Annotated in this window: 33 protein-coding genes and 3 pseudogenes (2 of these 36 only partly in view); 10 read left to right on the top strand and 26 right to left on the bottom strand. The window is 76.6% G+C overall.

The features are described 5' to 3' along the window. From VSR01_RS36195 to VSR01_RS36210, 4 genes are all read left to right on the top strand, one after another. Positions 1-2,805: the 3' portion of a ricin-type beta-trefoil lectin domain protein gene (locus tag VSR01_RS36195; RefSeq protein WP_326453198.1), read on the top strand. 819 nt of this gene lie to the left of the window's left edge; only the last 2,805 of its 3,624 coding nucleotides appear in the window; its start codon lies beyond the left edge, outside the window; it ends in the stop codon at positions 2,803-2,805. Between the two features lie 102 nt (positions 2,806-2,907). After that, a complete protein-coding gene (locus VSR01_RS36200) occupies positions 2,908-4,296 on the top strand; it encodes a glycoside hydrolase family 76 protein (protein WP_442785748.1) in 1,389 nt (462 codons plus the stop codon). A gap of 99 nt (positions 4,297-4,395) precedes the next feature. Then, positions 4,396-4,536: a hypothetical protein gene (locus tag VSR01_RS36205; protein ID WP_326453199.1), complete on the top strand. Its 141-nt coding sequence runs from the start codon at positions 4,396-4,398 to the stop codon at positions 4,534-4,536. A 111-nt stretch (positions 4,537-4,647) separates the two neighbouring features. After that, a complete protein-coding gene (locus tag VSR01_RS36210; RefSeq protein WP_326453200.1) occupies positions 4,648-6,198 on the top strand; it encodes a CehA/McbA family metallohydrolase in 1,551 nt (516 codons plus the stop codon). 48 nt (positions 6,199-6,246) lie between these two features. Here VSR01_RS36210 and VSR01_RS36215 read toward each other — a convergent pair whose 3' ends face one another. From VSR01_RS36215 to VSR01_RS36280, 14 genes and pseudogenes are all read right to left on the bottom strand, one after another. Then, positions 6,247-9,099 carry an alpha-L-rhamnosidase-related protein gene (locus tag VSR01_RS36215; protein WP_326453201.1) on the bottom strand — a complete coding sequence of 951 codons (2,853 nt, stop codon included), beginning with the start codon at positions 9,097-9,099 and terminating at the stop codon, positions 6,247-6,249. A 260-nt stretch (positions 9,100-9,359) separates the two neighbouring features. Further along, entirely contained in the window at positions 9,360-9,848 is a 489-nt protein-coding gene (locus tag VSR01_RS36220) for a hypothetical protein (protein WP_326453202.1), read from the bottom strand. A gap of 259 nt (positions 9,849-10,107) precedes the next feature. Beyond that, positions 10,108-10,422 carry an acyl carrier protein gene (locus VSR01_RS36225; protein WP_326453203.1) on the bottom strand — a complete coding sequence of 105 codons (315 nt, stop codon included), beginning with the start codon at positions 10,420-10,422 and terminating at the stop codon, positions 10,108-10,110. After that, positions 10,419-13,844, bottom strand: coding sequence for an SDR family NAD(P)-dependent oxidoreductase (locus tag VSR01_RS36230; RefSeq protein WP_326453992.1), 3,426 nt, complete (start codon positions 13,842-13,844; stop codon positions 10,419-10,421). The genes VSR01_RS36225 and VSR01_RS36230 overlap by 4 nt, the downstream gene beginning before the upstream one ends. Next, complete coding sequence (locus tag VSR01_RS36235; RefSeq protein ID WP_326453204.1) at positions 13,793-16,468, bottom strand: condensation domain-containing protein; 2,676 nt, start codon at positions 16,466-16,468, stop codon at positions 13,793-13,795. Before VSR01_RS36235 ends, VSR01_RS36230 begins: the two co-directional genes overlap by 52 nt. Positions 16,469-16,471: 3 nt before the next feature. Next, on the bottom strand, positions 16,472-23,383 hold the full coding sequence (locus VSR01_RS36240; RefSeq protein ID WP_326453205.1) for a polyketide synthase: 6,912 nt from the start codon (positions 23,381-23,383) through the stop codon (positions 16,472-16,474). Continuing rightward, positions 23,380-24,045, bottom strand: a complete 666-nt coding sequence (locus VSR01_RS36245; protein ID WP_326453206.1) for a phosphopantetheine-binding protein — start codon at positions 24,043-24,045, stop codon at positions 23,380-23,382. The genes VSR01_RS36240 and VSR01_RS36245 overlap by 4 nt, the downstream gene beginning before the upstream one ends. Further along, positions 24,006-24,365: an AMP-binding enzyme gene (locus VSR01_RS36250; RefSeq protein WP_326454024.1), complete on the bottom strand. Its 360-nt coding sequence runs from the start codon at positions 24,363-24,365 to the stop codon at positions 24,006-24,008. Before VSR01_RS36250 ends, VSR01_RS36245 begins: the two co-directional genes overlap by 40 nt. A gap of 90 nt (positions 24,366-24,455) precedes the next feature. Next, a pseudogene (locus tag VSR01_RS36255) lies at positions 24,456-24,878 on the bottom strand (AMP-binding protein); the annotation flags it as partial. Between the two features lie 5 nt (positions 24,879-24,883). Continuing rightward, positions 24,884-27,142, bottom strand: a pseudogene (locus VSR01_RS36260) (AMP-binding protein); the annotation flags it as partial. Further along, positions 27,139-30,768 (bottom strand): non-ribosomal peptide synthetase, encoded by a 3,630-nt coding sequence (locus VSR01_RS36265; protein WP_326453207.1) that lies wholly within the window; start codon positions 30,766-30,768, stop codon positions 27,139-27,141. The pseudogene VSR01_RS36260 and the gene VSR01_RS36265, both read right to left, overlap by 4 nt. Positions 30,769-31,315: 547 nt before the next feature. After that, positions 31,316-34,645 (bottom strand): beta-ketoacyl synthase N-terminal-like domain-containing protein, encoded by a 3,330-nt coding sequence (locus VSR01_RS36270; RefSeq protein ID WP_442785619.1) that lies wholly within the window; start codon positions 34,643-34,645, stop codon positions 31,316-31,318. Between the two features lie 5 nt (positions 34,646-34,650). Next, entirely contained in the window at positions 34,651-35,625 is a 975-nt protein-coding gene (locus tag VSR01_RS36275) for a thioesterase II family protein (RefSeq protein ID WP_326453208.1), read from the bottom strand. Then, positions 35,622-36,056 carry a phosphopantetheine-binding protein gene (locus tag VSR01_RS36280; protein WP_326453209.1) on the bottom strand — a complete coding sequence of 145 codons (435 nt, stop codon included), beginning with the start codon at positions 36,054-36,056 and terminating at the stop codon, positions 35,622-35,624. The genes VSR01_RS36275 and VSR01_RS36280 overlap by 4 nt, the downstream gene beginning before the upstream one ends. A gap of 275 nt (positions 36,057-36,331) precedes the next feature. Here VSR01_RS36280 and VSR01_RS36285 point away from each other — a divergent pair, with 275 nt between their 5' ends. Together VSR01_RS36285 and VSR01_RS36290 are read left to right on the top strand one after the other, a co-directional pair. Beyond that, positions 36,332-37,780: a salicylate synthase gene (locus VSR01_RS36285; RefSeq protein ID WP_326453210.1), complete on the top strand. Its 1,449-nt coding sequence runs from the start codon at positions 36,332-36,334 to the stop codon at positions 37,778-37,780. A 27-nt stretch (positions 37,781-37,807) separates the two neighbouring features. Beyond that, positions 37,808-39,532: a (2,3-dihydroxybenzoyl)adenylate synthase gene (locus tag VSR01_RS36290; protein WP_326453211.1), complete on the top strand. Its 1,725-nt coding sequence runs from the start codon at positions 37,808-37,810 to the stop codon at positions 39,530-39,532. Between the two features lie 170 nt (positions 39,533-39,702). Here VSR01_RS36290 and VSR01_RS36295 read toward each other — a convergent pair whose 3' ends face one another. The 6 genes from VSR01_RS36295 to tdh all read right to left on the bottom strand — a co-directional run bounded on the left by VSR01_RS36295 (position 39,703) and on the right by tdh (position 46,759). Continuing rightward, a complete protein-coding gene (locus VSR01_RS36295) occupies positions 39,703-40,620 on the bottom strand; it encodes a siderophore-interacting protein (RefSeq protein WP_326453212.1) in 918 nt (305 codons plus the stop codon). A gap of 240 nt (positions 40,621-40,860) precedes the next feature. Next, on the bottom strand, positions 40,861-41,838 hold the full coding sequence (locus VSR01_RS36300) for a YqcI/YcgG family protein (RefSeq protein WP_326453213.1): 978 nt from the start codon (positions 41,836-41,838) through the stop codon (positions 40,861-40,863). A gap of 20 nt (positions 41,839-41,858) precedes the next feature. Then, a complete protein-coding gene (locus VSR01_RS36305) occupies positions 41,859-43,274 on the bottom strand; it encodes a hypothetical protein (protein ID WP_326453214.1) in 1,416 nt (471 codons plus the stop codon). 227 nt (positions 43,275-43,501) lie between these two features. Beyond that, on the bottom strand, positions 43,502-44,410 hold the full coding sequence (locus VSR01_RS36310) for a LysR family transcriptional regulator (protein ID WP_326453215.1): 909 nt from the start codon (positions 44,408-44,410) through the stop codon (positions 43,502-43,504). Positions 44,411-44,504: 94 nt separating this feature from the next. After that, positions 44,505-45,698: a glycine C-acetyltransferase gene (locus VSR01_RS36315; protein WP_326453216.1), complete on the bottom strand. Its 1,194-nt coding sequence runs from the start codon at positions 45,696-45,698 to the stop codon at positions 44,505-44,507. Positions 45,699-45,730: 32 nt separating this feature from the next. Next, complete coding sequence (gene tdh, locus VSR01_RS36320; RefSeq protein WP_326453217.1) at positions 45,731-46,759, bottom strand: L-threonine 3-dehydrogenase; 1,029 nt, start codon at positions 46,757-46,759, stop codon at positions 45,731-45,733. Between the two features lie 341 nt (positions 46,760-47,100). Here tdh and VSR01_RS36325 point away from each other — a divergent pair. Then, positions 47,101-47,645, top strand: a pseudogene (locus VSR01_RS36325) (carboxymuconolactone decarboxylase family protein). Positions 47,646-47,703: 58 nt separating this feature from the next. On the opposite strand, the gene VSR01_RS36330 reads toward VSR01_RS36325, so the two are convergent. Together VSR01_RS36330 and VSR01_RS36335 are read right to left on the bottom strand one after the other, a co-directional pair. Then, entirely contained in the window at positions 47,704-48,966 is a 1,263-nt protein-coding gene (locus VSR01_RS36330; protein ID WP_326453218.1) for a glycosyltransferase, read from the bottom strand. A 201-nt stretch (positions 48,967-49,167) separates the two neighbouring features. Further along, complete coding sequence (locus tag VSR01_RS36335; protein ID WP_326453219.1) at positions 49,168-51,339, bottom strand: ATP-binding protein; 2,172 nt, start codon at positions 51,337-51,339, stop codon at positions 49,168-49,170. A gap of 152 nt (positions 51,340-51,491) precedes the next feature. Between VSR01_RS36335 and VSR01_RS36340 the strand changes: the two genes are divergently transcribed. After that, on the top strand, positions 51,492-51,938 hold the full coding sequence (locus VSR01_RS36340; RefSeq protein ID WP_326453220.1) for a DoxX family protein: 447 nt from the start codon (positions 51,492-51,494) through the stop codon (positions 51,936-51,938). A gap of 72 nt (positions 51,939-52,010) precedes the next feature. Here the strand turns inward: VSR01_RS36340 and VSR01_RS36345 are convergent, their stop codons facing one another. The 3 genes from VSR01_RS36345 to VSR01_RS36355 form a co-directional block, all read right to left on the bottom strand. Continuing rightward, a complete protein-coding gene (locus VSR01_RS36345; protein ID WP_326453221.1) occupies positions 52,011-52,967 on the bottom strand; it encodes a sugar kinase in 957 nt (318 codons plus the stop codon). Further along, positions 52,964-53,731, bottom strand: a complete 768-nt coding sequence (locus VSR01_RS36350) for a bifunctional 4-hydroxy-2-oxoglutarate aldolase/2-dehydro-3-deoxy-phosphogluconate aldolase (RefSeq protein WP_326453222.1) — start codon at positions 53,729-53,731, stop codon at positions 52,964-52,966. Before VSR01_RS36350 ends, VSR01_RS36345 begins: the two co-directional genes overlap by 4 nt. Before the next feature lie 288 nt (positions 53,732-54,019). Further along, on the bottom strand, positions 54,020-54,817 hold the full coding sequence (locus VSR01_RS36355; RefSeq protein WP_326453223.1) for a FadR/GntR family transcriptional regulator: 798 nt from the start codon (positions 54,815-54,817) through the stop codon (positions 54,020-54,022). A 140-nt stretch (positions 54,818-54,957) separates the two neighbouring features. Here VSR01_RS36355 and dgoD point away from each other — a divergent pair, with 140 nt between their 5' ends. Further along, on the top strand, positions 54,958-56,109 hold the full coding sequence (gene dgoD, locus VSR01_RS36360) for a galactonate dehydratase (protein WP_326453224.1): 1,152 nt from the start codon (positions 54,958-54,960) through the stop codon (positions 56,107-56,109). A 110-nt stretch (positions 56,110-56,219) separates the two neighbouring features. Here dgoD and VSR01_RS36365 read toward each other — a convergent pair whose 3' ends face one another. Further along, positions 56,220-57,110: a helix-turn-helix transcriptional regulator gene (locus VSR01_RS36365; RefSeq protein WP_326453225.1), complete on the bottom strand. Its 891-nt coding sequence runs from the start codon at positions 57,108-57,110 to the stop codon at positions 56,220-56,222. 161 nt (positions 57,111-57,271) lie between these two features. Between VSR01_RS36365 and VSR01_RS36370 the strand changes: the two genes are divergently transcribed. Beyond that, positions 57,272-57,671: the 5' portion of an SDR family oxidoreductase gene (locus VSR01_RS36370; protein ID WP_326453226.1), read on the top strand. Its footprint extends 443 nt past the window's final position; 400 of the gene's 843 nt are visible here — the first part of the coding sequence; it begins with the start codon at positions 57,272-57,274; its stop codon lies beyond the right edge, outside the window.

Here is a 57,671-nt window from a genome sequence, read left to right on the forward strand (position 1 = left end):
GTCCAGCTGACCGCCGGCACCGACACGCTGAACCTGGTGCAGAACGCCGGCGACACCGGCAGGGTGAACATCGACAGCATCGCCGTCACCCCGACCTCCACCACCTCCTACCCGGCCGCGCAGACCGCCCTGGCCACCACCGGCTACGGCGCCGGGCCCACCGACACCCTCGGCGGCTGGTCGCGCACCCTGGACAACCCCAGGACGCTGCCGGTGCCCGAGCACCCCGGCATCCTGGACCGGCACGGCTGGTACCTGCTGGACGACTCCCGCACCGCGCTGCTCAGCACGAACCACACCGTCACCGACCGGCCCTCGCACGGCGGACAGCCGTACCAGGACGGCTACTTCTTCGGTTACGGCCAGGACTACAAACAGGGCCTGAGCGACCTCAACGCCCTCACCGGCCCCGCCGACCTGCTGCCGCAGTCCGCCTACGGCGTCTGGTACTCGCGCTACTACGCCTACAGCACCGCCGACTACGAGAACACGCTGCTGCCCGCCTTCCGCAGCACCCGCACCCCCGTCGACTGGCTGGTGGTCGACACCGACTGGAAGTCGCCCAGCCAGTGGAACGGCTGGAACTGGAACTCCTCGCTCTTCGCCGACCCGCAGTCCTTCCTCGGCTGGACCAAGCAGCAGGGCCTGTCGGTGGCGATGAACATCCACCCGAGCATCAACGGCGACGACCCGAAGTTCGCCACCGCCAACAGCCAGGCCGGCGGCCTGACCGTCGACAGCGGCAACACCTACCGCTTCGACTGGTCCAACCCCGCCCAGCTCGCCGCCTACCTCAACCTGCACCAGTCCTTCGAGCAGCAGGGCGTACGCGAGTGGTGGCTGGACTACTGCGGCGGCTGCGGCGGTTCGACCGCCTCCGACAGCCATGTGGCGCCCGACAACCTGATCAACCAGGCGTACGCCGACGACGCCACCGCCAAGGGCCTGCGCGGCTTCTCCTTCGCCCGGCTCGGCGGCTCGGAACAGGGCGGCGACGACAGCAACTACCCCCTCGGCCCCTGGTCGGAGCGGCGCACCACGATGCAGTTCACCGGCGACACCCCGGCGACCTGGGACATGCTGAACTTCGAGGTGCGCTTCACCGCCGACGAGGCCGCGGCCGGCCTGTCCAACGTCAGCCACGACATCGGCAGCTTCCACGGCAACCACCTGGCCGACGACCTGTACGTGCGCTGGATGCAGTTCGGCGCCTTCCAGCCGATCGACCGGATGCACTCCGACCACGGCGACCGGCTGCCCTGGAACTACACCGGCACCGCGCAGACCGCCGCCGAACAGGCGCTGCGGCTGCGCGAGTCGCTGGTGCCGTACACCTACACCCTGGCCCGGCAGGCGAACACCACCGGTGTGCCGATCGTGCGGCCGCTGTACCTGGACTACCCGGCGCAGGACGCGGCGTACACCGCGAAGAACGAGTACCTGTACGGCGACGACGTGCTGGTGGCGCCGATCACCACGCCCGACGACTCCTCCGGCAACGGCTCCACGTCGGTGTGGGTGCCGCCGGGCACCTGGACCGACTACTACACCGGGACCAGCTACACCGGCCCCTCGACCGTGACCATCACCGACCCGCTCACCCAGATGCCGGTGCTCATCAGGTCCGGCGGCATCCTCACCACCCGCAGCGACTACACCGACAACGCGAGCAAGCCGCTGACCGCGCTCACCGTCAACGTCGCGGCCGGCGGCAACGGTTCGTTCTCGCTGTACTCCGACGCGGGCGAGGGCGCCGGCTACACCTCCGGCCAGTCCGCGACCGAGCCGCTGTCCTGGAACGACTCCTCACACACCCTCACCATCGGCGCACAGAGCGGCAGTTGGTCCGGCGCGCCGACCAGCAGGGCGTACACCCTGCGGCTGTCGAACTCCGCCGCGCCCACCGCCGTCTCGGTCGACGGCGTGCAGGTGCCGGAGACCGACTGGTCGTGGAACGCCAACCGGCGCACCGTGACCGTCACCACCGCGTCGCTGCCGCTGAACGCCGCGCACACCGTGACCCTCAGCGGCAGCGCCACCGCCAACCCCTCCGCCGGCGAGGTGATCGGCGTCGGCGGCACCTGCCTGGACGTCGCGAACGGCGCCACCGCCGACGGCACCGCGCTGCAGCTGTGGGGCTGCAACCACACCTCCGCCCAGCAGTTCGCGCTGCAGAGCGACAACACCCTGCGCACGCTGGGCAAGTGCGTCACCGCCGGCGGCGGCACCGCCAACGGCGCCTCCGTGGTGCTCTCCACCTGCACCGGCGCCGGCGCGCAGGGCTGGACCCACCGCGCCGACGGCAGCCTGCTCAACCCCGCGTCCGGGCGCTGCCTGGACGTGCCGAACGGCACCACCACGCCCGGCGCGGTCCAACTGCAGCTGTACGACTGCAACTCCACCGCCGCGCAGAGCTGGAAGCTGCCGCCCGGCCCGGTCGGCGGGCCCGGCGGGCTGTGCGTGGACGTCGCCAACGCCGACCCGGCCACGCCCGGAACGCTCCAGCTGTGGTCCTGCAACGGCAGCGACGCCCAGCGCTGGTCGGCGCCCGGCGACGGCTCGCTGCGCACCTTCGGCAAATGCCTGGACGTGTCCGGCGGCGCCACCGCCAACAGCACGCCGGTGCAGCTGTGGGACTGCAACGGCACCGCCGCGCAGGTCTGGACCAGCCGCTCCGACGGCACCCTGTACAACCCGCAGTCCGGGCGCTGCCTGGACGACAGCGGCAACCACCAGCAGCAGGGCGACGCCCTCCAGATCTACGACTGCAACGGCACCACCGCCCAGATCTTCCGCCTGGGCTGAGAGGAGACCCGCGTGAACGTCCTGCACCGTCTGGCGGCCACGAGGCCGCTGAAAACCGTGACCTCGGTGGTCGCCGTGCTGGCGGCCGTGGCCTCGGTCGCGGTGTCCGTCGAGCTGGGCACGGGCTCCCCGGCCGCCGCGGCGACGAGCATCTGCAACAAGTACTGCGACGCGCACGACCCGTCGACCAGTCCGGGCGACCGCGTCCCGGTCACCAGCACCCTGTTCGGCCGCACCTTCAAGCTGCACCTGGACGACTCCGACGCCATGGGCTGGGCGTCGGTGGAGAACGGCAGCCCGGGCGACGAGGTGTGGCTGGACCGGTCGTTCGACGGCGGGAAGACGTGGTCCGACGGCAGCAAGCTCGGCGACACCACCATCCCGTCCGGCTCCACCGGCTGGCGCACCCTGATGTACAACAACGACGACTGGAACAACGTCGGCGTGGGCGCGCTGCGCGCCTGCGGCAAGGCCGGCGACCGCTCCGACATCACCTGCACCGCGTGGGCCCGCACAACCTGGAACGCCGCCGACCGGCGCAGGGCCGCGGCGACCGCGCTGATGATGTCCTACGACCGCGGCAGCAAGCTGTTCGGCGGCAACGGCTGGTGGACCTCGGCGAACGCGCTGACCGCGATCATCGACAACGTCCGCGACACCGGGATGCCCAGCTACACCTACGCGATCAGCCAGACCTACAACGCGCAACTGGGCGCGCAGGAGGGCAACTTCACCAACGACTACCTGGACGACACCGGCTGGTGGGGGCTCGCCTGGGTGGACGCCTACGACCTGACCGGCGACAGCCGCTACCTGAACACCGCCCGCGCGGACGCCGACCACATGCAGGCGTACTGGGACGGCACCTGCGGCGGCGGCGTGTGGTGGAGCGAGGCCCGCGGCTACAAGAACGCCATCACCAACGAGCTGTTCCTCCAGCTCAACGCCGCGCTGCACAACCGGATCAGCGGCGACTCGGTGTACCTGGGCCGGGCCACGGCCGAGTGGAACTGGTTCCGGGGCAGCGGCATGATCAACGGCAGCAACATGATCAACGACGGCCTGACCAGCTCCTGCGCCAACAACGGCCAGCAGACCTGGACGTACAACCAGGGCGTGGTCCTCGGCGGCCTGACCGAGCTGTACAAGGCCACCGGCGACTCCGGGCTGCTCACCACCGCGCGCACCCTGGCCAACGCCTCCAGCGTGAACCTGACCTCCGGCGGGGTGCTGCGCGAGCCCGGCGAGGGCGACAGCTGCACCGGCGACGGCCCCAGCTTCAAGGGCGCGTACGTGCGCGGGCTGGGCAAGCTCAACACCCAGCTGTCCGACCACCCCTACTCCGGCGCCCTGACCACCTGGGCCAACTCCGCCTACGCGCACGACCGCAACGCCCTCGACCAGTACGGCCCGCACTGGGCCGGCGGCAGCGGCACCAGCGACTACGGCTGCCAGCAGAGCGTCGTGGACCTCCTCAACGCGGCCGACTGACCACCGCACGGCCCTCGCGACGGTCGGCGCCCTCGCGCCGACCGCCGCGGCGGCGGCCCCGAACCCGTCACCACGCTCCGCACCGGCCGCAACGGCACCATGGCCGACCCCGACGACGAGGGCCACTCCGGCTGGCGGATCGACCAGATCGCCGGCACCGCCGACGGCACCCGCGTCCAGCTGTGGACCTGCAACGGCACCGGCGCAGCAGTGGACGGGCCTGCACACGCCCTGACCTGACCTGACCTGACCTGACCTGACCGGGCCGGGCCGGTCGGAAGACGCCTGGGCGCAGCCTGCTGCTCGGTGATTCGCCACGCGCCCGTCACCGCGGAGAGGGACGGTGGAACCATGGACCGACGCGACGTACTGAAGTTCTCCGCCCTCGCGGGCGCCACGGGCGTGCTCACGCTCGCCCCCGTCGACTTCGCCTCCGCGCGCGAGCCCGGCGACGCCGCGTCCGGCGCCGCCGCGGGCTCCACCGCAGGGGACGGCGAGGTGCGCACCCAGGTGGTCACCGGCCACCTGCCGCAGGGAGTCGCCGACTTCGTGTACCTGCCGGTGCGGGTGCCGCGCGGCGTACGGCAGATCGCGGTGTCGTACAGCTACGACCGGCCCGCGGTGCCCGCCGGCACCCTCGGCAACGCCTGCGACATCGGCATCTTCGACCAGCGCGGCACGGACCTGGCGACCCACGGCTTCCGCGGCTGGTCCGGCGGCGCCCGTACCGACTTCGCGATCAGCGCGCAGGACGCCACCCCCGGCTATCTGCCCGGACCGGTCGAGGCCGGCACCTGGCACGTCGTCCTCGGCCCATACACCGTCGCCCCGCAGGGCCTGGACTACTCGGTCACCGTCTCGCTCACCATGGGCGAGCGCGGCCCGGCCTTCACCCCGCAGTACCCGCCGGTGCGGGCGGCCGGCCGCGGCCGGGCCTGGTACCGCGGCGACTGCCACCTGCACACCGTGCACTCCGACGGCAAGCGCACCGTCGAGCAGCTCGCCGCCCTCGCCAGGGCGGCCGGCCTGGACTTCATCAACTCCAGCGACCACAACACCGACTCGGCGCACGCCCACCTCGGGCCGCTGGCCGGCGACGACCTGCTGATCCTCACCGGCGAGGAGATCACCACCCGCAACGGCCACTACCTGGCCATCGGCCTGGACGCCGGACAGTGGATCGACTGGCGCTACCGCGAGCGCGACGACGTCTTCGGCCGCTTCGCCCGGCAGATCCGGCGGGCCGGCGGCATCGTGGTCCCCGCCCACCCCTACGGCACCAGCCTCGCCAGCCAGTGGAAGTTCGGCTACGACGACGTGGACGCCGTCGAGGTGTGGAACGGCCCCTGGACCGCCGACGACGAGGCGTCCCTGCTCACCTGGGACAACCTCCTCACCGGCGCCGCCCGGCGCGGCGACGGCCACTGGATCCCGGCGATGGGCAACTCCGACGCCCACCGCGACCCCGACGTGGTCGGACTGCCGCAGACCGTCGTGCTGGCCGACGACCTGGACCGCGCCTCGCTCCAGGCCGGCATCAAGGCCGGCACCTCCTGGATCGCCGAGTCCTCCGCCGTCCAGCTGTCGCTGACCGCCACCGGGCCGCGCGGCGAGCACGCCGGCATCGGCGAGCGCCTGGCCACCGCGCCCGACGCGCTCGTGACGGTACGGCTGGAGGTCAGCGGCGTGCCCGCCGACGCGGTCGTGCGGCTGCTCACCGACGAGGGCCAGACCGTCGGCGTGCCGCTGCCCGCGTCCGGGGTGCTGGAGTGGACCACCTCGGCCCAGGTCTCCGCCTACGTGCGGGCCGAGGTCCGCCACCCGGCCCCCGCCGGCGGCGCGCCCGGCCGGCCCGGTCCCGCCGCGGCGATCACCAACCCGATCTGGCTGGGCCGCGCCTGACCGCACCCCTCGGGCGCGGCCGGGCGCGGCACCCCGCGGGTCAGGGCGTCACGGCGTCAGCTCCGCGACGCGGGAGAACGCGCCGTTCTGCGCCTGCGAGGCGGTGACGACCACCCGCACCCGGTCGGTCGCCACCGGATCGGCGAACGGCACCCAACGGGCGGTCGCGCTGTTGCCGGTGACCTGGGCGCGCGTGGTCCAGGCCGTGCCGTCCCAGGTCTGCACGGAGAAGTCGGTGGGCACGCCGTCCACCATCGACGCGAAGCCGACGCCGCGCAGCGTCACCGGCGACGGCGCGGCGACCTCCAGGGTGTCCGGGTACGCCCCGGAGGTGTCGTCGTTCCAGAAGGTGGCGAGGTCGCCGTCGATGGCGTTCGCCGCGCCGTAGGTGCGGGTCTCGCCGTTGTAGACGTTCGGCGCGTGGGCGCTGGACGCGGACGCCGTCGTGCCCTGCGGCCAGGCGCCGAAGACCAGCACGGAGGCGTCCGTGTGCGCGCTCGCCCGGCCGGCCGTCGCGGTCAGCGTCAGCGTCCGCGGGCCGCCGGCGGCGTCCGCCGGCGCGTGCACGGTCACCGGGACCACGGTCCTGGCCGGACCGCTGCGCGCGTCGAGGGTGAACGGGGCCGGGTCCGCGGTCCACCCGGCGGGCGGCCGGGCGCTGACGCTGCCGTGCACGACGCTGTCGCCGGACGCGCTGACCGTCACCGGCACGGTGACCGACCGCCCGGCCCGCACCGGCGGGCCGGCCGCGGAGGTCACGGTCGCGCCGAGCGTGGTCGCCACCCGGCCCAGCGCGCGAGAGGAGACCGCCGCCCGGGCCGGCAGCCCGGTCAGGACCACATAGCCGTCCTCGACGTGCGCGCCGTAGCTCCCGGCCCCGCCGACGGCGCGGCCGGCGCGGCCGTTCCACACCTCGTGGCCGTTCACGCTGACCGCGGTGGCGGCGCCGAAGGCGGGCACGTCCACCTCGGCGACCGCCCGGGCCTGCGCGGCCACCTGCTCGGTGAAGGTGCGGCGGTCCGCGTCGTGCCGCCAGGACACCGTGACGTCGCCCAGCGGCGTCCGCAACGAGCCCTGCGCGAAGGCGAGATCACCGGTCTGCGGCCTGATCGCGTACCGGCCGGTGACCGTGGTCGGGCTGATGCCGAGCACGTGGAAGGTCAGCGCGGAGGTCGGGCCGGTGGCCCAGCCGTGCGCCGCGCTCATGTACGCGCCGCCGTAGCCGAACCGGCCGTCGGCCAGGTACCCCTCCCAGAAGGTGCTGCCGGTGCCGAGCGGCGAGTCGAGCATGTACCCCCACTCGCGGCGCATCAGGTCGAGCGCCTGCTCGGTGTCGCCCGCCGCGAGGTGCGCCTGCAACTCCATGGAGCCGGGGAACGTGGCGATCTCGGAGTTCTTCTCCGGCGTGGTGGCGCCGTAGGCGTTCCAGTTGGTGGTGAGCGCGGCGCTGACCCGGGCGGCGCGGTCGGCCGGCGCCAGACCGAACCACACGGCGGCCGAGTTGCCGTCCTGCGGGTGCAGGTCGCTGGTCGGGTTGTCGCGGTACTGCCCGGCCGCGTCGTCCCACAGCAGCGCGTTCACCCCGGACCTGACCGCCTCGGCCGCGGTCCGCCAGGCGCTGGCCGACGCCGGGTCGTGCTCGACGCCGGCGAGTGCGGCGCCGGTGGTCAGTGCCTGGTAGAACAGCGCGTTGGCTTCGAGGTTCTCCCCGCCCTGGCCGCCGCGGGCCCAGTCGGCGGTGCCGGTGACGTTCATCAGCCCGTCCTGCCCGACCTTGGCGAGGCTGAAGGCCAACGCCTGCTTGTATCGGGCCCATTCACCGGTCAGCCACGCCGTGTCGTGGGTGTACTGGTAGTAGTTCGCGGTCCCGATCAGGGTCCACAGGTGGTAGGTGTCCGAGCCGTAGAAGTTCACCTGCGGTCCCGCGAAGGGGAGTTCGCCGTCGGCCGCCTGGTGCTGGTAGAGCGTGGTGAGCGCGTTGCGGGTCGGCGTGAGGTCGCCCAGCGAGGCGTACTCGGTGGGCACCGACACCCCGAGGTCGCCCGGCCAGACCGTGCGGTCGCGCTTGGCGCCGTCCACCAGCACGCTGTCGCCGACCCCGACCGTCGCGGAGTCGTCCCAGCCCTGGGCCGGCGGCCCCCACACGCGGCCCGAGGTCGGGGCGATGGTGTTGGTCTGCACGGTGTACGCGCCCGCGTACCAGATCCGGTTGAGCAGCGGGTCGCTGGAGTAGAAGTAGTTGGCGTAGTCGCGCAGGTCGGCCATGGTCGGCGCGAAGGTGACGGCGAGCGTGACCGCGTCCAGCGTGACGGGCGTGTCGGAGGCCGCGAAGAGGGTCAGGTAGCGGAAGCCGCCGCGCAGTTGGGCCGGAGCGGCGGTCCAGATCGCGCCGGGCGTCAGGTCGGCGAGAAGGGCACCGTCGCTTCCGCCGCCGCCGTTGCTGGCGTCGCTGGTCGTGCCGATGTACTGCGAGGACTCGCTGAACGCCAGGCCCACCCGGGCCGGCCGGGCGGCGGCCGGCATGCGCAGGCTCACCAGGCCGCCGACCTCCTCGCCGAAGTCCAGCGTGACCGACGCCCCGTTGCCGCGCAGCGTGGCGGATCCGCCGCGCGGCAGCGCGGCGGCGTCGTCCACGGCGCCGGTGGTGCGGGTGACCCGCACGGGCGTGACGGTGCGGGAGGCCGGCGAGAGGTTGTAGGCGTCCCAGGGACGGGCCGCGCCGGGACCGGCGGCCGGCGCGGCCTGGGCTCCGGCGGCCTCGGCCGCCGCGGCGGGCAGGACCGCTGCGGGCAGGACTGCGGCGGCCAGTCCCGCGGCGACGGCGCGGACGACGAAGCCCCGCAGTCCGGGGAGATGAGGGGTCGGGCGCCGGGTGCGGCGCGGGCGCGGGGCAGCGGCCATCGGAACTCCTGAATGAATCGTTTCATTCTTGAAGGGCCTGCGCACTATACGAGCGGCTTTCGACGCTAGTCAACGGAGAGGACGCGATGGCCGCGACGTTTCAATCACCTGACGCGGTGACACCCGCGTGGGCATGCGGGACGAAAGGCGCGCGGCGCGCGGGGGACGAAAGGCGCGCGAGGCATGGGTGAGGCGCGCGGTGAGGCGTGTGGCGCGCGGTGAGGCGCGCGGAGGGCGGACGGGGCGCCGTCCGCCGGGTCTCAGACGCGGGGCCGGGCGCGGCGGGTGGCGCCGTGCGGCCAGATGACCTCCACCGGGGTGCCGCGTCCGCGCGCGAACGCCACCAGGTGGGCGGTGGCGTCCCGGCTGTCGGAGGGGGAGCCGTCCCAGACCGCGACCACCTGGCGGCAGGAGGCGATCAGCCGCTCGTCGGCGGTGATGCACGCGTGCCGGTCCGCCGGGTCGTACGGCAGCAGTTTCACCTGCTCGGCCAGCAGCAGGAGTTCGCCGGCCGCGGCGCGGTCGGACCGGGGGAGCGGCACCGGCACCGCGTCCTGCCCGGGCAGCAGCAGCGTCAGCCGCCGGCCGGCCTGCCGCAGGGCCCGCCCGAACGCCAGCGGCAGTCCCGCGCCGACGCGCACCACCCCGGCCGCGCCCTGCGCCAGGCGGTCCAACCTGGCCCGCAGCTCGGCTTCCAGCAGTTCCAGCGTCGCCGGGGTCAGGTCCGCGGGCCCCACGACAGCGATCATGCTCTGCTCCGTTCTGCGCCGTCCGTATCCGTATCCGTCGCCGTCCGTCCGGACGCCCCGCGCGGACCCCGGCCGGTCCGCGCCGAAGCGCGTCGGCCCGGGGGGCGGCGCGTCCGACCGTACGCCCCCTTCCCTCCCCACCCGGGCGGGGCGTCAATCAGGGAATCGGCGTGGAAATGAGGGTAGCCAAACCTTCCTTCGCCGACGAGCACCGGTCGGCGCGCGGCGCGCGGGTCCGGGCGCGGGGCCGGCGCGGGGCTCAGCGTGACCGCTCGGCGGTCGCGCGCAACCGGCGGCCGGCCCGGGCCCGGCCGCGGCCGCCGGCCGGGGACTCCTGCGCGGAGGAGCCGCCGTCCGCGGCGGACGGGCCGTCCGCGGGCGCCAGGGCCCTCGCCAGGGCGGCCAGTGTGGGCCGGCGGAAGAGGTCGGCCATCGCCAGCCGGCGGCCCAGGCGCGCCTGGAGCAGCCCGTGCACGCGGGTGACCTCCAACGACCCGCCGCCGAGGTCGAAGAAGCCGGCGTCCCGGGTGATGTCGGCGACGCCCAGCACCTCCGCCCACACCTCGGCGATCACGCTCTCCAGCCCCGGCCGCGGCCGGCTCCGCCGGCGCCGGCGGCTTCCGCGCGGGCGCCGAACCTCCCCGCGGCCAGCGCGTCCCTGTCCACCTCCCCGCCGGCCGCGTCCACCGGCAGCGCGTCGACCACGACATGCCGTACCACGTGCGGCACGCCGAACCGGTCGCACCCCTCCGCCCCGTCCGCCGGCGCGCAGACCTCCCCATAGACGGTCAACTCCGGTGCGGACAGCGGTGCGTCGGCGCACTGCGAGGCGATCCACGGCCGCGCGGGATCGAGCCCCAGGAGCTGGTGCGGCGCGGCGCGGCCCAGCGCCACGGCGAGCGAGGCGAGCGCCTGCTCCGGCGCCAGCACCCGGTAACCGCGGTCCCGTGTCAGCCGCTTGAGCGGATAGCCGGCGCTCATACCGGTCTCGTCCCACATGCTCCACGCCAGGCTGTACGCGCGCATGTCGCACTCCAGCCGCTGGTGGACGGCGAGTTCGTCCAGATACGCGTTGGCCGCCGCGTAACCGCCCACCGACGCGCCGCCGAACAGGCCGTTGACCGAGGAGAACGAGACGAAGAGCAACCCGGGCCGCTCGCGCAGCAACTCGTGCAGCACCCGCGCGCCGTCCGCCTTGACCGCCAGGTCCTCGTCCAGCTCCTGTGCGGAACAGGCGTCCAGCGACGCCTCCCGGTAGCTCCCCGCCAGGTGCAGCACCCCGTCCAGCGCGGCGCCCCAGCGGTCCTCCGCGTCGCGCAGCACGCGGCGCATCGCCGCCATGTCGCGCACATCGGCGGTCACATGGGTGACCGCGTGCGCGAACCGCCCGTCGTCGACCCGCGTTCCGGCCGGTCCCCGGGCAACGCACACCACGTCGGCGCCGTACGCGCCGGCCAACTCCGCGGCCACCAGCCGTCCCACACCGCCGGAACCGCCGGTCACCAGGTAGCGGCCGCCGCGCCGGAACCCGCCGCCGGACGGACCCGCGTTCCCGGCTCCCGTACCGGCCGCGACCGCCGTGGCCGCGCGGTCGGGCGCGTCGACCGGAGCCAGCGCGCGGACCAGGCGCCGACCGGCGCGGTGGGCGACCGCGTGGTCCCGTGGCAGTCGCGTGACCTCCGCCGCCAGCAGCGCCGCGTCCGACGCGAGGTCCCCGGGCGGCAGGTCGATGTGGGCCACCCGCGTCCCCGGCCGCTCGTGGCCGAGCGAGGCCGTCAACGCGTCCAGCGGCGCCCGCTCCTGCGCGGGCGGGTCCGCCGCGGACACCCGCCGGGCATGGCTGGTGACGACGTACACCGCCGCCGCGTCGCGCACCGCGCGGGCGAGCCCGAGCAGGCCGTGCCGCTCGGCCCGCGCCTCCCGCGGCCCCGGGCCCGTCGTCCCTCCGTACGCCCGCAGGTCCACCACGACGCGTCCGGCGGCGCCCGCGACCGCGCCCGGTACGCCGCCGACCGGGTCGGGGTCCGCGGTCGTACCGCCTCCCGGGCTGGGCGGGTCGTGCCGGGTCGCGGTGGAGCCCTTCGGACCCGAGGGACGTCCCCCGGTCCGCGGACCGGGCGCCGCGTACGCCTCCGGATCGGCGGTCTCGACGCGGTGGCCGCCCTCGGTCAGCGTGCGGGCCAGCACCGCGGCCAGGCCGTACCGGTCGGGGATCAGCAGGACCGGCCCGGCAGCCGCGGTCGGGGCCGGGGCCGGGGCCGGGAGTGGCGGCAGCGTGCGGGGGAGCCAGACCGGGCGGTGGAAGTGGCCGGGAACCGTCGTCGTGCGCTCGCGCCCGCCCGGGACGCGGCCCGCGAAGCCGCCCGCCTCGAAGCGGGTGCGCAGCGCCGCGCGCCGGATCTTGCCGATCTCCGTCTTCGGGATCTCCTCCCGCTCCACCACGACGACGTGCCGGGCGCTGACGCCGACGCCCTCGCGTACCGCCGCCCGCACCCTGCGGACCGCCTCCGCGGGTTCCGCGGCGCCGCGCGGGTGGAAGAACACGGCCAGCTCGTCGCCGGCCGCCCCGGCCGGGCGCACCGCCACTGCAGCGGTGAACGACGGCTCGACGCAGTCCAGTTGCTCGACCACCGCCTCGATCTCATGGCTGTGGTGGTTGACGCCGCCCAGGATCACCACGTCCTTGGCCCGGCCGGTCAGGGTCAGCCGGCCGTCGCTGATCCGGCCGAGGTCGCCGGTGTCGAACCAGCCGTCCGCGGTGAACGCCGCGGCGTTCTGCTCCGGCGCGGCGTCGTAGCCGGTGGTGACGGTGGCGCCGCGCACCTGGAGCCGGCCGGTCTCGCCCTCGGCCAGCACCCGGGGCCCGGCCGCCGCGCCGCCGAAGCCGTCTCGGCCGCCGCCGGGCGCGGAGTCCCGTTCCATGGCGCCCTGTTCAACGGCGTCCCGCTGCCGCGTGTCCTGGTCCGTCGCGACGATGCGGATCGCGGTTCCCGGCAGCGGGACGCCCACGTCGACGAACGCGTCGCCGTCCGAGGTGGAGTGCAGCCGGAACCGGTCGGAGTACGTCATCGCCGACGACGTCTCCGACATCCCCCAGGCCGGGCGCATCGCGTCGGCGGGCAGCCCGTACGGCGCGAGGACCTCCAGCCAGCGCCGCGCGACGCGGGGGACGATCGCCTCGCCCGCGTTCATCACGAACCGCAGCCGCGACAGGTCCCACCCACGGGCGCGCGTGGGCAGTTCGGCGGCGCGGTCGGCGACCAGGCCGAAGGCGAAGTTGGGCGCCCATGTGGTGGTGGCCCGCATTTCGTGCGCCAACTCCGGCCAGCGCAACGGGTCCTGGAGCACCCAGCGGGTCGGCGCGTGCACCTGGCGGCAGCCGAGGAAGACGTCGCGCAGGTGGAACATCACCACGCCGCCCACATGGTCAAGCGGCAGCCAGTTGACCGAGACGTCGTCGCCGCGCAGGCCGTTGGCGGCGGCCGTCGCCGCCGAGCGCGCCAGGACGTTGCGGTGGCGCAGCACCACGGCCTTCGGGCGGCCGGTGCTGCCCGAGGTGAGCATCAGCAGCACCGGGTCGTCCGGCCGGGCCCGGTGCGGCTCGGCGCACCTCGCCGCGGCGGTCAACTCGTCGGCGCCGACCGCCCGCAGACCGCTCAGGCCGCGCGCGGCGGCCGACGCGCGAAGGCCCGCCACGCGCGCCGCGTCCGCCACGACCACCGGCTCGCCGAGCGTCCGCCACGCTCCGTACAGCCGCTCGGTCTGCGCGTCCTCACCCCCGGAGTCGGCCGGAACGGCCAGCGGCGCGGCCACCAGGCCGCCGAGCAGGCACGCCCACAGCACGGTCAGGAAGCCCGCGTGCTCGTCGAGTTGCAGCAGCACCCGGTCGCCGGCCCGCAGGCCGAGCCCGCGCAGCCCGGTGAGCGTGCGCAGCGCCCGCTCCCTCAACTCGCCGTACCCCAGCCGGGTCCGCGCCCCCGAGTCGTCCACCAGCACGATGTCGCCGTTCCCGGACCGCGCGGCCCGCAGCAGGGCCTCGCCGAGGGTGCGGACCCCGGGCGGCGTCGCGGGACCGCCGTCCACCAGCGCGGCCGGCCGCGCCGGACCACCGCCCGAGGACGCGGGCGCGCCCTCCGCGTCGTCTGGCCCGGTGCGCGGGACCGGTGCGGGCGTCTCGGCCGCGGCGGCGGGCGGGGCGGGCACCTGGACGAGGGCCGGCGGGGAGGCGGCGGCGCGGCCGGCAGGACGGCGAGGCGACGCCCGGGCGCGGCACGGCGCAGGCGCTCCTCCAGCCGCGCCGCCTCGGCGGCGTCCGCGACGGGCACGCGCAGCAGCGCGGGAACGTCGACCTCGCCGCGCGCGGTGAGCGGCAGTCGGCCGACCGGGACGACCGTCCCGCGCACCGGCAGCAGACGCTGCAGCGCCGCCGGGTCGAGGGGCCCGGCCGGCACGGCGTAGACGACGAGCTCGACGCTGCCGGGGCGGCGCCGGCCCGCGGCCGGCGTGTCGTCCGCGGGGGTGAGGGCGGGGCCGGGCGTGGAGCCGGGCGCGGGCTCGCGCGCAGAGCCCGGTGCGAGGCCGCAGGCGGGTTCGGGCGCGGTCTGCGATGCGGATACGGGCGCGGGCTCCGGTGCCGGCCCGTTCGTGGGCTCGTCCGCTGGATCGGACGTGGTTCCGGGCGCGGGCTCCGGCGTCGGCTTCGGTGTGGCTCCCGGCACGTGCTCCGGCGCCTGCTCGTCCGCGAACTCGTCCGCGAACTCGGTCGCCCGCCGGGTCGCCGGCCGAGACGCGGCGTCGGAGGCCGTCCCGCCAGAGGCGCGCGCCGGTTCGCTCCCGCGCGACACGTCCGCGTCCACCGCGCCGGCGCGCGGGACCGTACGGCGCGGGACCACCGCCACGTCGGCCAGTGTGGGGGCGGCCCGCAGCAGCGCCTCCTCGACCTCGGCCGGGCGCACGTCCGTGCCGTCGACGGTGACCAGGGCGGGGACCCGGCCGTCCGGCCCCACCGCGTTGAGGAGCCGGATCTCTCCGCCGGGTACGAGGACGCCGCGGCGGCCGGTCGCGGCGCCGTCCGCGGTGACGACGTCCGCCGGGACGCCCTCGGGCGGCACGCCCCCGCCCGCGTCGCGCAGCATCCAACCGGACCCGGACCCGGACCCGGACCCGGACCCGGACCCGGCTCGCATCGCGGCGCGCAGACGCCGCTCCTCGTGCTCCGGCCGCAGCGGCAGCGCGTCGACGCGGCGCGCGGGATCGGCGACGACGGACTCCACCAGGGCGGTGTAGTGGGCGGCGAGGCGCTCCGCCGTGGCGCGGTCGAAGAGGTCGGTGTCGAAGACGAGTGAGCCGTGCAGGCGGTCCGGGTGCTCCCAGACGTGGAGTTCGAGGTCGAAGCGGGTGGACTCCTCCTCGTCGTCCACGCGCTGGACGTCGAGCCCGCCCAGTTCGAGCCGCTGGTCGGCGAAGTTCTGCAACGCGAACAGGACGTGGAACAGCGGGTTGCCGCCGTCGTCGCCGGAGGCGCCCAGCGCGCGCACGATGCCGTCCACCGGCGTGTCCTGATGCGCCTGGACGTCGAGCGCCGCCGACCGCACGTCCGCGAGCAGCGCGCTGAAGGGCGCGTCGCCCGCCACGTCGAAGGCGACCGGCAGGGTGTTGACGAACAGGCCCATGAGCGCAGCGAGTTGGGGGTTGTCGCGGTTGGCGAGCAGCGTGCCCACCACGATCCGCAGGCCGGCGCCGTAGCGGTGCAGCAGCGCTCCCCACGCGGCGAGCAGCGTCATGTGCGGCGACGCTCCGTGCCGCCTGGCCAGTTCGCGCAGCGCACGGGCGGTCGGGCCGGGCAGGTCGAAGTCGACCCGGGCGCCGCGGAAGGAGGGGGTGGCGGGGCGCGGCCGGTCGAAGGGCAGCGCCAGCGGGGCGGGCCGCCCGCCGAGCACCCGCCGCCAGTGCGCGAAGCGGTCGGCGAGCACCTCCGGCGTGAGCGTCGCGCGCTGCCACTCGGCGTAGTCGGCGTACTGGACCTCCAGCGCGGCGAGGCCGGCCGGCCGGGCGGCGCCCCCGGGCACGCCCGGACCGTCGGGGCCCGCCGGGTGCGCCGGATAACCTCCGCCGTCCGCCCGGTAGTACGCGTCGAGTTCGGCGACCAGCAGTCCCAACGACCAGCCGTCGGTGGCGATGTGGTGCAGGCACAGCACCAACAGGTGGTCGCCGGGGCCCAGCCGGATCAGCCGTGCGCGCAGCGGTGGTGCGGCCGCGAGGTCGAAGGGCGCCCGGACCGTCGCGCGCACCGCCGCACGGACCCGCGGGTCGGCCATGACCGGCTCGGCCGGCGGCGTGTCGTACCCGTCCGTCTGCCAGGCGAGCGGGAGCGTGTCGTGGACGAACTGCCGCGGTGCGCCGTCCGGCCCGTCTCCGTAGGTGGTGCGCAGAATCTCCTGACGATCCGTCACACCGGCGAGCGCGCGGGCGAGTCGGGCCGCGTCGAGATCACCGCGCAGCCGGAGCAGCAGCGGCACGTTGTACGTCGGGTTTCCGGGGTCCATCCGGTGGAAGAACCACATGCGCTCCTGGCCGAAGGAGACCGGGAACTCCAGCGGTCCGCGTGTCGCGTCGGCCATAGCTCAGCCCTCCACGGGGGTACGGGCGGCGGCGCGCCGCGGGCTCGGGGCGATCACGGCGGCGGCCGCGCCGCCGGGGCCCGCGGCCGCCGCGCGGCCCTGCTCGATCAGTTCGGTCAGAACGGCCACGGTCGGCCTGCCCGCATCGAAGAACGCGCGCACCGACAGCGCCACGCCCAGCTCCTCGCGCAGCCGGGTGACCAGCTGCATCGCCAGCAGCGACTCGCCGCCGAGGTCGAAGAAGTCGTCCTCGGCGCCGACCCGGTCGATGCCCAGCACCGCGGCCCAGGCGCGGGCGACCGTACGCTCCAGGTCCGAGCGCGGCTCGACGTACGCGGTGGCCAGGTCGGGGCGCCGGTTGAACGCGGACCCGCCGCCGTACAGCCCGCCGCCGCTCGCACCGCCCGCGCCGACGGGGCCGGACCCCTCGCCGCCTCGCGGGTCCCCGGGCGTGTCGTGGCGCGGACGCCGCGGCGCGGGCGGCGCGTCGAGGAGCTTCAGCACGACCGGCCGCGCGGCCCCGGCGCCCCGCCCGGCGCCGTCCGCCGCGGCGTCGGGCGCGGACAGGGCGGCGACCAGGGCCGCCGCCGCGTCCCGCGGCAGCACCTCGACCACCGCCCCGGCCCGCTCCAACTGGCGGATGCGCGCCTCCTGTTCGGTCGGCGACTCCAGGTCGCGCGGTCCTGCCGGCCCTGCCGGCTCCTGCGGCGCGACCGGCTCGCGCCGCAGGCCACCCTCCCCGCCACCGTCCCCGCCGCCGGTCCTGTCGGTCCCGTCGCCGGCCCGGCGGGCGACCAGCAGCGCGTGGTCCGCCTCGCGCAGCAGTTCCGCGTCCTGCGGCAGCACGCGCACCTCGTCGTAACCCGCGCCGCTCAGCAGCGCGCTCCAGCCGGCCGGGGGCAGCAGCGGGGAGTGCTCGCGCAGGTCGTCGCGGAAGTACCACCAACCCGCGAAGAGGCCCGCGGTGAGCATCGAGGGGCGCCGCTGCGAAGTCGCCTCCAGCAGGAACAGGCTCCCGCCCTCGCCCAGCAGCGAGCGCACGTGCGCGGCGGTGCGGTACAGGTCGGGCGTGGCGTGCAGCACGTTGAAGGCGAGCACCACGTCGTACGAACCCGGCGCGTACCCCTGCCGGCCGGGGTCCTCGGAGACGTCGAGCACCCCGAAGTCCATGAAGCCGACGCCCTTGTCCTCGGCGGTGCGCTGGCCGGCGAGCACGAAGGACCGGCCGACGTCGGTGAACGTGTACTCCACGCCGGGGACGTCCCGCAGCGCCTCCACCACCTCCCAGGTGAGATAGCCGCGGCCGGCGCCGACCTCCAGCACGCGCAGCCGGCCGCCCTCGGCCTGCCGGGCGAGCCGTGCGACGGCCCGGGCGACGAGCCGGGTGTGCACGGCCACGTCACTGGTCCCGACGCGTCGGTCCACCACCTCGCGGGAGATGTCCGACGCGCCGTCCGGCAGCAGCACCTGGTGGCCCTCGACCGCGCCGGAGAACACCTCCGGGTAGCGCGCGGCGCAGCGTTCCAGCAGCTCCAACTCCTCGGCCCGGTCCGGGTGGCGCGCCAGCACGGCCGCGCGCAGTCGTCCGATCCCCGGTTCCGCGCCGAGGTCGCGCGGCAGACCGGGCGGCGTGCGGAAGGTCACCCGGTCCCCGGGCCCGCGGGTCAGCAGTCCGTCCTCGGCGAGCATCGCCAGCATCGCGTCCAGGAACGGCCGGTAGCCGGGCACCACGCCCACCGCCCCGGCGATCTCCTCCGCCCTCGCCGTCGCGCCGTCCTCGGTCCGCACCCCCGCGCCGTGCAGGAAGCGCAGCACGTAGCGCGCGCACAACCGGTCCAGATCGCGCCGGAGTCCGGCCGGGGGATGCTCGACGGCGACGGTCCGGCGCAGCGACGCGTCGTCGGCGCGCAGCAGCTGGGCCTCGCGCGCGGGGTCGGCACCCGCCGCCGCGGCGCGGCGTACGGGCGCGGCGGGGCGTGCGCGGTCCGCCGGCCGACGGCGTGCGGGCACGGCGGCGCGCGGCGCCGCCACCAGGATCCTGCTGCCGGGGGCCAGTTGGAGCGCACGGGTGAAGGCGGGCTCGCGCAGGCCGTCCGGGATCAGGTACGTGTCCGGCGCCGCGGCGGGCGCCGGCGGGTCGATCCAGTAGCGCCGCCGCTGGAACGCGTAGCCGGGCAGCGGCACCCGGCGGCTCGGGCGCGATCCGCCGAACGGCGCGTGCCGCTCGACGCCGCCGCCGGCCGCCCACACCGTGCCGAGGGCGGTCAGCAGCGCGTGACCGTCGCCGTGGGCGTCGCGCGGGTGGCGCATGGCGGACACCGTCGTGGCGCCGGGACCGAGCTGGAGGGAGGCGAGCCGGGTCAGGCCGCGGCCGGGTCCGGTCTCGACCACCACCGGGTCTCCCGCCGCGTGCAGCGCGGCCAGGCCCTCGGCGAACCGCACCGTCTCGCGGGTGTGCCGCAGCCAGTAGCCCGGGTCGGTGGCCTGCTCCGCGGTCAGCGGTCGCGCCGTCAGGTTCGAGACGACCGTCGTCCGCGGCGGGCGCAGCGTGACGCGGCGCAGCGCCTCCTCGTACGGCGGCAGCATCTGCTCCAGCACGGACGAGTGGACGGCGGTCGCCAGCCGCAGCCGCGTGTGGTCGACGCCGCGCGCGGTCAGCAGCCGCTCGAACGCCTCGACCTCCTCCACCGGGCCCGAGACCGAGCAGTGCAGCGGCCCGTTGACCGCCGCGACGCCCAGCCGGCCGGTCAGCAGCGGGCGTACCTCGGCCTCGGCGAGCAGCACGCTCACCGTCGCGCCGCCGGCCGCCAGCATCAGCCGCTCCCGCTCGGCCACCAGCGGCAGCACGTCCTCCAGTGAGATCACCCCGGCCAGGCACGCCGCGGTGTACTCGCCCAGGCTGTGGCCGAGCAGCGCCGCCGGGCGCACGCCGTACGCCTGGAGCTGGCGGGCGACCGCGTGGCCGGTGGCGACGACGCCCGGGAACCCGCCGCCGTCCGCCGCGAGTTCGGCGCGCAGGTCGCGGCCCAGACCGGCGAGCACCGCGGCGGCGCGGTCGAGTTCGGCGCGGAAGACGGGGTGGTCGCGGTACAACTCGGCGCCCATCGCCGCGAACTGGGCGCCCCCGCCGGGCAGCAGCAGCGCCACCGGCCGGGGTTCACCGCCGGCGTCGCCGGTGCTGCCGGAGCCGTCGCGCAGCGCGCGGACCGCCGCCGGCAGATCGGCGGCGATCACGGCGAGGCGGTGCGCGAACTCCTCGCGGCCGCTGCGCAGCGTGTGCGCGACCTCGCCGAGGTCCAGGCCGGGCCGCGCGACGAGGTGGTCGGCCAGCGCGGTGGCCGTGTCGGCCAGCGCCTGCGGGGACTTGGCGGAGACGGTCAGCAGGTGCGCGCGCGGTCCGGGCGACGGCGCCGCGCCGTCGCCCGAGGGGGCGGCGGGCGCCGAGCCGGGGGCGGCGCCGAGCGTCGCGTCCGCCGGGGGCACGTCCGACCGGGGGTCTTCCACCGTGCGTGGTTCGTCCGCCGGGCGCAACGCCGCGACGGCCGGGGCCTCCTGGAGGATCGCGTGCGCGTTGGTGCCGCCGATGCCGAAGGAGCTGACGCCCGCCCGGCGCGGGACGCCCGGCACGCGCGGCCACGGCGTGAGGGCCGTGGCGACCCTGAACGGGCCGCCCGCCAGGGGCAGCAGCGGATTCTCCCGCTCGTAGTGCAGGCTCGGCGGGATCGCCTGGTGCTCCAGCGCGAGCACTGTCTTGATCACCCCGGCGACGCCCGCCGCGGCGTCCAGGTGGCCGATGTTGGTCTTGACCGAGCCCAGCGCGCAGAAGCCCGCGGGCCGTTCGGCCGTCCCCGGATCGGCGGCGAACGCATCGGCCAGGGCGCGCAGTTCGATCGGGTCGCCCACCGGCGTGCCGGTACCGTGCGCCTCCACGTACGACACCGAGCCCGCCTCGATCCCGGCCGCCGCCTGGGCCGCGAGGATCACCTCGGCCTGGCCCGCGGCGCTCGGCGCGGAGAAGCCGGCCTTCCTGTCGCCGTCGTTGTTCACCGCGGAGCCCTTGACCACCGCGCGCACGGTGTCGCCGTCGGCCAGCGCGTCCGCGAGCCGCTTGAGCACCACGACGCCCACGCCGTCACCGGGGAACATGCCGTTCGCACCGGCGTCGAAGGAGCGGCAGCGACCGTCGGGGGAGAGCGGGCCGTCCGGCAGGTGGTGGTATCCCCGCTTCGGGGAGGGGTTGAGGGACGCTCCGCCGGCCAGCGCCACGTCGCACTGGTGGTCCTGCAGGTCCCGGCAGGCCAGGTGGAGCGCCACCAGCGAGGTCGAGCACGCCGTGGCGACGCTGATCCCCGGCCCGGTCAGGCCGAGTTCGTAGCAGACCCGGGTGGCGAAGGAGCTCGCGGAGTTGGCGGAGATCGCCGGGAGCAGCGCCATCGAGTGCGGGGCGTCCGCGATGTGCGGGTGGACGCGTTCCACGAAGTAGCGGCTGTGGCCGGCGCCCGCGTAGACGCCGATCGGCCCCGGGTGGTCGCGGGGCGGGCATCCCGCCTGCTGGAGCGCGTGGTAGGCGCACTCCAGGAACAGCCGCTGCTGGGGGTCGAGGAGTTCGGCCTCGCTCGGGCGGTAGCCGAAGAACTCGGCGTCGAACAGGTCGATGCCGTCCACCGCGGCCTCGACCCTGACCAGCCCCGGGTCCGCAAGATCGCGGGGGTCGTGCCCGGCCGCGAGGAACTGCTCGTCGGTGAACGCGGTGGCGCCCTCGCGGCCCTCGGCCAGCAGGTCCCAGAACTCCTCCAGCGTCCGCGCACCGGGGAACCGGCCGGACATCCCGACGATGGCGATGTCGAGGTCCGGGTCGTAGTCGGGCCCGGGGTCGGGCGCGGTCCCGGTCGGGCGGGCGGTGGGGTCGGACATCGCGGGTGTTCCTTCCTGGAACGGCCGTTCGGGTGCGGCAACGGGCGGCTGGACGGGCCGAGGCGCCTGCGGGGGCGGCCCGTCGGCGGGGGAGCGCGCGGCGCCGGTGCGCGCCGCCCGCGGCGACGGCTGCCGCGGCGGCGCGAACGGTTCGGCGGTCGCGGCCAGTTCGGTGAGCAGCGCGGCGAACCGGTCGGCGACGCGCTGCGTGGTCGAGGCGGTGAACATGTCGGCGCGCGCGGTGACGCTCACCGTCATGCCGCCGCCCCCGCCGCCCCCGCCGCCCCCGCCGCCCCCGCCGCCCCCGCCGTCCCCGCCGGCGTCGTCGGCCACGTCGAGCACCAGGTCGAAGCGCGCGGTGCCCGGGTCCACCGGGTACTCGGCGCACGCCACACCGGGCAGGTCGAGTCCGCGCAGCAGGCCGCCGCGGTGCGAGAACATCACGTCGAACAGCCGCGGGGCGCCCGAGCCGCGGTCCGGCCGCGCGTCCTCCACCACCGTCTCGTACGGCACGTGCTGGTGCGCGTACGCTTCCGCGCACATCTCCCGCACCCGTCCGACGAGTTCGGCGAAGGGCGGTTCCGCGCCCGGCGGTCCGACGTCGACCGGCAGCACGATCACATTGCCGAAGTTGCCGACCAGCCGCTCGTCCTCCGGGCGCGGCCGGCGCACCGCCGGCGTGCCGAAGGGGATCCGCCCCGTCGAGCCGTACCGCCGCAGCAACAGGCCCGCGGCGCCGAGCAGCACCATGAACGGCGACGCCCGCCACTGCCGTGCCAACGCCCGGACGCCCGCGGCGGCTTCGGGTGACACGGCGGACCTGCGCCGTACCCCGGGGCCCGGCGGCCGAGCGGGGCGCGGCTGGTCCGACGGGAGCCGCACCCCCGTGCCCGTGCCCGTGGCCGTGCCCGCGCCGGCCAGCAGCCGGCGCCACGCCTCGCGTGACTCCTCGAACGCGGGGCCGCGCAACTCCTCCGCCTCGCGCCGGGCGAAGTCCGCGTAGCGCGCGGCGGGCCTGCCGTCCTGCGGCGGCCGTCCCCGGTAGGCGGCGGACACCTCGCCGAGCAGGATCTCCCACGACAGGTCGTCGCAGGCGATGTGATGGATCGTCAGGAACAGCAGATGCGCGCGCGGCCCGCGCCGGACCAGCAGGAGCCGCAGCGGCAGGTCACGCCGCAGGTCGAACGGCCGGCTCGACCACTCCCGCACGAGCGCGTCGACGGCGTCCCCGCCCGCAGCGGTGCGGGCCGGGCCGGTCGGGTACGTCGCGCCCGTCGCGTCCGCGTGGCCGGCGGGCAGCGTGTGGAGGTCGAAGGGGACGGCGGCGTCGTCCGGCGCGAGGGTCTGCACCGCCTCGTCCGGGCGGTCGCCGACGTAGACGGTCCGCAACACGTCGTGGCGGCGCGCGGCCGTCTCGAACGCGGCGCGCAGGCGCCCGGCGTCCAGCGGGCCGTCCATCCGCACCCCGATCGTCAGGTGGTACGCGGGATCGGCCGGGTTCAGCCGGTGCAGGAACCACATCCGGCGCTGCGCGGACGACAGCGGCGCGGGCAGTGCGCCGCCGGGGGCGTCGCCCTGCTCGACGCCCGGCGCGTGCGCCGCGCGCGGGGTGCCCGCCGGGTCCGCCCGGCCGTCCGGGTCCGGTCCGGGCCCCGAGCCCGGACCGGACCCCGGGGGCCGCCCGACCGGCCGCGCGGGCGGGGAAGGGGGAGGGGCCGCGGTTCTCGCGCCGGGCGGCGACGCGGGCGCCAGGCCCATCCCGGCCAGCGTCCTGCGCAGCAGCTCGCGCCTGCGGGCGGCGGCGTCCGAGGCGTCGCCGTCAGGGGCGGCGTGGGCGGCCGGGCGGGCGTCGCCTCCCTCGGCCGCGTCGGGGGCGGGAGCGTGGGCGGCCGGGGCGGCGCTGCCGCCGTCGACGGCGCTGGTCGCGGGGGCGGGGGCGTGGTCGACGGCGCCGGGCTCCCGGGGATCGCCCGGCCGGCGCGAGCCGACATGGCCCGTCACGGGCGGGGTCCCGGGCGCGTCGGAGCCGTCGCGAGGGCCGCGTCGACCTCGTCGGCGCTGAGACCGGCGACGTAGAGGTGGACCGCGGCGATCTGGGCCATCCGGCCCGGCCGCGCTTCCTCCTCGGTCAGCACCCTGGCCATGCTCGCGACGTCGGAGGTGGCCATCAGCGCGCGCGGCGAGAGGCGCTCGTCGGGGAACGCGTCGCGCAGCCGGGCGAGGACGCGGGCGCCGGCCAGCGAGTCGCCCCCCAGCGCGAAGAAGTTGTCGTGCGGTCCGACCTCCGGCACGTCCAGTACGTCGGCCCACATGCGGGCGAGCAGTTCGACCAGCGGATCGTCCGCGCCGCCCTCCCGCCCGCCCCTGCCCGCGGGCCCGTGCGCGGCGCTCGCGCCGGACGCGACTCCTTCGGCGGCGAGCGCCGCGCCCTCGGAATCCGCCGCGTCCGCGGGTCTACCGGAAGCCCCCGACGCGCACCCGGCGGCGGACCGTGCGGCGGACCCGGCAAGGGATCCGGCAGCCGACCCGGGCGTGGCCCCGCTCCCGCCCCCGGCCCCGCCCCCGCGCGCGGCACGCGCCGCGCGTTCCGCCAGCGCGGCCCGGTCCACCTTGCCGTTGCGGGTCAGCGGCAGCGCCTCGCACAGGGCGACCGCGCCCGGCACCAGGGAGGGCGGGAGGACGGCGGAGAGGTGCGATCGCAGCAGGACCGGGTCCGGCCGGGGCCGGCTCCCGCATCGGGGACGACATACGCGGCGAGTCCGCGGTGGCCGGGCCGGTCGGTACGGCGCACGGGCACCACGGCCGCGCGGGCGACGCCGGGGAGCGCGGCGAGGGCCGCCTCCACCTCGGCGGTCTCCACGCGCCGGCCGGCGATCTGCACCTGCCCGTCGCGGCGGCCCACGAACTCCAGGACGCCGTCCGGTCCGTAGCGGCCGAGGTCGCCGGTGCGGTAGAGCCGCTCGCCGGTGCGCGGATGGGTCACGAACGCGGCGGCGGTGGCCCCGGGATCGCCGAGGTAGCCGCGCGCCAGGCCGGGACCCGAGCAGTACATCTCGCCGACGACACCCTCCGGCCGGTCCCGCAGCGCGCGGTCCAGCACGTGGTAGCGGGTGTTGGCGAGCGGGGTGCCGTACGGCACCGAGCGCCACGCGGGGTCGACGCGCTCGACCACGTGCCAGATGTTCCACAACGTGGTCTCGGTCGGGCCGCCCACCGAGACGAGCGTGGCGGCGGGGAAGCGCCGGGCGAGCGCGGCGGCGGTCGGGATCGGGATCCAGTCGCCGCCGAGGAACACCAGGCGCAGCGCCGCCGCCCGGCCCGCCCCCGGTTCCCGCGCGTCCGACGTGCTCGCGCCCGTGCACAGTGCTTCCGGGCCCTTCGGCCCGGGCCGGCCGCCGCTGCCCGAGCCGTGGCGGACGCGGCGCCTCCCGTCGCCGCATCCACGTCGGTGAGCCGGTCGAGCAGCATCTCCATCATCGCCGGGACGGAGTTCCACACCGTCACCGCGTGCCGGTCGAGCAGGTCCGCCCAGTGGGCGGGGTCGGTGCGCCGCTCGGCCTCCGGCAGCACCAGCGTGCCGCCCGCGCCGAGCACGCCGAAGACGTCGAACAGCGCCATGTCGTGGTGCAGCGCGGTCAGGCCCAGGCAGCGGTCGCCGGGACCGATGCCGAACCGGTCGACCGTCTCCCGCAGGCAGTTGACCACTCCGGCGTGCTCGATCATGACGCCCTTGGGCGTGCCGGTCGTGCCCGACGTGAAGAGCACGTACGCCAGGTCTCCGGGGCCGCGCCCGGCCGTGAGGTCCGCGACCCCTGCCACGAGGTCCGCGACGTCGGCCGCGAGGTCGGCGGCCCCGGCCCCGGTCGCGGCCGCGTCCGCCGCCTCCGCTCCCGCCGCCTCCCGCCCGGACGAGGAGGCGTCCGTCGCGCCCGTGTCCCGCGACGTGTCCGGCGCGTCCGCGTGCACCGTCCGCCACGGCCCCGCCGGCACTGCCGCGGCGACCGGCGCGTGCGTGACCACCGCGGCGACGCCCGCCGCGTCCAGCAGCGCGCGCAGCCTGGCCGGCGGCGACTGCGGGTCGAGCGGCACGTAGGCGCAGCCGGCCAGCAGCACCGCGTAGGCGGCGGCCACCTGCTCCACGCTCTTGTCCATCACGATGCCCACGAGCGCGCCGGGCCCGACGCCCGGCTCGGCACGCAGCCGGCGGGCGAGTGCCGCCGCCCGCCCCAGCAGTTCCGCGTACGCCACCGGTCCCGACGGCCCGACGACCGCCGTCGCGTCCGGCCGCGCGGCGGCCTGGCGCAGGAACGCGTCCTGCACCAGGTCCCGCGGCACGGGCCGCACCGCGCCCTGTGCCGCCTCCCGCCGGGCGGCCTGCTCGGGCGGCAGCAGGTCCAGGTCGTCGCGGTCCCACAGCGCCGGGTCGTCGTCGGCGAGGCGGCGCAGCAGCGAGGTCCACGCGGCGAACATCACGTCCAGCACGCCGGGTTCGAAGAGCTGCTCGACCGCGTCCCAGTTGCAGGCCAGCGCGCCGCGGCGCTCCTCCACCTGGGCGTCCAGATGCACCTGGGGCGTCTGCGTGATGCCGTACACCCGGGTCAGCGACCGTTCCAGGGCGTGCGGCTCGCTCTCGGCGAGGGCCAGCGTGCTGGTCAGCACCACCGGCATCCTGGCCTGCTCGCCGCCGCCGAGCCGGGTCAGCCGGCGCATCAACCGCACGCCGCCGACGGCCCGATGCTCCAGGCCCTCCAGCAGCCGGCGCTGCAGCGCCCTGGCCCGGCCGGTGAACGTCCCGGCCGCGCGGTGGTCCGCCTCGACGAGCGTGAACGAGGCGAACTCGCCCACCAGCGAACCGACATCGGGCACCAGCGGCTCGCGGTTCATGCTCGGCACGTTGAGGGTGAAGCGCTCCCCGGCGCTCCACCGCGCGACGACCTCGGCGAAGGCGGCGAGCACCACGCCGGTCGGGGTCAGGCCCGCGTCGGCGGCGCGCCGCCGCAGTCGTGTCCACGTGTCGGGGTCGAGCACCGCCGCGCGGCGGACGAACCGCGGCCGCGCGACCGTCTCCGGGGCGACCCGCAACGGCAGTTCGGGCGGTCCGGGAAGCTCCGGCAGCCGCCGCTCCCAGAACTTCTCCGCCTCCCGTGCCTCCTCGGTGTCGGCGACCTGCGCGGACCGGCGCACGTACGTCTCGAAGTCCCCTGCGAGGGGCGGCAGGTGAGCGGCAACGCCGGACGGGCCGGCGACCGACTCGTAGGACGCGGACAGGTCCCGGTACATCACGTGCCAGCTCGCCCAGTCCACGGTCAGCCCGTCGAAGCCGACGTGCACCCGGCACACCCCCGCGCCGAGCAGCGCGACCGCGACCGAGAACAGCGGCCACTCGCCCGCCGGCCGCACCTCGTGCGACAGCCGCTCGCGCAGTCCGGCGAGCACGGCCGCGACCTCCGCGGGCGGGCGCTCGCGCAGGTCGACGACCTCGATCGGGGGGTCGGGCACCTCCGGCAGCGTCCGCTGCTCCTGGCGCTCGGGGTCGACGACGGTGCGCAGCATCGGGTGCCGGTCCACCAGCAGCCGCCACGCCCGCACGAACCGGCCGACGCCCAGGGGCCCTTCGAGCTCCAGGTAGGCGTGAGTGCTGATGTTCCCCAGCGGGTAGAGGTCGCCGCGGCCCACCAGGTACGCCTGCTGGGTGTCGGTCAGCGGGAAGCCGCGGCCTGTCGGGGCGGTGCGTTCCGCACCGCTCTCGGTCCCGCTCATCGGGTCGCCTCCTCGTCGGCGTTCGACTGCGGCTGTGCGGGGCGGTTGCCGCCGGGTCCGCCCGCTGCCGGGCGGCGGTCGCGCCGGCGGGCGAGCGCTTCGCGTCCGCGCAGGGCGCGGGCCCTCGCGGCGGACTCGGCGTCGGGCGGGTCCGCGGCCGGGGCGGTTCCGTCGTCCGCCGGCCCTTCGAGCAGCGAGGCCAGGCGGGCGACCGTCGCGTTGGCGAACAGGTCGAGCAGCGCGACCTCCCGGCCCAGCCGCTGCCTGATCAGCGTCTGCACCCTGATCACCAGCAGCGAGTGGCCGCCGAGGTCGAAGAAGTTGTCGTGCGCGCCGACCTTCTCCAGGTCCAGCACCTCCGCCCAGATCCGGGCGAGCGCGTCCTGCGTGCCCAGCGCGGGCGCGGTGTAGCCGTCCGCCGCGCCCGCGGCGGGCAGCGGCACGGCGGCCAGGGCCTTGCGGTCGGCCTTGCCGGCGGTGGTCAGCGGCAGCTCCGGCAGGACCAGCACGGCGCGCGGCACCGCGTGCGCGGGCAGCAGGCCGGCCAGCCAGCCGCGCAGCGACTCGCCGTCCGCGGGCCCGGCGGACGCGGCGGGCGCGGCGGGTCCGGCGGGCGTGGCGCGCCCGGTGGACGCGGCCGGTTCCGCGCCGGTCCGCGAGGGCGTGAGCGAGCAGTAGCCGATCAGCTCGTGGCCGCCGCCCGCGGCCGGCCGGGCGAGCACGGCCGACTGCCGCACCCGCGGGTGCCGGGCCAGCACCGCCGCGACCTCGCCGGGCTCCACCCGGAACCCGCGGATCTTCACCTGGTCGTCGGCCCGGCCGAGGAACTCGATCTCCCCGTCCGCACGGAAGCGGGCCAGGTCCCCGGTGCGGTACATCCGCCCGCCGGGGACGTCCGCGTACGGGTCGGCGAGGAAGAACTCCGCGGTGCGGGCCGGGTCGTCGAGATAGCCGCGGGCCAACGGCAGCCCGCCGACGTACAGTTCGCCGCGCACGCCGACCGGAGCCGGGCGCAGCCGCGCATCCAGCACGTACAGCCGGGCGTTGGGGTTGGGGCGGCCGATGGTGACCGTGCCGCCGGCGTCCTCGCCGGGCTCCAGCACCCGGCAGCTGACGCCGATCGTCGTCTCCGCGGGACCGTACCCGTGGTACATGCGCGCGTCGCTGGCGCGGCGGAAGCGGGCATAGAGCCGTGGGGTCAACGCCTCGCCGCCGCACCACAGATGGCGCAGCGAGCGGATGCGGGCCGCGGCGTCCTCGCGTTCCAGCAGCACGTCCAGCATGGACGCGACGATGTAGAGGAAAGTGACGCCGTGCCGCTCGACGGTCGCGAGCAGCCGGTCGACGTCGCCGTCCCCGCCCGGCTCGGCCACCACCAGCCGCGCCCCGGCCACCAGCGGCAGGAAGATCTCGTTGACCGAGATGTCGAAGCCCAGCGGCGCCTTGTGCAGCACCGCGTCGTCCGGGCCGAGGCCCAGCGTGCGGATCTGCCACACCATGCGGTTGCAGACGGCCTGCTGACGGATCATCACGCCCTTGGGCACGCCGGTGGAGCCCGAGGTGTGGATGACGTACGCGAGGCGCTCCATGCCGGCCACACCGTGTTCGTCCGCGACCCCGCCGGTCCCGTCGCCCGCACCGCAGGCGCCCGCGCCGTCCCCCTCGGCCGCGCTCGTGCTCCCGTACGGGCCCGGGCCGGTGTCCGGGCGCAGGACGCGCACACCGCTGCCGTCGAGCAGCGCCGCCGCCTCGCCCTCGCCGACCGCCAGCCGCAGCCCGCACCGCCCGGCGATCTCCCGCACCCGGGCGGCCGGCCAGGAGACCTCCAGCGGGACGAACGCGCCGCCCGTCTTGAGCACCGCGAGCAGCGCCACCACCAGGTCGACCGAGCGTTCCATCAGGACGCCGACCAGCGTCTCCGGGCCCGCCCCCGCCGCGCGCAGCCGGTCCGCCAGGGCGTCGGCCCGCGCCTCCAGGCCGGCGTAGGTCAGCGTCGCGGCGCCGCACTCGACCGCGACGCCGTCCGGGTCGCGCACCGCCGCCTGGTGCACCAGCGCCGCCAGGTCCCGGTCCACCAGCGGGTCGTCGCCCTCGTCGGGGCGGTTCATCCGGGCCAGCAGGTCGAGTTCGTCCCGTGGCAGGATCTCCAGCTCGGCGACCGGCGTGTCCGCGCCGCCCGGCCCGGCGGCCGACTCCAGCAGCCGCACCAGCCGCCCTGCCCAGCGGCCGACGGTGCCCGCGTCGTACAGATCGGCGTTCCCGGTGACCGCGCCGTGCAGCGTGCCGCCGGACTCCCAGCAGGTGAGGACGAGGTCGAAACGCGCCGAGTCGACCTCCTGCTCGACCGGCTCGGCCCGCAGCCCCGCGAACGCGGCGCTCTCCTGCGGCGTCTGCAGCACCGCCAGCACCTGCGGCAGCGGTCCGGCGGCCGGGGAGCGGTCCCAGCGCAGCTCGGCGGCGAGCGCGTCCAGCGAGACGTCCTGCCGCGCGTACGCGTCGTGGCAGGTCGCGCGGACCCGGTCCAGCAGCTCACCGAACGGGGTGTCGCCCGCCACCGCCGTGCGCAGCACGAGGGTGTCGGCGAAGCAGCCGACCGCGTCCTGGAGTTCGGGACGCTCCCGGCCGTGCACCACCGAGCCGACCGGGACCGATTCCGCGCCGGTCAGCCGGTGCAGCAGTGCGGTCAGCGCGGTGACCGCCGCCATGTACGGCGTCGCGCCGCGCGCCGCCGCCAGCGCGCGCACCTCGGCCCACACCGCCGGGTCGACACTGAAGCGCCGCGAGACCGCCCGCGAGCCGGGCACGGCCGGGCGCGGCCGGTCGGCGGGCAGGTCGAGCCGGGGCGGTTCGTCGCCCAGCGCCTCCTGCCACGCCGCGACTTTCGCGGCGTGCTCCGCGCCCGCCTCCTGCCGGCCGCGCCAGTGGGCGTAGTCACGGAAGTCCAGTGCGGGAGCGGGCAGCGGGCCGGGCAGCCCGGCGGCCGACGCGGCATAGATCTGCCGTAGTTCGCGCAGCAGCACCGCCAGCGACAGCCCGTCCGCCACCGCGTGGTGCACCACCGTCATCAGCACGTGCTCGGTGGCGCTGTGCCGCAGCAGGCCGAAGCGGATCAGCGGGCCTCGTTCCAGGTCGAACGGCGCGGTGTCCCACGCGGCGATCCAGCCGGCCTCCGCGCCGCGGTCGCCGCCCGACTCGGCCCGCTCCAGCGGCGGTTCGAACGCGGCGGACGTCACCAGGTGCGGCACGCCGTCGCGTTCGGCGAACGTGGTGCGCAAGGCGTCGTGCCTGCGGACGAGTTCCGCGAGCGTGGCGCGCAGCACCGCCGGGTCCAGGTCGCCGGTCAGCCGGATCGCCTGCCCCACGTTGTACGCCGCGGACCCCGGCTGCAGTCGGTCGTGCACCCACATCCGGCGCTGCGCCGACGTCGCCGCGACCGGCGCGTCGCGCGGCGCCCTGGGGATCGGCCGTGGCGCGGCGGCGCCGGACAGCCACCGGTCCAGCAGGTTCCGTTTCGCCGTCGACAGCCCGTCGGTCCGGGCGGCGCCCCCGGGGCCGCCGGACCCGGCGTGGGCGCCGCCGGCCGGACTCGCGGCGGCGTCGTGGGACTGCGGTGGGGCGTCGGTCATGATCTCCCGCTTCCGTATCGGGGGTGGACGTGCGGTGTGCCGGGGCGCCGGCCGGGGCGCAGGGCCGGTACGGCCGGGTGGGCCGGTGGGAGTGGTGGGAGTGGTGGGGTCAGTGGGGGGCCGCGGGGTCGGATGCTCGGGACCGGCGTGTCAGGGCGGTCGACGCGGGCACTCGGGGCGGTCGGGGGGCGGGGGCGGTCGGAGCAGCGGTGGTCAGGACGGTCGCTGCGGGACCCGGCCGCCGGGGTGGTCGGCGTGGTCGGGATGGTGGAGATGGTGGAGATGGTGGGGATCGGGCCGGGGTTTTGGCCGCCGGGGTGGCCGGGGCGGGGCGTCAGCGCGTTTCGGGGCCGGGCGGTCAGGTGGCCGGTGCGGGGTGTCGGACGGTCGGCGCCGGGCCCCGGCCGCCGACGCGGTCGTGGTGCTCGGGATCGGCTCGGACACGTGCTCGGGGCGAGGGCGTCGTGGGTGGTCGGGTCGAGGTGACCAGGTGGTCGCCGAGGGGCGGGTGGTCGGGTGGTGCGGCGGCCGGTGGCCGGCCGTGCGCTCAAGGGGCGGGTTCGCCCGGCGCGCCGCCGAGCTGCCCGGCGAGCGCGGCGGCCTCCTCGTCGCTGAGGGCGGCGAGGCGCTCGTGCAGGCGGTGCCGCAGACGGTCGGCGTGGCCGGCCGCGGTGGGCGGGGCGGCCAGCACGTCGGTCACGTCGGTCGTGACGGGCAGCACCGCGCGCAGCGTCGTCGTGACCCGGGCCGCGAGCAGCGAGTGGCCGCCCAGCTCGAAGAAGTCGTCGTCGCGGCCGACGCCGTCGATGCCCAGGGCGTCGCCCCAGGCGTCCACGACCAGCCGTTCCAGCCGGTCGGCCGCGGGAGCGTACGGGGTCTCCAGCGCGGGCCTGGCGTGCGCGGACGGTGCGCCCAGGCCCCCTCCCTCGGCCGTACCTCGCGCGGCCCCGGCCGTCCCGGGCCGCGTCGCCGCGAACCGCGGTGGGTCGACGAAGTGCCGGGTCCGCTCGAACGGATACGTCGGCAGCACCGCCCGCCGCCCCGGGCCCGCTTCCGCGGGGAGCACGTCACCCCCGGCCACCCACGCCCGCACCCGCCGCAGCACCTCGGATGGCGGCCGGTCCGGCGAAGGACCGCCCGGGGCCGGCCCGGCGCCGGTTCGGGCGGTCACGCGGTCGCCTCCGGGAGCCGGCGCGCCCGCGCCTTCCGCACCGCCCGGCTCGCCGGGCACGCCGGGCACGCCGGGCACGCCGGGCGCCGCGCCGAAAGCCGCCCAGCCGTCGCCGCGGACCTCGGCGTCGGGGCCGCCCGAGGCCAGGGCGCGCAGCGCGCGCAGCACAGCCGTACGGTCGCGGCCGAGCGCGACCGCGCGGCGCGCGAAGCGGGCCCGGCCCACCAGCAGCGTGCGGCACACCTCGTCCAGCGGCGCCTGCGGGCGCCGCTCCAGGTGCTCGGCGAGCAGCGCGGCCTGGCGGCGGACCGCGGCGTCCGTACGCGCCGACAGGGGCAGCACCCACCACCCGTCCGCGCCGCCCGGTCCGCGCCGCGCAGCGACCCCCCGGTCCCGGCGCGCTGTAATGTCCCCCGCGGTGACCGCCGGGCCGCCCCCCAACGCGGAGCCGTCACCCGCGCCCGCAGGTCCGACGCCCGCGTCCACCGGACCGCCGGCCGCAGACGCGGAGCCGTCACCCGCGGCCGCAGGGCCGACGCCCGCGTCCACCGGACCGCCGGCCGCAGACGCGGAGCCGTCACCCGCGGCCGCAGGGCCGACGCCCGCGTCCACCGGACCGCCGGCCGCAGACGCGGAGCCGTCACCCGCGGCCGCAGGGCCGACGCCCGCGTCCACCGGACCGCCGGCCGCAGACGCGGAGCCGTCACCCGCGGCCGCAGGGCCGACGCCCGCGTCCACCGGACCGCCGGCCGCAGACGCGGAGCCGTCACCCGCGGCCGCAGGGCCGACGCCCGCGTCCACCGGACCGCCGGCCGCAGACGCGGAGCCGTCACCCGCGGCCGCAGGGCCGACGCCCGCGTCCACCGGACCGCCGGCCGCAGACGCGGAGCCGTCACCCGCGGCCGCAGGGCCGACGCCCGCGTCCACCGGACCGCCGGCCGCAGACGCCGAGCCGTCACCCGCGGCCGCAGGGCCGACGCCCGCGTCCACCGGACCGCCGGGCGCAGACGCCGAGCCGTCACCCGTGGCCGCCGGGCCCCCGACCCCACCCGCCTGGCCGCCGGGCGCAGACGCCGGTCCGCCGGTCGTACCCGCCGTACCCGTCGCGCCGGCCGGGCGGTCGCCGGCAGCCGCCGCGCCCGCCGCGCCCTCGGCCGCGCCCGCCGAGCCGTCGTCGGCGAACGCCGTCGGGTCGCCGGCCGTTCCCGCCGGCCGGTCGGTCGTGTCCGCCGAGCCGTCGCTCGTGAACGCCGGGTCCTCGGCCCCACCTGTCGGACCGTCACCCGTGAACTTCGAACTATCGCCCACGAACGCGGGGCCGTCGCCCGTATCCGCCGCGGTCCGCGCCGCGCGCGGCGGCTCCTCGACGATCACGTGGGCGTTCGTGCCGCCCATGCCGAAGGTGTGGACGGCCGCGCGGCGCGGCCGGTCGCCGCGCTTCCAGGGGGTCGGCTCGGCGGCGACGCGGAAGGGTGAGGAGGCGAGGTCGATCTCCGGGTGCGCCCGGGTGAAGTTGACCAGCGGCGGCACCTCCTCGTGGTCCAGGGCGAGAAGGACCTTCACGAGCCCCACCGCGCCGGCCGCCGCCCAGGTGTCGCCGACGTTGGGCTTGACCGATCCGAGACGGCAACTGCCGGGCGGCGCACCGGCGTAGGCGGCGGAGAGCGCGGCGATCTCCAGGGCGTCGCCCATGGGCGTGCCCGTGCCGTGCGCCTCGACGTAGTCGATGTCGGCGGGGGACAGGCCCGCGACCGCCAGGGCCTCGGCGGCGACGTCGGCCTGCGGTTCGACCGCGGGCGCGGTGAAACCCGCCTTGGCCGCGCCGTCGTTGTTGACCGCCGTGCCGCGGATCACGCCCAGCACAGGGTCGCCGGCGGCCAGCGCGTCGGACAGCCGGCGCAGCGCGAGTACCGCCACGCCGTCGCCCGGCGTGGTCCCGTCGGCGGCGGCGTCGAACGGACGGCAGCGCCCGTCGCGGGAGTTGACGCCCCCCTCGCGGTGGACGTCGCCGGCCCGCTGCGGGAAGTAGAGCGTCGCGCCGCCGGCCAGCGCGAGGTCGCACTCGCCGCCGAGCAGGCTCTGCGCGGCGAGGTGGACCGCGACCAGCGAGGTGGAGCAGCCGGCCTGCACGGTGACGCTCGGCCCCGTGAGATCGAGCGTGAAGGACACGCGCGAGGCGAGGAAGTCGTTGCTGTTGCCCAGCAGGTGCTGGAACTGCCCCGCGCCCGGACCGGCCGCGGTCTCGCGCGGACGCAGGTGGTGCTGGAAGTAGCTGTCGGGCCCGGCCCCGGCGAACACGCCGACCGACTGCTCGGCGAGCCCGCGCGGATCGTGCCCCGCCGACTCCAGCGCCTCCCAGGCGCATGCGAGCAGCAGCCGGTGCTGCGGGTCGGTGGCCGCCGCCTCCGCCGGGCTGTAGCCGAAGAACGCCGCGTCGAACAGCTCGGCGCCGTCCACCACCGGCCGGGTCCTGACCCGGGCCGGGTCGCGCAGCGCCTCGGGCGGCAGGCCGGCCGCGGCCAGGTCCTCGTCGGTCGAGGTCGTCAGCGACTGTACGCCGTCGCGCAGGTTCCGCCAGAACGCCTCGGGCGTGTCGGCGCCGGGCAGCCGGACGCCCATGCCCACGACGGCGACGGCCTCTCCCGGCCGTTCGGCGGGTGGTACGGAATCGGTCGAACCGGGCGGCAAGGGTATGCCAGCGCCCACGAGAGTCAACTCCCTTGTGTGCCGTGTGCGATGGGATCTGCGGTGGGGTCGCCGGAGCCGGAGCCGGAGCCGGAGCCGGAACCGGAGCCGGAGCCGGGCCCGGGCTCAGGCCCGGGATCGAGACCGGGCCCGGGACCGCCGGCCGCGTCCGCCGCGTCCGCCGCGGGGTCCGCGCCGTGCCGGCCGAGCCGGCCGAGGACCGCGCGGACCAGCGCCGCGCGCTCCTGGAGCAGGTAGAAGTGGCCGCCGGGGAAGGTCAGGTGCTCGAACGACCCGGAGGTCGCGCGGCGCCAGCCCTCGACCTGTCCGGCGGACACCGTGAGGTCGCCGTCCGCGGCGATCGAGACGATGTCCGTGCGCAGCGGCGGCCCGGGGGACGGGACGTACGTCTCGATCAGCCGGTAGTCGTTGCGGACGATCGGCAGCAGGTACGCGCGCATCTCCGGGTCGTCGAGCAGCGCGGCCGGGGTGCCGCCGGTCTCGCGCAGGACGCGCACGAACGCGTCCTCGTCCAGCAGGTGGGCCGTCCGGTCGCCGACGTGCGCGACGGGAGGGTGCCGCGCGGAGGCGAACAGCCGCACCGGAGCGGCGCCGAGGTGCTCCAGACGGCGCGTCACCTCGTATCCGACGATCGCGCCCATGCTGTGGCCGAAGACCGCGACCGGGCGGTCGGGGGAGGGGCCGAACAGCGGGGCGAGCGCGTCGGCGGCACGGTCGGCCAGGACCCGCATGTCGCCGACGAGCGGCTCGCCGACGCGGGTCTCACGGCCCGGGTACTGGACCACGCGCACGTCGATCCAGGGCGGGAACGCCTCGGCGAGCGGCCGGTAGAAGCCCGCGCCGCCGCCGGCGTGCGGGAAGACGACGAGGGTGAGCGCGGACGGCCGCGGGCCGGCCCCGAATCCGCGCAGCCAGGGGGTACGGACGAGGTCGGCGGCGCCCTCCGCGTGGTGTGCCGCGGCGCCGCGCGCGGGGCTCACCGGGTCCGCCCGGCGGTGTCGGCGCCCGCGGCGGCCTCGCTGATCATCCGCCACCAGGCGGCCAGCGACGGCTCCTCGACCAGGCCGGCGTAGCCGACCCGGACGCGGTGCCCGCGCAGCCGGGCGGAGATCGCCATCACCTTCACCGAGTCCACGCCGAGGTCGACCAGGTTGTCGGTGTCGCCGATCCGCTCGGGTCCGACGCCGAGCACCTCGGCGACCGTACGGCGCAGGCCTTCGAGGTCGAGGTCCGCGGCGGCCCCTTCGGGGCTCTTCACGGCGCCGGCCCCGGAACCCTCGGCGGACGCTCTGCGCGGGGCGGCGGCGGAACTCCCCGCGGAGCGGCCGGAATCGATCTCCGGCACCGCGGCGGGACCGGGCGGCGGGACGGGCTCGCCGGAGGCCGGCGGTTCCTGTGGACGCGGCGTCACATCTCTCCTCGTGGGACGGGGGCGGTGCCGTGGACGGGAAGACCGCGGCGGTCCGGGGGCGGTCCGGCTCCGGACCACCCGTGGACACTCCGGCGGATGCTAGCTAGGCTCACCTAAGTTAGGCAAGGCTATCCTAAGTTTCGCCTGGTCGACCCGCTTGCCTCACCCGTCACGCCCATCCCGTTCGCCGGCGATCGGCCGGCCGCCGGCCCACGCGCCGGCCGTCCGTCAGCCCTCCGGCGGGTACCCGCCGACGACCCCAGGACGGTTCCCCTGTGACCACGCACGCCCCGTTCGCGCCCGGCCCCGGCAACTCCCCGCCGCCCGGCCCCGTCCGCACCCGCGTCGCCGGCCGGTGCGACCCGCTCGCCGTCGCCGTGCGGCTCGCCCGCAGCGGCCTGTTCGACCGGTACGCGGTCTACGAGCAGGACGGCCGCTGGTGGTTCGCCGGCGGCGCACTCTGGTCGGCGACGGTCCGCCACGACGAGGTCGCGATCGAGCGGGACGGCGACCTGCTGCGCGGCCCGCGCACCACCGCGCACCCGGTGCGCGAACTCGGCGCCGCGCTGGCCGGCGCGCCCGGCGCGGACTGGCGCGGCTACGGCTGGGTCGCCTTCGAAGCGGCCTGCGCCGCCGCGGGGCTGCCGCCGCGCGACCCCCGGCAGACCCTGGCGTACGCCTTCGTCCCCCGCGCCGAGGTCGAGATCCGGCCCGACGCGCTGGACCTGCGCTGCGCCGACCCCGCGCTGCTGCGCACCCTGCTCGCCGCCGCGCGGGAGGACGCCGGCGCACCCGCTCCGGAACCGGCCCGCCCGCTCGACGTCGAGGCGGGCGACCCCGGCCCCTACCACCGGGCGGTCGAGCGGGCGATCGCGCGGATCGGCCGCGGCGAACTGGAGAAGGTGATCCTCTCCCGCCGGGTCGAGGTGCCCTTCGCCCTGGACTTCCCCGCCACCTACGCGGCCGGCCGGCGCGCCAACACCCCCGCGCGCTCCTACCTGTTGGACCTTCCCGGCCTGAAGGCCGCCGGTTTCAGCCCGGAGACGGTGGCCGAGGTCGCCGCGGACGGCCGGATCGCCTCCCAGCCGCTGGCCGGCACCCGCGCCCGGCACGCCGACGACCCCGAGCGCGACGCGCGCACCCGCGCCGAACTGCGCACCGACGTCAAGGAGGTCTACGAGCACGCGGTGTCCGTGCTGCTCGCCGACGACGAGATGCGCACCCTGTGCGCGCCCGGCTCCGTGGCGGTCGACGAGTTCATGGCCGTCAAGGAGCGCGGCAGCGTGCGGCACCTGGGCTCGCGGGTCAGCGGCCGGCTGCGCGCCGACCGCACCCGGTGGGACGCGCTGGCCGCGCTGTTCCCCGCGGTCACCGCCTGCGGCATCCCCAAGTCCGCGGCGTACCGGGTCATCGCGGACGCCGAGCCCGCCACCCGCGGCCTCTACGCGGGCGCGGTGCTGCGGGCCACCGCCGAGGGCGACCTCGACGCCGCGCTCGCCCTGCGCACCGTCTACACCCACGAGGACCGCACCTGGGTACGGGCCGGCGCCGGCATCGTCGGCGTGTCGAGCGCGGCGCGCGAATACCGCGAGACGTGCGAGAAGTTGGCGAGCGTCGCACCCCACCTCGTCCCGTCGACGGCGCCCGAGCCGCCCGGGCGGGCCGCGCGGCCGGCCTCGCCCGAGGCGCCCGCGGCCACTGCCGTACCGCCCCGAGACCGCTGAACCGCCCACCGGGAGAGGACCGACCGCATGCTGACCGGATGCACGCCGTGGCCGCCGGACGACGCCGCCCGCTACCGCCGCGAGGGCTACTGGCGGGACGAACCGCTGGACGCGCTGCTGAGGCACGCCGCCCGCGCACATCCCGAGCGAACCGCCCTGGTCGCGCCCGGAGTCCGGCTGCGCTACGCCGAACTCGACGCGCGCGCCGACGACCTGGCCCGCGGACTGCTCGCGCTCGGCCTCGGCCCGGGCGACCGCGCCGTGGTCCACCTGCCCAACCGGCCGGAGTTCGTGCTCGCGACCTTCGCCCTGCTGCGGATCGGCGCCCTGCCGGTCTACGCGCTGCCCGCGCACCGCGAGCAGGAGATCGTCCATCTGTGCGCCGTCAGCGGCGCGGCCGCGTACCTGGTCCCGGACCGCCACCTCGGCCACGACCACCGCGCGCTCGCCCGCACGGTCGCCGAACGCCTCGCCGCGCGGGGCGGAACGGCGCCCCGGCACGTCCTGGTCGCGGGCGACGCCCAGGAGTTCACGGCGCTGGACGAGGTCGAACGGACCGGCCGGGCCCTGCGCGCGGACCGACCGCCCACCGGCCGGGCCGCCGCCCTGGCCACCGACCCGCCGCCCGCCCCGGCCGCCGACGACGTCGCGCTGTTCCTGCTGTCCGGCGGCACCACCGGCCTGCCCAAGCTCATCCCGCGCACCCACGACGACTATGCGTACAACGCCCGCGCGGCGGCGGAGGTCTGCGGCTTCGACAGCACGACCGTCTACCTCGCCGCGCTGCCCGCCGCGCACAACTTCGCGCTGGCCTGCCCCGGGGTCCTCGGCACGCTCGCCGTCGGCGGCACGGTCGTGCTGCCGGCCGACCCGGGCCCGGGGGAGGCGCTGCGGCTGGTGGCCGAGGAGGGGGTCACCGCCACCGCGCTGGTGCCCTCCCTGCTGGCGCTGTGGCTGGAGGCGCAGAGCGCGCTGCCCGAGGACCTGTCCAGCCTGCGCCTGGTCCAGGTGGGCGGCGCCAGGCCGGACGCCGCCACAGCGGCCCGGGTCGGGCCGGTGCTCGGCGGCACGCTCCAGCAGGTGTTCGGCATGGCCGAGGGACTGCTGTGCATGACCCGCCCCGACGACCCGCCGGACCTGGTGCTCGCCTGCCAGGGGCGGCCGGTCAGCCCCGCGGACGAGGTGCGCGTCGTCGACGCGGAGGACCGCGACGTGCCGCCCGGCACGGTCGGCGCGCTGCTCGCCCGGGGGCCGTACACGCTGCGCGGCTACTACCGGATGCCCGAGCACGACGCGCTCGCCTTCACCGGCGGGTGGTACCGGACCGGGGACCTCGTACGGGCGCTGCCCGGCGGCAACCTGGTGGTCGAGGGCCGGGTCAAGGAGCTGATCAACCGCGCCGGCGACAAGGTGTCGGCGAAGGAGGTGGAGGACCAGTTGGTGGCGCACCCGGCGATCCGCCAGGCCGCGGTGGTCGCCGAGCCCGATCCGCTGCTGGGGGAGCGCGTCGCCGCGTTCGTCGTGCTGGAGAGCGGCGCGGTGTGCCCCACCGCCGCCGAGGCCGGCGTGTTCCTGCGCGGACGCGGCCTGGCGGCGTACAAGGCGCCCGACCGGCTCCAGCCCGTCGGCTCCCTCCCCCTCACGGCGATCGGCAAGGTGGACCGCAAGGCGCTGCTGGGCGCGTCCACCGGTGCGGCGCCGGACGCCGTGCCGGCCCCGGACTCCCCGGCACCGTCGGCGCAGCCGGGATGACCGGCCGGGACCGGGGCGTGCGACCGCCGCCCCGGGCCCGGCCTGCCGCCGCACCGGCCCGGTGAGCCAAGAGGCGCGGCTGTTCCCGGCCGTTTTCGGCCGGACCGGCCGCGTCCCGCGGCGCGTGACTGAGCGCGTGACTGAGCGCGCGATCGGGCGCGCGACCGGCCCTACGCCAGATCGGCGTCCGTGGTCAGCTCCGGGTCGTCCGGGTCGTCCGGGTCGCCGCCGGCCGCGACCGCGGCCCGATAGGCGGCGAGCACCCGCGCGTCGCGCTCGTCGCTGGTGAGGGTGTTGTTCCAGTACGCCGCTGCCCGCAACTGCGGCCGTGGCAGGCCGCGTTCGTCCAGCAGGTGGCGGCGTACCGCCCGGACGGTCCCGGCCTCGGCGCCGAGCCACGCCTGCGCGCCGGCGAACGGCCGGTCCAGGGCGCGGACCGCCTTCTCCAGCAGCCCGCCACCCGCCGCGGGCGCGCCGTCGCGGTGGATCCAGCGCACCTGCGCGCCGGCCGGGGCGGCCAGGTCGATCCGCTCGTCGGCGCCGTCCGTCTCGATCAGCGCCACGACCGGGGTACGGTCGGGCAGCGACTCCAGGATCGCCGCGATCGCCGGCAGCGCGGCGGTGTCGCCCGCCAGCAGGTGCCACTCGGCCTCGGGGGAGGCGTAGAACTCGTGCCGGGGCCCGGCCAGCCCGACCGTGTCGCCCGGCACGGCCTCACGCGCCCAGGTCCCGGCGGGCGAGTCGCCGTGCAGCACGACGTCCACGGTCAGCTCGGCCGCGGCCGGATCGTAGGCGCGCACCGTCAGCGCGCGCATGACCGGAGGCACCGCGCCGGGCGCGTGGCCGGGCCTCCCGTCGGCGCCCACCACGGGCAGGTCGACCCGGCGGCGACCCGGCTGCGGCAGCATGAACTTCCAGGCGTCCGCGGGCAGTCCGCCCTCCAGCCCGGCCAGGTCGGGGCCGCCCACCACGACCCGGCGCAGACGTGGCGACACCTGCGCCGAGCGCACCACCTCGGCGCCGCGAACCCGCACCTGCGGGCGGCTGAGGCGGGTGCGGCGGCGCAACTCCTCCTGGATGGCGGGCATCGGGACTCCTCGCGTCGAGCAGGCGGTCGGATGGGTCGGGCAGGTCGGGCAGGCCGGGTGGGTCAGGCGGTCAGGCGGTCAGGCGGTCGGGCAGGTAGGCGGTTCAGGCAGATCAGGCGAGCCAGGGGGGCAAGAAGGCCGGGAAGGCGCGGAATCGCCGGGCCGGCGCGGCTCCAGGCCGGCCGGGGGGCGGGACCGGACCGGCGGGCCGACTGTCGGATCGCCCCGCCGGTCCGGTGGTCAACCCACCGGGGCCGGACGGCGACCGGCGGCTCGGGCCGGGCGCATGTCCGTCCAGACGCGGGCCACATGGGCCAGGCAGGCGTCGCGGTCGTCGCGCACGCCGGTCGGCCGCCAGGCCGGACCGGGCAGCGGCAGCCCGGCCGGCCACAGCGAGAACTGCCGGTCGTCGTTGACGAGCAATTCGTACGTCGCCGCGGGGGCGGGGGAGGGCGCCGTCGCCGCGGCTCGCGGCTGCCGCGCGTCGGCCCTGGCCAGGAACGGGCAGGCCGGGACCGCGCCGTCGGCGGTGTCGGGCAGGAAGTACTGCCGCCACTCCCGGTTGCCGTCCTCGCCGTGGTTGCCCAACTCGCCCGCCGGCTCCATGCCGTCGAACCGGCGGATGCGGTTGCGGATCACCCGGCGGGCGCCGGCGCCGCGCGGGGTGTGGGCCTCCAGCCCCTCGAAGACCCAGCGCGGCTGGAAGGTGATCATGAAGCAGGGGCTGTGCCGGCTGTGCCGGGTGGTGTGCGCGGGGGTGTTGCAGACGACGAAGATCTCGGTGCCGCCGTAGCTGAACTCCCACCACAGCTCCTCGGGCTCAAGCGGCGTCGACTCCGGCCAGGGCCGCGGGTCGCCGTCGTGGAGGTGCTGGAGCACCGCCCAGAACCGGTGGAAGTAGTCGTCCAGGGAGCGCACCCGCTCCTCCGGGCGGAAGAGCACCACCAGCGAGGTGTCCTTGCCCAGCTCCCGGTAGACGTCCAGGTACCGGTCGAGGATCTCGCCCAGCGGCCCCCAGCCCGCCGGGTCCGCAGGGCTGTCGCAGAACCCGAACCGCAGGGTGCCCTTCCTGGCCGCCGCCACCGCGAACGTGCAGGGGAACGGCCGTTCGGCGTCGAGCAGGGTGTCCAGCAGGCCCCGCGCGGCGGCCGGACCCCAGGAGGGCACCGCGCCGAGCGCGAGGGGCGCGACGAGGACGTGATCACGTGCTGCGGACATGCGTGTGGTCTCCGTCCCGCTCAGAACCGCGCGTACATGTCCTCGGGGATGATCGGCTGGTGGTAGGTGCACTCCCCGGACAGCACGGTGGAACCGTGCAGCCGCGACACCGGGATGAGCACCTTCTCGCCCTCGTTCAGCTCGATCTTGTGCGTGACGTTGTTCCAGAAGTGCATCTGGCCGTGCTCGATCATCACCAGCCGGTGCTCGTCGTGGACGTGCGTGGTCGAGGTCTCCTCGTTGCTCTCGACGAAGGTGTCCAGGTCCACGGTGATCCCGTTGTCCTGGATGTGCCGGTCGATCCGCGCGGCCTTCTCCTGGTACAGCGGGATGTCGTCGGCCCAGGCGAGCTGCTCGGCCAGGTCCTCGTCCCACAGCCGGGCCAGCCGGGCCGCGTCGCCGAAGCCGTGGTGGAACCGCTCCACGGCCGCCGGGCCGTACAGCGCGGCCAGCGGTCGCACCCACGCGGCGGCCTGCTCGGCCGCCTCGGCCGCGTCGCGCGGCGCCGGGCCCAGCAGGTCGAACAGCCCGGAGCGGGCGCCGAACGCGTCCTCGAAGACATCGGCGAAGCGCGGCGCGGTCAGCGCCTGGTCGATCCGGTGGTGCAGCAGCGCGCCCAGGAACTCCGGGTACTTCTCCCGGTCCCGCGACAGGTGGTGCAGGTGGTTGCCGCGGGCCAGCGAGGTGCCGAGGTAGAGCTGCCAGTACGCGCCGGTGGTGGTGGCCAGACCGGCGCTGGTCATCAGGGCGCGGTACTCGGCGTGCAGGCCGGCCCAGGTGCGGTAGTCGTCGAGGAAGGCGACGCGCGCGCCCGGGTGCGCCGCCTCGTACTCGCCCAGCGCGGCGCGGCCCACCGCGGTCCTGGACGCCGGCAGGTAGGCGCTGAGCTGGAGCAGCGTGAAGGTCGCCGACGCCTTGCGGTCCTTGGTGGACAGCGCCGCGGTGAACGCCCGGCCCGGCTCCGCGGCCCGCTGCTCGTGCTCCTGCGCGACGGCCGCGGCCAGCTCCTCGACGGTGGGCGCGCCCAGCGGCTTGCGCTCGCCCTGGAGGAAGGAGAACAGGTGGCGCTGGAGTATCGGCGCGGCGAGCGCGCCCAGCAGCCGGTTGGGCTCGGCGTAGAAGTCGGCGGCGTGGGCGGCCGCGGCGTCGTCGGCGGCCGGCGGCAGGTACAGCAGTCCGGTGTCGTAGACGTTGCGGAGCATCCGGTGGCCCAGCAGGGCGCTGAGCTTCAGCGCCTTGTCGGCCGGCATCGGCTCGGCGTAGTTCAGCCAGGCCAGGTCGTCCGGGCGCACCGGCCTGCGGTACGGGTCCGCCTCGGTGGTCAGCTCCTCCCACTCGGCGGCCCGGAACGCCGGGTTGGCGGCGAACGCCTTCACGATGTCGTCGGGGTCCGCCGAGACGATCCGGGCGAACGCTTCCGAGTGGTCCACGGGCATGACGTGTCCTCCAGGAGGTGGGGCGAGGGCATGCGGGAGCGGCGCGCGCGAAGCCCGCGCGCCGCAGCGATACTTAGGTAAGCCTCACCTTACTTGAAGGGCCCGTCAAGTCCCCGCCGCCGCCCGGACCCGCCGCCGCCCGGACCCGCCGGGCGCCGCCCGCGGAGCCCCGCCGAGGCGTCGTCCCCGCCCGTCCGCGTGCCCCGCGCGTCCGCGTGCCGCGCCCGTCACTCCCGCGGCGCCGCCTGCGCCAGGGCGTCCAGGACCGGCCGGATCAGCGGGTGGTTCTCCGCCCCGCGGCGCACCGCCGCGAAGACCCGGCGGGTGGCCGCGGCGGGTCCGGTGACCGGGCGGACCGCCGCGCGCGGGCGGTCCATGCCGCCGAGCGCGGAGCGCGGCACCAGCGCGACCCCCGCACCCGCCGCGGCCAGCGCCACCACCGCGCGGAAGTCGTCGGAGGAGTGCACCAGCCGGGGCTCGAAGCCGGCCGCCTCGCAGGCCAGCAGCACCACGTCGTGGCACGGGTTGCCCGGGTAGGGGCCGATCCAGTCGCGGTCGGCCAGCAGGTCGAGCGGGACGCTCGGCAGCTCGGCCAGCGGATCGGTCGCGGCGAGCACCGCGTCGAACGGCTCGGCGTACAGCGGCACCCGCGCGATCCTGCGGTCGTCCTCGCGCGGCGCCCCGCGGTAGGCGACCGCGACCGCCACGTCCGCCGCGCCGTCCAGCAGCATCGGCAGGCTCTCGTCGCCCTCCGCGTCCAGCACCCGCGCGCCGATCCTCGGGTGCAGCACCGCGAGCCGGCTCATCGCCGGCGCGACGACCTCGGCGATGCCGGTCGCGAAGGCCGCGATGGTGACCTCGCCGGCCTGCCCGCCGGCGTATGCGGCCAGCTCCGCCTCGGCCTCCTCCAGTTGCGCCACCACCGCGTGGGCGTGCTCCAGCAGGATCTGCCCCGCCGCGGTGAGCTGCACGCCCCGGCTGCTGCGGGTCAGCAGGGCGTGCCCCGACTCGCTCTCCAGCGCCGCCAGCTGCTGCGAGACCGCCGACGGCGACAGGTACAGGGCGGCAGCCGCCGCGGTCACCGTGCGGTGCTGGGCGACCGCCCGCAGCACCCGCAGCCTCCGGGGGTCGATCATCGGCCGTCCTCACACCCGCTCGCACCTGACAGGAACCGGCGCGGGACCGGTTCCCGCGCCGTAGGCAGGCCCGCACGGCGCGCGCGAGCCCCCCTCAGCTTCGCAGCACCCCGCGGGCGTCGGTGAACGCGGCCACCGCGCGGTCCACGTCCGCGGCGCTGTGCGCGGCCGACAGCTGCACTCGGATGCGGGCCCGGCCCAGCGGAACCACCGGGTACGAGAAGCCGATCACGTACACCCCGCGCTCCAGCAGCAGCTCCGCCATCCGGCCGGCCCGCGCGGCGTCGCCGATCATCACCGGCGCGATCGGGTGGTCGCCCGGCAGCACGTCGAACCCGGCCGCCGCCATCCCCGCCCGGAACCGCCGGGTGTTGTCGTACAGCCGCGTGCGCAGGTCGTCCGCGGCGTCCAGCAGGTCGAGCACGGTCAGCGAGGCGGCGGCGATCACCGGCGCGAGGGAGTTGGAGAACAGGTACGGGCGCGAGCGCTGCCGCAGCAGCGCGACGATCTCGGCGCGCGCCGCGACATAGCCGCCGGACGCGCCGCCGAGCGCCTTGCCGAGAGTGCCGGTGACGATGTCCACCCGGTCGGTGACGCCGTGCAGCTCCGGAGTGCCGCGGCCGGTCGGGCCGACGAAGCCGACCGCGTGCGAGTCGTCGACCATCACCATCGCGTCGTAGCGCTCCGCGAGGTCGCAGATCGCGTCCAGGGGCGCCACGTAGCCGTCCATCGAGAAGACGCCGTCGGTCACGATCAGCCGGCGGCGCGCGTCCCGGGACTCCTTCAGACAGCGCTCCAGCTCCGCCATGTCGCGGTTGGCATAGCGCAGCCTGCGGGCCTTGGACAGCCGGATGCCGTCGATGATGCTGGCGTGGTTGAGCGCGTCGGAGATCACCGCGTCCTGCTCGCCGAGCAGCGTCTCGAACACGCCGCCGTTGGCGTCGAAGCAGGAGGAGTACAAGATCGTGTCCTCCTGGCCGAGGAACGCCGACAGCCGCGCCTCCAGCTTCTTGTGCACCTCCTGCGTGCCGCAGATGAACCGCACGCTGGCCATGCCGTAGCCCCAGCGGTCCAGCGCCTGCTTCGCGGCGTCCCGCACGGCCGGGTGGTCGGCCAGGCCCAGGTAGTTGTTGGCGCAGAAGTTCAGCACCTCCCGGTCGCCGCCGTCGCCGGCCACCGCGACCGACGCGCGCTGCGCGCCGGTCATCACGCGCTCCGGTTTGAACAGGCCGTTGTCGCGGATCTCGGCCAGGGTGGCGCGCAGGTCGTCGCGGACGGAGTCGTACACGGAAGGCTCCTTGCGGGGGAGAGGGGGCGGGGTCAGGCCGTCCAGTCGAGGATGATCTTGCCGCCGCGGGCGGTCGACGCCTCGTCGAAGGCGCGCTCGAAGTCGCGGTAGCCGTACCGCCCGGTGATCACCGGGCTCAGGTCGAGCCCGCGCTCCAGCAGCACGCTCATCGCGTACCAGGTCTCGTACATCTCGCGGCCGTAGACGCCCTTGACGGTGAGCATCGAGGTGACGATCTTCGACCAGTCGACCGCGAACTCGCCCGACGGCAGGCCGAGCATCGCGATCCGGCCGCCGTGCGTCATGTTGCCGATCATGTCGCGCAGCGCCTCGGGGCGGCCGGACATCTCCAGGCCGACGTCGAAGCCCTCCTTCAGGCCCAGGCCCGCCTGCGCGTCGGCGACGGTCTGCCGCGAGACGTCCACGGTCAGGTCGGCGCCCGCCCTGCGGGCCAGTTCCAGGCGCGGCGCGCTGACGTCGGTGACCACCACGTTGCGGGCGCCGGCGTGCCGCGCGACCGCGCACGCCATCACGCCGATCGGTCCGGCGCCGGTGATCAGCACGTCCTCGCCGACCAGCGGGAAGGTCAGCGCGGTGTGCACGGCGTTGCCGAACGGGTCGAAGATCGCCGCGACGTCCAGGTCCACCTCGGTGCGGTGCACCCACACGTTGGACGCCGGCAGCGCCACGTACTCGGCGAACGCGCCGTCGCGGCCGACACCCAGGCCGACGGTGCTGCGGCACAGGTGGCGGCGCCCGGCCAGGCAGTTGCGGCACGTGCCGCACACCAGGTGGCCCTCGCCGCTGACCAGGTCGCCGATCGCGACACCCGCCACGTCGCGCCCGGTGCCGACCACCTCGCCGACGAACTCGTGGCCGAGCACCAGCGGCGCGCTCACCGCCTGCCGGGCCCAGCCGTCCCAGTCGCGGATGTGCAGGTCGGTGCCGCAGATGCCGGTGCGCAGCACCTTGATCAGGACGTCCCCGGGACCGGTCGCCGGCTCGGGCACGTCGGTCAGCCACAGACCGGCCGCGGCCTCCTTCTTCACGAGGGCTTTCACGGGTCTCCCTGGCAACGACGGCGGGGCACGGCGTGGTGACGCCGGCGCGGCCCGCGAGGTCCGCGGGCGGCGGCTCCCCCAATCTGCGCCGCGGTCCGCGCCGCCGTCCATCGCGGATTTCTTAAGCCCTCCGACAGTCCTGCTGCACGCCGGCCCGCGGGCGGCGCGCGGCAGGCGGTGAGCAACGTCGGAGTAGGCGGGCGCGGGCGGCACGGGCAAAGCTGGCGCGGCCGCGCACTGGCGAACCCGCGCGTGCCCGCGCGCACCCACGTGCGCCCCGGCGCGCGTGCCGACCCTCCACCCACCGGTCACACCGGCTCCCACACGGGAAGGAAGACCACGTGCCACACATCACGATCACGAACGACCTGCCGGGCATCTCCGGCCTGATGCGCCAGCGGCCCGACACCGCGGAACCGCTCAACCTGCTCGCCGAGACCCTGCTGCGCGGTCCGTCGTCGCTGTCCAGGGGGAACGCGAGCTCATCGCCGCGTACACCTCCAGCCTCAACCGGACGCCGTTCTGCGAGGGTTCGCACAGCGCGTTCGCCGCCGCCCAGCTCGACGGCGGTCACGACCTGGTCAAGGCGGTGCTGCACGACCCGGACGCGGCGCCGATCTCGCCCAAGCTGCGGGCCCTGCTGCGGATCGCCGCGGAGGTGCGCGGCGAGGTCAAGGCGGTCTCGCCCGAGGCGATCGCCGCCGCCCGCGCGGAGGGCGCCGACGACCGGGAGATCCACGACGCCGTGCTGATCGCCGCGTCCTTCTGCCTGTTCAACCGGTACGTCACCTGCCTGGACACCGACGAGCCGGCCGACCCCGGCTACTACGACAAGTCCGCGGAGCGGGTCACGACCCTGGGCTACGGCGCGACCGTCAGGGCCTGAGCCGCCCGCCGCGCCGCGCCGCCGCTCCCTTCGGCGGCGGTGCGGCGCAGCGCCCCCGTCACGCGCTGGCCACCGGCGCGGCGGCGACGCCGCCGTGCACCTGCTCGATCAGCGCGGCGTACGCGGCGATCATCCGCTCGCGGCTGAAGCGCTCCCGGCCGGGGTCGGCGACGCCGCCCGGTCGGCTGCGTTCGCTCGGACCGCTCGCCCCGCTGTCCGAGAAGGCGCCCGCCGGGCCACCTGGTCCGCCGTCCCGCCTCGCGCCCGCCATGGCGACGGCCTCCGCCCAGGCCGCGGCGATCACGTCCGGGTCGGCGGGCGTGACCAGCCCGCGGCCCGCCACCAGCGACGCGCTGTCGCCGACGTCCGTGGTGACCGGCACCGCGCCGCACATCATGCCCTCGATCAGGCACAGCGGCGCCGCCTCGCCCGAGTGCGAAGTCAGCGCCACCACGTCCGCCGCCGCGTACACCGCCTCCATGTCCGGGCGCACGCCCAGCAGCGACAGCCAGGCGGCCCCCGGCCGGCCGCCGAACGCGGCGTCGATCGCCGCGGCCAGCTCCGGGTTGGCCGCGGTCATCCCGGCGCCGCACATCAGCACCCGCGCGCCCGGCTCGCTCCGCAGGTAGCGCGCCGCCGCGCGCAGGAACAGCGGCACGTCCTTCATGGCGGCCCAGCGGGCGGCGAAGACCACCACCGGAGCGTCGGCCGCGATGCCGTACCGCTGCCTGACCCGCGCCCGGGCGGCCGGGTCGGGCCGGAACCGCAGCAGGTCCACGCCGTTGGGGATGACGTGCAGGAGTCCGGCCGGCACCCCGGCGGCGGCGTACGCCTCCCGGGTCGACTCCGCACAGCACACGCAGGCCCGCACCCTGCCCGCCGCGATCCCGGCCAGCAGCGCGTCCAGCGCCGGGCCCTGGCCGTACGGGTCCGAGCGGTGCAGACAGGCCACCACCGGCCGGTACGGCAGCCCCGGGTGGTTGAGCAGCGCCAACGGCTGCTCCTTCAAGGACAGCACCACGTCGGCGGCGGCCGTCGCCCGCGCGGTGGCCGCCAGGTCGGCGGCGTCGAACGCGCCGGGACCGTCGCCCCCGGCGCCGCCGAGGGCGCTGACCGGGACGCCCGCGGCGGTCAGCGACCGGTAGCACGCGTCGTCCTCCATCCGCTGCAGCGTCGCCTCCCGGCGCACCTGGCCGCGCATGCTCAGCACGGCGTGGCGCTGCGCGGCGCCGTGCAGCCCACGGACCACGTCGCTGTGCAGGATCCGGGCGCCTCCGGAGAAGAATCCCTCGTAGACCGACAGCACACGCACTTCACCCATCACCCGCACCTCATCGCCTGGTACCGGAAGATCCGGGTCGCGGAGCGTTCCGGAAGCTGGAAGACCGCAGGCCCCGGTGGAGCCCCGTGGTCTGCCGATTAGCCGGGATCAGACCCTGGGAAACCCATTTCCGGGTGAACTCGACATTTCCAAACGATGTCCAGTGCCGACCGACTCGGCCGCCGGCCGCGACCGCCCAGCTCAGGCGGGGCCCGGCAGGTCGGGCAGGTGCGCCGCGGCCAGACTCGCGGGGGCGTGGGCGGCCGCGCCGCGGGCGAGCGCGGCGGCGTACGCCTCGTCGCCGAGCGCCGCGCGGGCGGTCTGCTCGCACCGCTCGCGGATCGGCTGCAGCTCCGGGGCGCCGCGCTGCGGATGACCGACGCTGCGCCAATAGGCGCCACCGGTGCCGTAGGCCGACGCGGCCTCCTCCGCCCGGCCGTCCGCGGCCAGCGCCGCGGCCAGCAGGTCCAGCCCGAGCGCGATCCCGAAGGCGTCGCCGAGCAGCCGCTTGCTCTCCAGCATGGTGCGCGCGTAGCCGACGGCCTCCGCGGGCGTGGCCGAGAAGAGCGCGACGATCGACAACTGGTAGTCCAGGTACGAGCGGGCCCACAGCTCGCCGGTGCGCACGCAGCCCGCGCGCAGCTCCAGAGCCATCGCGCGGCCCTCCTCGAAGGCGCCGAGCGCGGTCAGCGACAGCACCTCGGCCAGCGCGCAGCGCAGCCGGTCGGGCGAGTCGAACGGACCCCCGGGGGCGTCCGCGACCGCCGCGCGCACCGCGGCCAGCCCCTCCGCGGCCCGGCCGGTGAGCATGCCGAGCAGCCCGGTCAGGCAGGCCGCGGCGATCAGCAGCTCCCGGCCGCCGTCCGCCTCCGCCGCGGCCCGCACCTCCGCGTCGATCGCCGCGGCGGCCTCGTGGTCGCCCTGCAGGGTGACGGTCACGCCGAGCCCGGTGAGCGCGCGGATCCGCGTCGGCCCTGGCACGGTGTACCGCTCCAGCGCCTGTTCCAAAGTGGCGCGCGCCTCTTTCAGATGGCCGCAGCAGGTCCAGAAGTAGACCAGCAGCGAGGCCAGTTCGGCCGCCGCGGCCGGATCGTGCGCGAGCCAGTGGTCCAGCGCCGCCCGCAGGTCCGGGTGGGTGTCCTCGATCAGCCGGTAGGCGAGCAACTGGTCGGCGCCCGACCAGCTCGCGTCCGCCCAGCGCGCCAGCTCCGAGAAGTGCTCGGCGTGCCGCGTCGCGACCGCGCCGGTCTCGCCCAGCTCGCGCAGCCACTCCTGGCCGTACTCGCGGATGGTGTCGAGCATGCGGTAGCGGTCGCCCAGCCCGGTGCTGACCCTGAGCACCACCGACTGCTCGACCAGCCGCTCCAGCGTCGTCGCCACGTCCGCGAAGGCCAGCGGGCCGCCGGCCGCCACCGCCTCGGCCGCGGACACGTCGAAGGCCCCGCGGAACACCGAAAGCCGCGCCCACAGCAGCCGTTCGAGCGGCGCGCACAGCTCGTGGCTCCAGCCGATCGCGGTGCGCAGGGTGCGGTGCCGGGGCGGCCACACGAAGCCCGGCCGCTCCGGGAGCGCGAAGCGCGAGCCGAGTTTCTCGGCGACCTCCACCACGCTCGCGGCCCCGACCTGCGCGGCGGCCAGTTCTATCGCCAGCGGTATGCCCTCCAGACGGCGGCAGACCGCCGCGGCGGCGGCCTCCGCGCCCGGCTCCGCCAGCGGCGCCGGGCCCAGGCGCGCGGTCACCCGCTCGCGGAACAGCGCGAGCGCGTCCGCGCCGTCGGCCGGCAGCGGCGCGACCTCGCGGACCGCCTCACGGGTGTTGCCCAGCGGCCTGCGACTGGTCGCGAGCACCGTCAATCCCGGTGCGGCGGTGAGGAGTTCGCCGACGAGCTGGGCGCAGTCGTCGGCCATGTGCTCGCAGGAGTCGAGGACCAGCAGCAGCCGCTTGTCGGCGAGCCACTCGCACAGCGACTCCACCGGCATCCGCGGCGAGTGGTCGGCGAGGTCGACGGCGTCGCTGACGGTGGGCAGCAGCAGATGGGGGCTGTCGAGGGTGGCGAGGTCGGCCCACCACACGCCGTCGGGGAAGCGGGCGGGCGCGGTGTACGCCCCGCCGCCGGTGCGTCCGTAAGCGTTGCCGTCAGCGCGGCCGGCGGGAGCACCCGGGGACGTGTCGCCGTGCGGGGCGGGCCGCTCGGGTCCCTCGGACGCGGACGCGGCGCGCAGCGCGGCGCGTTGGGCGAGCCGCGTCTTGCCGACGCCGCCGGGCCCGGTCAGCGTGATCAGCCTGCGGTGTGCCAACGCCCGGTCCAGCCATAGGAGTTCGGTGTCACGCCCGACGAAACTCGTTGTCTCCGGCGGGATGTTGCCCTTCATGGCCACAGCCTGACATCGACCGGCCACGGAGGGAAGCGAACGCCGCGCGGGCGCCCGGCCGTGTCGCGGCGCCGATCCGGCCGACGCCGGTCGGATCGGGGACGCCGAGGGGGTCTTGCCACCGAGTTACTCGTGAGTAAGGTGGGGCGCGTGTGGGCGACAGGCGCCCGCCCGACCAGGAGGCCCAGGTGTCCGCACGCTCCGCCGCTCTGCTCGCCGGCCTGCTCGCCGCCGCGGGTGTCACGCACTTCGTCCGCCCCGAACCGTACGACGCGATCGTGCCGCGCGGGCTGCCCGGGAGCCCGCGCGGCTGGACGCTGGCCAGCGGCGCGGTCGAACTCGCCCTGGCCGCGACCGTGGCGCTGCCCGCGACCCGCCGGGCCGGCGGTGTGCTGACGGCCGGCTTCTTCGCCGCGGTCTTCCCCGCGAACGTCAAGATGGCGCGCGACTGGCGGCACCGGCCCACCGCGATGAAGGCCGCCGCCTACGCCCGGCTGCCGGTGCAGGCGCCGCTGGTCCTGTGGGCGCTGGAGGTGGCGCGGTCGGCGGGGCCGGCGGCGAGGACGCCTGACGCTCGGCGCCCGACCCTGACGCCCTGACACCTTTCGCCGCCGCCGCGGCCCTCCGCGTGCCGCGGGCCGGCCGCCTGCCCGCGGGCCGGACCGGACGGCTCAGCGGATCGCGTGGCCGGGCGCCGCGTCCAGGAGCGGCAGTTCGTCACGGTGCGGCAGTCCCTCCCAGTCGCCGTCCGTCGCCGCCGCGAACGCGCCCAGCACGACGGCGCGTCGCAGCCGGCCGGCCGTGTCGAGGCCGTCCAGCAGGCCGGAGAGGTAGCCGGCGCAGAACGCGTCGCCCGCGCCGACCGCGTCCCGCACCCGGACCTCCACCGCCGCGACGTCGTGGTCCTCGCCCGAACGGGTGCGCACCCGGGCGCCGCGCGCGCCGCGTTTGACCACGACCTCCCGGACGCCCGCGGCGAGTAGCGCGTCCACCCGGGCGGGCTCCGGATCGCCCTCGTCGCCCGCGACCAGGGGCAGTTCGTCCTCGGAGGCGACCAGGACGTCGACAGACGGCAGCAGCGGGCGCAGGGTGCGCGCGGCGCGGTCGGCGTCCCACAGCCGGGAGCGGTGGTTGACGTCCAGGCAGACCGTCCAGCCATGCGCCCCGGCGTGCTCGGCCGCGGCGCGCACGCAGGCCAGCGGGCCGTCGCCCAGCGCGCAGGTGATGCCGGTCAGGTGCAGTACGGCGGCGCCCGCGTCGAGAGCGGGACGCACCTGCGCGGGGGTCAGCCGGGAACCGGCGGAGCCGCTGCGCCAGTAGTGCACGCGGGTCAGGTCGGGCAGGCGGTCCTCGCGCAGCAGCGCGCCGGTCGGCGCGGCGGCGTCGGTCGTGGCGTGCGCGAGGTCGACGCCCTCGCCGCGCAGCGCGCGCAGCACGGTACGGCCCGGCTCGTCCGCGCCGACCCGCCCGGCCCAGGCGACCCGGTGGCCGAGCCTGGCCAGTCCCACCGCGACATTGGACTCCGCGCCCGCCACCGAGGTGACGGCGCGTGCGCCGCGGCCCAGCGGCCCCTGGACGCGGACGGCGAGCATGGTCTCGCCGAAGGTCAGCACATCGCGCCCGCTCACCGCGGTCCTCCGCCGCCCGCGCCGCCCGGGCGGGGATCTCCTGCCCCGCCGCTCCCGCCGCTCCCGCCGCTCCCGCCGCTCCCGCCGCCCGCATCCGCGTCCGTCCGCGCGGGCGGGCGGCAGGCGGTCAGGAAGGCGCGGGCGCGAGCCCGCAGCGCGGCGACGTCGCCGCCCGCCGCTGCGTCGCCCACCAGCGGGGAGCCGACGCCGACGGCCACCGCGCCGGCCGCCAGATAGGCGCGGGCCGAGTTCTCGGTGACGCCGCCGACCGGCACGAACGGTATGTGCGGCAGCGGTTCGCGCAGGGCGCGCAGCAGGGCGGGACCGCCGAGGGAGGCCGGGAAGAGCTTGACGGCGGCCGCGCCCGCGGCCGTCGCGGCCAGTGCCTCGGTCGGGGTGAGCGCCCCGGCGAGCACCGGCAGCCCGGCGTCGACCGCGGCCCGTACCGCATCCGTCCCGCCCGGCGTGACCATCCAGCGCGCCCCGGCCTCGGCCGCGGCCCGTACGTGCTCGCCGGTGAGCACCGAGCCGGCGCCCAGGAACGCGTCCGCGCCGCGGAGCTCGGCCGCGGCCGCACGCAGCACGCCGAGCGCGTCCGCGGTGGTGAGCGACACCTCGACGAGGTCCACGCCCTCCTCGGCGAGAGCCAGCACGGTGCGCAGAGCGCCTTCGGGGTCGCTGCCGCGCACGACGGCGACGAGGCGCTGCGCGCGGAGGCGGCCGAGCAGCGGCGGCTCCGCGTCGGCTGGGAAGCGGGTGGTCATCGGGTGGCATCCTCTCCCGTCGGTCCGGAACCGGGCGCGGCCACCGGGACGTCGGCGCCCGGTCCCGGTGTGGTGGTGGGCCGGATCTCCGCGGCCGACGGGCGGGGACCCGGACCGCGGAGCCGGCCCCGTCCCCGACCCGCCCCGGCACCGTGCCGGCGTCTCGGTGGGCGGGCCGTGTCGCCGCGGGCGACGGCGGGACCGGCGCCGTGGCCGGAACCGGCGGCCGGGGCGGGTGTGCCGGTCTGGACGGACGCCGGGAGGCCGGCGGTAATCGGACCGGGCACGTCATCGCTCCGACGGGGGTGCGGCGGACGCGGGCGAGGCGGGCGAGGCAGGCGGCGCCGGAGGCGTCGGCGCGGACGGCGGCGCGCCGCCCAGCACTTCGACGCCGGTCGCGCGCACCAGCGCCAGCGCGGCCGCGGCCGCCGCCTCCGGGTCGTGCGCGGCGATCGCCAGGACCACCCGCTCGTGGTGCTCCAGCGAGGCCGCCGTGTCGTCGGTGAACAGCTGACGGCGGTCGGAGTACCGGGCGTGCAGGGTCGCCAGCAGGGTCTGCACGAGCTGGCTGAAGACCGCGTTGGCCGCGCCCTCCAGCATGATGCGGTGGAAGGCGGTGTCCGCCTCGATGAACGCACCGCGGTTGCGGTGCAGGTACGCCTCGCGCATCCCGGTCAGGGCCTCGTGCAGCCCGGTCACGAGCGGCTCGGCGCCCTGCCGCGCGGTGATCCTCGCCGCCGCGGGCTCCACCGCCTCCCGCAGCGCCATCAACTCGCCGAGCTGGACGTCGGCGTCGGGACCGTCCGCCCGCCAGGCGATGACCTGGGGGTCGAGCAGCGCCCACGAGGACTGCGGCCGGATCGTGGTGCCCGCCTTGTGCCGCGGCCTGACCATGCCGAGGATCTCCAGCGCCCGCAGCGCTTCACGGACCACCGAGCGCGACACCTCGTAGTCGGCGCCGATCCGGTCGGGCGAGATCACGCTGCCGACCGGCAGGTCGCCCTGGGCGATCCGCCGGCCGAGCGCGTCCAGCAACCGCGCGTGCAGGCCGTTCGGCCGCGCGCCCGGTGATCCGAAGCTCGTCAACTGCGGCTCCTTCAGGCTCGTTCGGGCAGTCGAGGCCCTTGCCGCGGGACGACGGCGCCGGCCCCGCGCCGGAGAGGTCTTGACCAGCTCCCGGTAATAGTCTGATTATAAGGATTAAATGTCAACTGGTGGGAGAGGGTATGCAGATCACCGCGGTGGAGACGTTTCCGGTGCCGCCCCGATGGCTCTTCGTGAAGGTCTCGACGGACGAGGGCATCGACGGATGGGGCGAGGCGAGCCTCGAAGGAAACGCCGAGGCCGTCCGCGCCGCGGTCGCCGCCGCGACGCCGCGGCTCCTCGGCGCCGATCCGCTGCGGATCGAGGACCACTGGCAGCGGCTCACCAAGGGGGGCTTCTACCGCGGCGGACCGGTCCTCGCCTCGGCGGTCTCCGGGCTCGACCAGGCGCTGTGGGACATCGCTGGCCGGGCGCACGGCGTGCCGGTGCACGAGCTGCTCGGCGGCCCGGTCCGCGACCGGGTCCGCGTGTACGGCTGGATCGGCGGGGACCGCCCCGCGGACGTGGCGGCCGACGCCCGCGCGCAGCGCGAAGCCGGCCTGACCGCGGTGAAGATGAACGCGAGCGCCCAACTGCCCGCCCTGCCGACCCTGGCCGACAGCGCCGAGGTGGTGGAGCGCGCGCGGCAGGTCCGCGAAGCGCTCGGGGACGCGGGGGACTTCGCGATCGACTTCCACGGCCGGGTCGCCGCGCCCGCCGCCGGCCGGCTGATCCGGCGCCTTGAGGACCTGCACCCGCTGTTCGTGGAGGAGCCGGTCGTCCCCGAGCACAACCACACCAATCTGCGGCGTCTGGTGGAGTCGACGCCGACCCCGGTGGCCACCGGGGAGCGGCTGTACTCCCGGGCGGAGTTCCTGCCGGTGCTGGAGGCGGGGGTGCGGGTGGTGCAGCCCGACGTGTCCCATGCCGGCGGGATCTCGGAGGTGCGGCGCATCGCCGTCCTCGCCGAGACCTTCGGCGCGGTGCTGGCGCCGCACTGCCCTCTCGGCCCGCTCGCCCTGGCCGCGTGCCTCCAGGTCGACTTCGCCACGCCCAACTTCCTGATCCAGGAGCAGTCGCTCGGCATCCACTACCACAAGGGCGATGCCGAACTCCTCGACTACCTGCTCGAACCCGGCGTCCTGCGGTTCGACGAGGGCGGCGTCGTGCGGCCCACCGGCCCGGGCCTCGGCGTCGAGGTCGACGAGAGCGCGGTACGGCGGGCCGCGGCCCGCGGCCACGCCTGGCGCACACCGATCTGGAACCACGCGGACGGCTCCTTCGCCGAGTGGTGACGCGCGGCCTGCGCGCGGGCCGCACCGCGCCGTCGGGCGCCCGGTCAGTCCGTCGCCACCGCGCGCGGCCGGCCGGGCCGCGCGCGCCGCGGCCCCCGGCGGCTGCACCGTCAACCGTGGTCCGGGGAACTCCTGGTTCTGAACGGTGCGCTGTCCTCGCCCGGCGTCATGTCCTGGGTGCCGATGACGGAGAGCAGTTCGAGCTGCTCGGCCCCCCGGGTGCCGGGCGGGGCCGCGAACCACAGCAGGCGCTGCCGGCCGTCCTCGCTGAACAGGTTGTGGCAGTCCAGCTCGATGACGCCGAGCGAGGGGTGCACGATCCGCTTGTGGTCGGTGCGGCGCATCCCCACCTCGTGGGCGTCCCACAGCCGCGCGAACTCCTCGTTGCGCTCCCGCAGCACCGCCACCATCCGGGCCACCCCGGCGTCCCGGCCGCGCTTGGCGGCCACCGCCTGGAGGTCCGAGACGAAGACGCGGGAGTGGTGCGGGTGGTCCTCGACCGGGTAGATCGCCCGTGACGAGGGGTCGGTGAACCAGCGGTACACGAAGCTCGCCGCCGGGCCGCGGACCGCGGGCGGACGGCCGAGCAGGGCGGCGGCCAGCTCGTTCTGCACCAGCACCTCGTGCAGGTCGGTGATCACCTGGGCCGGCGTCGTGGTGAGCCGGTCCAGCACGCCGAGCAGCGCGGGCTGGACCTGACCGGCCGGGCCGTGGCCGGCCGGCGGCACCGGCCGGTCGGCCAGGTGGTACAGGTGGTCGCGCTCGTCGCCGCCCAGCCGCAGCGCCCGCGCGAGCGCCGCCAGCGTCTGCGCCGAGGGCTGCGCGCTCTTCCCGCGCTCCAGCTCGGTGTAGTAGTCCGCCGACAGGCCGGCGAGCTGCGCGACCTCCTCACGCCGCAGGCCGGGCACCCGGCGGCGCGGCCCGGTCGGCAGCCCCACGTCGGCGGGCCGCACGCGGGCCCTGCGGGTCTTGAGGAACGCGGCGAGTTCGGGAAGGTTCACCCGTCCATGGTCGCTCGTGCGCCGATCCGTAGCCAGGGGATGCCGACCCCCGGGTAAACGCAGCCCTGGCAGCCACCGGCGGACCGGCCGAGGGTGGAGGACGAGGGGGCACGGCGCGACAGCCGGGCCGCCCCGCACACCCGAGGACCGAGGAGCCCGACATGCCCGCCGAGAACATCGAACGGAACACCGCAGCCCAGGACCGCGCCGCCCGCGGCACCGCCGGGAGCGCCGCCGAACAGAGCGCCCCCGCCGGCCGGGCCGGGGCGCCCGACGGCGCCCGCGTCGCCGTCGTCACCGGCGGCTCGCGCGGCATCGGACGCCAGGCCGTCACCCGGCTGGCCGCCGACGGGTACGCCGTCGTCGTCGGCTACGCCGGCAACCGCGACCTCGCGGACGCCGCCGTGCGGGACGTCACCGCCTCCGGCGGGCGCGCCATCGCCGTCCAGGCCGACGTCGGCGACGAGAAGGCCGTCGCGGCGCTGTTCGACGCCGCCGAGTCCGCGTTCGGCGCGGTGGACGCGGTGGTGCACGCCGCCGGCCGGATGCACCTGTCCCCGC

This window comes from Actinacidiphila sp. DG2A-62 (genome assembly GCF_035825295.1).
In the GTDB taxonomy this organism is placed as follows: Bacteria; Actinomycetota; Actinomycetes; order Streptomycetales; family Streptomycetaceae; genus Actinacidiphila.

Bases quoted from the DNA above. Each gene is read 5' to 3' on its own strand.
- VSR01_RS36295 (WP_326453212.1), bottom strand. From the start codon at position 40,620: ATGCCCGCCATCCAGGAGGAGTTGCGCCGCCGCACCCGCCTCAGCCGC.
- dgoD (WP_326453224.1), top strand. From the start codon at position 54,958: ATGCAGATCACCGCGGTGGAGACGTTTCCGGTGCCGCCCCGATGGCTC.
- VSR01_RS36205 (WP_326453199.1), top strand. From the start codon at position 4,396: ATGGCCGACCCCGACGACGAGGGCCACTCCGGCTGGCGGATCGACCAG.
- VSR01_RS36290 (WP_326453211.1), top strand. From the start codon at position 37,808: ATGCTGACCGGATGCACGCCGTGGCCGCCGGACGACGCCGCCCGCTAC.
- VSR01_RS36235 (WP_326453204.1), bottom strand. From the start codon at position 16,468: ATGGCCGACGCGACACGCGGACCGCTGGAGTTCCCGGTCTCCTTCGGC.
- VSR01_RS36220 (WP_326453202.1), bottom strand. From the start codon at position 9,848: ATGATCGCTGTCGTGGGGCCCGCGGACCTGACCCCGGCGACGCTGGAA.
- VSR01_RS36210 (WP_326453200.1), top strand. From the start codon at position 4,648: ATGGACCGACGCGACGTACTGAAGTTCTCCGCCCTCGCGGGCGCCACG.
- VSR01_RS36310 (WP_326453215.1), bottom strand. From the start codon at position 44,410: ATGATCGACCCCCGGAGGCTGCGGGTGCTGCGGGCGGTCGCCCAGCAC.
- VSR01_RS36350 (WP_326453222.1), bottom strand. From the start codon at position 53,731: ATGACCACCCGCTTCCCAGCCGACGCGGAGCCGCCGCTGCTCGGCCGC.
- VSR01_RS36300 (WP_326453213.1), bottom strand. From the start codon at position 41,838: ATGTCCGCAGCACGTGATCACGTCCTCGTCGCGCCCCTCGCGCTCGGC.
- VSR01_RS36265 (WP_326453207.1), bottom strand. From the start codon at position 30,768: ATGACCGACGCCCCACCGCAGTCCCACGACGCCGCCGCGAGTCCGGCC.
- VSR01_RS36335 (WP_326453219.1), bottom strand. From the start codon at position 51,339: ATGAAGGGCAACATCCCGCCGGAGACAACGAGTTTCGTCGGGCGTGAC.
- VSR01_RS36215 (WP_326453201.1), bottom strand. From the start codon at position 9,099: ATGGCCGCTGCCCCGCGCCCGCGCCGCACCCGGCGCCCGACCCCTCAT.
- VSR01_RS36305 (WP_326453214.1), bottom strand. From the start codon at position 43,274: ATGCCCGTGGACCACTCGGAAGCGTTCGCCCGGATCGTCTCGGCGGAC.
- VSR01_RS36330 (WP_326453218.1), bottom strand. From the start codon at position 48,966: ATGGGTGAAGTGCGTGTGCTGTCGGTCTACGAGGGATTCTTCTCCGGA.